At 46.0% G+C, this 57,671-nt stretch carries 58 protein-coding genes (2 of these 58 running past the window's edge); 43 read left to right on the forward strand and 15 right to left on the reverse strand.

What is annotated here, in order from left to right:
• Together ACJJIC_RS10705 and ACJJIC_RS10710 are read left to right on the forward strand one after the other, a co-directional pair.
• A protein-coding gene (locus ACJJIC_RS10705; protein WP_445356879.1) for a DEAD/DEAH box helicase crosses the window boundary here: on the forward strand, positions 1 to 1,111 show its 3' portion. 1,589 nt of this gene lie to the left of the window's left edge; the window shows 1,111 of its 2,700 coding nt (coding positions 1,590-2,700); the start codon falls outside the window, past its left edge; it ends in the stop codon at positions 1,109 to 1,111.
• Positions 1,112 to 1,216: 105 nt separating this feature from the next.
• Positions 1,217 to 1,519, forward strand: a complete 303-nt coding sequence (locus ACJJIC_RS10710) for a hypothetical protein (RefSeq protein ID WP_252085404.1) — start codon at positions 1,217 to 1,219, stop codon at positions 1,517 to 1,519.
• Between the two features lie 101 nt (positions 1,520 to 1,620).
• Here ACJJIC_RS10710 and ACJJIC_RS10715 read toward each other — a convergent pair whose 3' ends face one another.
• The gene (locus ACJJIC_RS10715) at positions 1,621 to 1,926 is read right to left on the reverse strand and encodes a DUF6471 domain-containing protein (protein WP_252085405.1); all 306 of its coding nucleotides are present in this window, start codon (positions 1,924 to 1,926) and stop codon (positions 1,621 to 1,623) included.
• 148 nt (positions 1,927 to 2,074) lie between these two features.
• Here ACJJIC_RS10715 and ACJJIC_RS10720 point away from each other — a divergent pair, with 148 nt between their 5' ends.
• The 7 genes from ACJJIC_RS10720 to ACJJIC_RS10750 are packed head-to-tail and all read left to right on the forward strand — an operon-like array spanning position 2,075 to position 7,125.
• A complete protein-coding gene (locus ACJJIC_RS10720; RefSeq protein ID WP_444885397.1) occupies positions 2,075 to 2,479 on the forward strand; it encodes a DUF2170 family protein in 405 nt (134 codons plus the stop codon).
• Positions 2,476 to 3,171: a PspA/IM30 family protein gene (locus ACJJIC_RS10725; protein WP_252085407.1), complete on the forward strand. Its 696-nt coding sequence runs from the start codon at positions 2,476 to 2,478 to the stop codon at positions 3,169 to 3,171. Before ACJJIC_RS10720 ends, ACJJIC_RS10725 begins: the two co-directional genes overlap by 4 nt.
• Positions 3,172 to 3,175: 4 nt before the next feature.
• A complete protein-coding gene (locus ACJJIC_RS10730) occupies positions 3,176 to 4,249 on the forward strand; it encodes a potassium channel family protein (protein ID WP_252085408.1) in 1,074 nt (357 codons plus the stop codon).
• Positions 4,234 to 4,887, forward strand: coding sequence for a YjfK family protein (locus tag ACJJIC_RS10735; protein WP_252085409.1), 654 nt, complete (start codon positions 4,234 to 4,236; stop codon positions 4,885 to 4,887). Before ACJJIC_RS10730 ends, ACJJIC_RS10735 begins: the two co-directional genes overlap by 16 nt.
• 15 nt (positions 4,888 to 4,902) lie before the next feature.
• The gene (locus ACJJIC_RS10740) at positions 4,903 to 5,319 is read left to right on the forward strand and encodes a DUF350 domain-containing protein (RefSeq protein WP_444898551.1); all 417 of its coding nucleotides are present in this window, start codon (positions 4,903 to 4,905) and stop codon (positions 5,317 to 5,319) included.
• A gap of 12 nt (positions 5,320 to 5,331) precedes the next feature.
• Positions 5,332 to 5,955, forward strand: a complete 624-nt coding sequence (locus ACJJIC_RS10745; RefSeq protein WP_252085411.1) for a DUF1190 domain-containing protein — start codon at positions 5,332 to 5,334, stop codon at positions 5,953 to 5,955.
• Between the two features lie 3 nt (positions 5,956 to 5,958).
• On the forward strand, positions 5,959 to 7,125 hold the full coding sequence (locus tag ACJJIC_RS10750; protein WP_445356880.1) for a glutathionylspermidine synthase family protein: 1,167 nt from the start codon (positions 5,959 to 5,961) through the stop codon (positions 7,123 to 7,125).
• A gap of 101 nt (positions 7,126 to 7,226) precedes the next feature.
• Here the strand turns inward: ACJJIC_RS10750 and ACJJIC_RS10755 are convergent, their stop codons facing one another.
• A complete protein-coding gene (locus ACJJIC_RS10755) occupies positions 7,227 to 8,861 on the reverse strand; it encodes a two-component system sensor histidine kinase NtrB (RefSeq protein ID WP_444909992.1) in 1,635 nt (544 codons plus the stop codon).
• Positions 8,862 to 9,179: 318 nt separating this feature from the next.
• Here ACJJIC_RS10755 and ACJJIC_RS10760 point away from each other — a divergent pair, with 318 nt between their 5' ends.
• From ACJJIC_RS10760 to ACJJIC_RS10770, 3 genes are all read left to right on the forward strand, one after another.
• Positions 9,180 to 10,592, forward strand: a complete 1,413-nt coding sequence (locus tag ACJJIC_RS10760; RefSeq protein ID WP_444885393.1) for an amidohydrolase — start codon at positions 9,180 to 9,182, stop codon at positions 10,590 to 10,592.
• Entirely contained in the window at positions 10,589 to 11,890 is a 1,302-nt protein-coding gene (locus tag ACJJIC_RS10765; protein ID WP_445356881.1) for an amidohydrolase family protein, read from the forward strand. The genes ACJJIC_RS10760 and ACJJIC_RS10765 overlap by 4 nt, the downstream gene beginning before the upstream one ends.
• A gap of 167 nt (positions 11,891 to 12,057) precedes the next feature.
• A complete protein-coding gene (locus ACJJIC_RS10770; protein ID WP_444909990.1) occupies positions 12,058 to 12,453 on the forward strand; it encodes an MAPEG family protein in 396 nt (131 codons plus the stop codon).
• 170 nt (positions 12,454 to 12,623) lie between these two features.
• On the opposite strand, the gene ACJJIC_RS10775 is transcribed toward ACJJIC_RS10770, so the two are convergent.
• From ACJJIC_RS10775 to ACJJIC_RS10785, 3 genes are all read right to left on the reverse strand, one after another.
• On the reverse strand, positions 12,624 to 12,920 hold the full coding sequence (locus ACJJIC_RS10775) for a YebG family protein (RefSeq protein WP_252085417.1): 297 nt from the start codon (positions 12,918 to 12,920) through the stop codon (positions 12,624 to 12,626).
• Positions 12,921 to 13,263: 343 nt separating this feature from the next.
• On the reverse strand, positions 13,264 to 13,881 hold the full coding sequence (locus ACJJIC_RS10780; RefSeq protein ID WP_444898548.1) for a LysE family translocator: 618 nt from the start codon (positions 13,879 to 13,881) through the stop codon (positions 13,264 to 13,266).
• On the reverse strand, positions 13,881 to 14,486 hold the full coding sequence (locus tag ACJJIC_RS10785) for a DUF924 family protein (RefSeq protein ID WP_444898547.1): 606 nt from the start codon (positions 14,484 to 14,486) through the stop codon (positions 13,881 to 13,883). The genes ACJJIC_RS10780 and ACJJIC_RS10785 overlap by 1 nt, the downstream gene beginning before the upstream one ends.
• Before the next feature lie 177 nt (positions 14,487 to 14,663).
• Between ACJJIC_RS10785 and ACJJIC_RS10790 the strand changes: the two genes are divergently transcribed.
• The 4 genes from ACJJIC_RS10790 (at position 14,664) to ACJJIC_RS10805 (ending at position 16,749) form a co-directional block, all read left to right on the forward strand.
• Positions 14,664 to 14,951, forward strand: coding sequence for a hypothetical protein (locus tag ACJJIC_RS10790; protein ID WP_444898546.1), 288 nt, complete (start codon positions 14,664 to 14,666; stop codon positions 14,949 to 14,951).
• Positions 14,952 to 15,016: 65 nt separating this feature from the next.
• Entirely contained in the window at positions 15,017 to 15,817 is an 801-nt protein-coding gene (locus ACJJIC_RS10795; RefSeq protein WP_445356882.1) for a DUF6249 domain-containing protein, read from the forward strand.
• Positions 15,818 to 15,827: 10 nt separating this feature from the next.
• Positions 15,828 to 16,382, forward strand: coding sequence for a sigma-70 family RNA polymerase sigma factor (locus ACJJIC_RS10800; RefSeq protein ID WP_252085422.1), 555 nt, complete (start codon positions 15,828 to 15,830; stop codon positions 16,380 to 16,382).
• Positions 16,375 to 16,749 carry a hypothetical protein gene (locus ACJJIC_RS10805; RefSeq protein WP_252085423.1) on the forward strand — a complete coding sequence of 125 codons (375 nt, stop codon included), beginning with the start codon at positions 16,375 to 16,377 and terminating at the stop codon, positions 16,747 to 16,749. Before ACJJIC_RS10800 ends, ACJJIC_RS10805 begins: the two co-directional genes overlap by 8 nt.
• Before the next feature lie 903 nt (positions 16,750 to 17,652).
• Here ACJJIC_RS10805 and ACJJIC_RS10810 read toward each other — a convergent pair.
• The 6 genes from ACJJIC_RS10810 to ACJJIC_RS10835 form a co-directional block, all read right to left on the reverse strand.
• Positions 17,653 to 18,804, reverse strand: a complete 1,152-nt coding sequence (locus ACJJIC_RS10810; RefSeq protein ID WP_445356883.1) for a serine hydrolase domain-containing protein — start codon at positions 18,802 to 18,804, stop codon at positions 17,653 to 17,655.
• Positions 18,805 to 19,332: 528 nt separating this feature from the next.
• Entirely contained in the window at positions 19,333 to 20,358 is a 1,026-nt protein-coding gene (locus ACJJIC_RS10815; protein WP_444909987.1) for a hypothetical protein, read from the reverse strand.
• Positions 20,355 to 21,056, reverse strand: coding sequence for an OmpA/MotB family protein (locus ACJJIC_RS10820; RefSeq protein WP_445356884.1), 702 nt, complete (start codon positions 21,054 to 21,056; stop codon positions 20,355 to 20,357). Before ACJJIC_RS10820 ends, ACJJIC_RS10815 begins: the two co-directional genes overlap by 4 nt.
• Positions 21,049 to 22,359: a MotA/TolQ/ExbB proton channel family protein gene (locus ACJJIC_RS10825; protein WP_445356885.1), complete on the reverse strand. Its 1,311-nt coding sequence runs from the start codon at positions 22,357 to 22,359 to the stop codon at positions 21,049 to 21,051. The genes ACJJIC_RS10820 and ACJJIC_RS10825 overlap by 8 nt, the downstream gene beginning before the upstream one ends.
• Positions 22,359 to 23,591 (reverse strand): class I SAM-dependent methyltransferase, encoded by a 1,233-nt coding sequence (locus tag ACJJIC_RS10830; protein WP_444924713.1) that lies wholly within the window; start codon positions 23,589 to 23,591, stop codon positions 22,359 to 22,361. The genes ACJJIC_RS10825 and ACJJIC_RS10830 overlap by 1 nt, the downstream gene beginning before the upstream one ends.
• 71 nt (positions 23,592 to 23,662) lie before the next feature.
• The gene (locus ACJJIC_RS10835) at positions 23,663 to 24,277 is read right to left on the reverse strand and encodes a bactofilin family protein (RefSeq protein ID WP_444885381.1); all 615 of its coding nucleotides are present in this window, start codon (positions 24,275 to 24,277) and stop codon (positions 23,663 to 23,665) included.
• A 1,107-nt stretch (positions 24,278 to 25,384) separates the two neighbouring features.
• Here ACJJIC_RS10835 and ACJJIC_RS10840 point away from each other — a divergent pair.
• From ACJJIC_RS10840 to ACJJIC_RS10865, 6 genes are all read left to right on the forward strand, one after another.
• Positions 25,385 to 25,996, forward strand: coding sequence for a phytanoyl-CoA dioxygenase family protein (locus tag ACJJIC_RS10840; RefSeq protein ID WP_445356886.1), 612 nt, complete (start codon positions 25,385 to 25,387; stop codon positions 25,994 to 25,996).
• 436 nt (positions 25,997 to 26,432) lie between these two features.
• Positions 26,433 to 27,437, forward strand: a complete 1,005-nt coding sequence (locus tag ACJJIC_RS10845) for a hypothetical protein (protein ID WP_445356887.1) — start codon at positions 26,433 to 26,435, stop codon at positions 27,435 to 27,437.
• Between the two features lie 1,282 nt (positions 27,438 to 28,719).
• Positions 28,720 to 30,528 (forward strand): VCBS domain-containing protein, encoded by a 1,809-nt coding sequence (locus tag ACJJIC_RS10850; protein ID WP_445356888.1) that lies wholly within the window; start codon positions 28,720 to 28,722, stop codon positions 30,526 to 30,528.
• A gap of 268 nt (positions 30,529 to 30,796) precedes the next feature.
• Entirely contained in the window at positions 30,797 to 31,384 is a 588-nt protein-coding gene (locus ACJJIC_RS10855) for a type 1 glutamine amidotransferase family protein (RefSeq protein ID WP_445356889.1), read from the forward strand.
• 68 nt (positions 31,385 to 31,452) lie between these two features.
• Complete coding sequence (locus ACJJIC_RS10860) at positions 31,453 to 31,767, forward strand: type 1 glutamine amidotransferase family protein (RefSeq protein WP_445356890.1); 315 nt, start codon at positions 31,453 to 31,455, stop codon at positions 31,765 to 31,767.
• A gap of 1,059 nt (positions 31,768 to 32,826) precedes the next feature.
• The gene (locus ACJJIC_RS10865; protein ID WP_445356891.1) at positions 32,827 to 36,324 is read left to right on the forward strand and encodes a fascin domain-containing protein; all 3,498 of its coding nucleotides are present in this window, start codon (positions 32,827 to 32,829) and stop codon (positions 36,322 to 36,324) included.
• A gap of 518 nt (positions 36,325 to 36,842) precedes the next feature.
• On the opposite strand, the gene ACJJIC_RS10870 is transcribed toward ACJJIC_RS10865, so the two are convergent.
• The 4 genes from ACJJIC_RS10870 to ACJJIC_RS10885 all read right to left on the reverse strand — a co-directional run bounded on the left by ACJJIC_RS10870 (position 36,843) and on the right by ACJJIC_RS10885 (position 40,970).
• Positions 36,843 to 38,318, reverse strand: a complete 1,476-nt coding sequence (locus ACJJIC_RS10870; protein ID WP_445356892.1) for a ricin-type beta-trefoil lectin domain protein — start codon at positions 38,316 to 38,318, stop codon at positions 36,843 to 36,845.
• A 338-nt stretch (positions 38,319 to 38,656) separates the two neighbouring features.
• On the reverse strand, positions 38,657 to 38,941 hold the full coding sequence (locus ACJJIC_RS10875) for a 2TM domain-containing protein (protein ID WP_252085435.1): 285 nt from the start codon (positions 38,939 to 38,941) through the stop codon (positions 38,657 to 38,659).
• A 190-nt stretch (positions 38,942 to 39,131) separates the two neighbouring features.
• The gene (gene maiA / locus ACJJIC_RS10880; protein WP_445356893.1) at positions 39,132 to 39,761 is read right to left on the reverse strand and encodes a maleylacetoacetate isomerase; all 630 of its coding nucleotides are present in this window, start codon (positions 39,759 to 39,761) and stop codon (positions 39,132 to 39,134) included.
• 75 nt (positions 39,762 to 39,836) lie between these two features.
• A complete protein-coding gene (locus ACJJIC_RS10885; protein ID WP_445356894.1) occupies positions 39,837 to 40,970 on the reverse strand; it encodes a homogentisate 1,2-dioxygenase in 1,134 nt (377 codons plus the stop codon).
• A 266-nt stretch (positions 40,971 to 41,236) separates the two neighbouring features.
• On the opposite strand from ACJJIC_RS10885, the gene ACJJIC_RS10890 reads away from it, so the two are divergent.
• The 21 genes from ACJJIC_RS10890 to ACJJIC_RS10990 form a co-directional block, all read left to right on the forward strand.
• The gene (locus ACJJIC_RS10890; protein WP_252085438.1) at positions 41,237 to 41,737 is read left to right on the forward strand and encodes a MarR family winged helix-turn-helix transcriptional regulator; all 501 of its coding nucleotides are present in this window, start codon (positions 41,237 to 41,239) and stop codon (positions 41,735 to 41,737) included.
• Between the two features lie 25 nt (positions 41,738 to 41,762).
• Positions 41,763 to 42,953, forward strand: a complete 1,191-nt coding sequence (locus ACJJIC_RS10895; protein ID WP_445356895.1) for an amino acid aminotransferase — start codon at positions 41,763 to 41,765, stop codon at positions 42,951 to 42,953.
• 92 nt (positions 42,954 to 43,045) lie between these two features.
• A complete protein-coding gene (locus tag ACJJIC_RS10900) occupies positions 43,046 to 44,413 on the forward strand; it encodes a class II 3-deoxy-7-phosphoheptulonate synthase (RefSeq protein ID WP_445356896.1) in 1,368 nt (455 codons plus the stop codon).
• A gap of 1,168 nt (positions 44,414 to 45,581) precedes the next feature.
• On the forward strand, positions 45,582 to 46,112 hold the full coding sequence (locus tag ACJJIC_RS10905; protein WP_444884613.1) for a hypothetical protein: 531 nt from the start codon (positions 45,582 to 45,584) through the stop codon (positions 46,110 to 46,112).
• An 86-nt stretch (positions 46,113 to 46,198) separates the two neighbouring features.
• Positions 46,199 to 46,702, forward strand: coding sequence for a hypothetical protein (locus ACJJIC_RS10910; protein ID WP_444884614.1), 504 nt, complete (start codon positions 46,199 to 46,201; stop codon positions 46,700 to 46,702).
• Between the two features lie 149 nt (positions 46,703 to 46,851).
• On the forward strand, positions 46,852 to 47,241 hold the full coding sequence (locus tag ACJJIC_RS10915) for a hypothetical protein (protein WP_444909963.1): 390 nt from the start codon (positions 46,852 to 46,854) through the stop codon (positions 47,239 to 47,241).
• Positions 47,242 to 47,336: 95 nt separating this feature from the next.
• Entirely contained in the window at positions 47,337 to 47,612 is a 276-nt protein-coding gene (locus ACJJIC_RS10920; protein WP_445356897.1) for a hypothetical protein, read from the forward strand.
• 162 nt (positions 47,613 to 47,774) lie between these two features.
• Positions 47,775 to 48,161: a hypothetical protein gene (locus ACJJIC_RS10925; RefSeq protein ID WP_445356898.1), complete on the forward strand. Its 387-nt coding sequence runs from the start codon at positions 47,775 to 47,777 to the stop codon at positions 48,159 to 48,161.
• Positions 48,162 to 48,257: 96 nt separating this feature from the next.
• Entirely contained in the window at positions 48,258 to 48,614 is a 357-nt protein-coding gene (locus ACJJIC_RS10930; protein WP_444909961.1) for a hypothetical protein, read from the forward strand.
• Between the two features lie 689 nt (positions 48,615 to 49,303).
• A complete protein-coding gene (locus ACJJIC_RS10935) occupies positions 49,304 to 49,624 on the forward strand; it encodes a hypothetical protein (protein WP_444909960.1) in 321 nt (106 codons plus the stop codon).
• A 126-nt stretch (positions 49,625 to 49,750) separates the two neighbouring features.
• Positions 49,751 to 50,167: a hypothetical protein gene (locus ACJJIC_RS10940; RefSeq protein ID WP_445356899.1), complete on the forward strand. Its 417-nt coding sequence runs from the start codon at positions 49,751 to 49,753 to the stop codon at positions 50,165 to 50,167.
• 95 nt (positions 50,168 to 50,262) lie between these two features.
• Positions 50,263 to 50,568 (forward strand): hypothetical protein, encoded by a 306-nt coding sequence (locus ACJJIC_RS10945; protein WP_445356900.1) that lies wholly within the window; start codon positions 50,263 to 50,265, stop codon positions 50,566 to 50,568.
• An 88-nt stretch (positions 50,569 to 50,656) separates the two neighbouring features.
• Entirely contained in the window at positions 50,657 to 51,001 is a 345-nt protein-coding gene (locus ACJJIC_RS10950; RefSeq protein ID WP_444909959.1) for a DUF6966 domain-containing protein, read from the forward strand.
• Between the two features lie 7 nt (positions 51,002 to 51,008).
• Positions 51,009 to 51,464 carry a hypothetical protein gene (locus ACJJIC_RS10955; RefSeq protein WP_444909958.1) on the forward strand — a complete coding sequence of 152 codons (456 nt, stop codon included), beginning with the start codon at positions 51,009 to 51,011 and terminating at the stop codon, positions 51,462 to 51,464.
• 21 nt (positions 51,465 to 51,485) lie between these two features.
• Complete coding sequence (locus ACJJIC_RS10960; protein WP_445356901.1) at positions 51,486 to 52,061, forward strand: hypothetical protein; 576 nt, start codon at positions 51,486 to 51,488, stop codon at positions 52,059 to 52,061.
• A 144-nt stretch (positions 52,062 to 52,205) separates the two neighbouring features.
• The gene (locus tag ACJJIC_RS10965) at positions 52,206 to 53,570 is read left to right on the forward strand and encodes an IS4 family transposase (RefSeq protein ID WP_445356902.1); all 1,365 of its coding nucleotides are present in this window, start codon (positions 52,206 to 52,208) and stop codon (positions 53,568 to 53,570) included.
• Positions 53,571 to 55,011: 1,441 nt separating this feature from the next.
• Positions 55,012 to 56,016, forward strand: coding sequence for a hypothetical protein (locus ACJJIC_RS10970; RefSeq protein WP_445356903.1), 1,005 nt, complete (start codon positions 55,012 to 55,014; stop codon positions 56,014 to 56,016).
• A 567-nt stretch (positions 56,017 to 56,583) separates the two neighbouring features.
• Positions 56,584 to 56,733, forward strand: coding sequence for a transposase (locus tag ACJJIC_RS10975; RefSeq protein WP_445357884.1), 150 nt, complete (start codon positions 56,584 to 56,586; stop codon positions 56,731 to 56,733).
• A gap of 24 nt (positions 56,734 to 56,757) precedes the next feature.
• Positions 56,758 to 56,949 (forward strand): hypothetical protein, encoded by a 192-nt coding sequence (locus ACJJIC_RS10980; RefSeq protein WP_444909955.1) that lies wholly within the window; start codon positions 56,758 to 56,760, stop codon positions 56,947 to 56,949.
• A 119-nt stretch (positions 56,950 to 57,068) separates the two neighbouring features.
• Positions 57,069 to 57,239, forward strand: a complete 171-nt coding sequence (locus tag ACJJIC_RS10985) for a helix-turn-helix domain-containing protein (RefSeq protein ID WP_445357885.1) — start codon at positions 57,069 to 57,071, stop codon at positions 57,237 to 57,239.
• 110 nt (positions 57,240 to 57,349) lie between these two features.
• Positions 57,350 to 57,671 carry the 5' portion of a DDE-type integrase/transposase/recombinase gene (locus ACJJIC_RS10990; RefSeq protein WP_445357886.1) on the forward strand. Its footprint extends 47 nt past the window's final position, so the window shows 322 of its 369 coding nt (coding positions 1-322); the start codon lies at positions 57,350 to 57,352; its stop codon lies off the right edge, out of view.

The following is a 57,671-nucleotide window of genomic DNA, read 5'->3' on the forward strand; positions in this document are numbered from 1 at the left end:
CAGCGCCCTACCAGCATTACACCGAGCAAAACGTGCGGTTGTCGTCGGAGATGGCAAGCAGCTGCGTCACGTATCCTTTTTATCTGTGGCGCAACAACAACAGTTGTGGGAAGACCTAGGCAGCCCTGAAGAATTACCTATGAAGTTGAGTTACCGGGACCAGTCCTTGTTGGATATTGTCTCTGACTCCCTGGGTAGTCAGCAGGCCGTTACCTTACTGGATGAACACTATCGTAGTCAGCCGGAGTTAATAGCTTTTAGCAATAACGCTTTTTATACAGATCGACTCAAGGTGATGCAGGCTAGACCGGTAGCCTCCAGTGAGAGGACTTTAACTCTGCATTACTTGGAGGGAAAGCGAGCAAAAAATGGCAGAAATCGGCTGGAAAAGGATTGGATACTTGAGCAGCTGCGTGAACATATTCATCGCTATGCCGACTCACCACTCAAGCCAACGGTTGGAATTCTTTCTCCTTTCAGGGAGCAGGCGGATTATCTGGCATCCGAAGTGGATAAGGCCTTCCCGGCAGATGTGCTGCGCAGTTTCTCCGTCTTGGTTGCAACCCCTTACGGATTTCAGGGAGAGGAGCGGGACCTGATGCTCCTGTCTTTTTCTGTAGACAATCAGTCCCTGCGTGCAGCGACTTATCTTAATCGTGCCGACATGTTTAATGTTGCTGTGACCCGGGCTAAAGAGAGGCAGTTGGTGGCTTATTCCATCAGCCCGGAATCCCTGTCACCTGAGCACTTGCTGCGCCGCTATGTTGATTTTGATCATGAGGCGGGCCTAAGTGCTCCACAAAAAGTTTTTCCCTGTGAGTTTGCCGAAGAGGTGAGCGCGAGCCTGCGGATGGCGGAGGTCAGACATTGGGTAGCATTCCCTATCGCCGGCCAGCGTGTTGATGTGGTCTGTGAATACCACGGTCGGGTCCTGGGGGTGGATTTGATCGGTTTTCCTGGGGAGTATCGGTATCACTTTACTACTCAGACTTATAAAGTGTTGCACAGGGCGGGGGTTACTGTTTTGCCATTACCCTATGCCAGCTGGAAGCGTGACCCAGAGAACTGCCTTAGGCGTATTCTTGCGGTTTTGAAGAGGGATCACCTTTAGGGTAGTGGGGGGGCTCACTCTTAGAAGTGGATACACAAAATGAAAGTTGCGCCGGGGCTGCTAGGCTTTATAGGAGTTCAGCTTGCAGTTTAGCCGAGTACGCCTATGAAATTGTGGTTATTAATACCCTGCTTTTGGGTGACTGCCGTAGCAGCTGTGGATGTGATATTTGTGGATGCCCAGCAGCAACAGGGGGTGCGAAGCCCGACCTTAAGCTTTTGTCAGGCGCGATTCTATGAGGAGGATGACGGCCGCCTTTACTGTAACTGGGCAGTCAATTTTCGCTATGCCTGTTTTGTATGGTGGCCAACCAATAAAATAATACCGGCAGGAGCCAAACTCTCTGAACCAGAGGTTGTCGGTAAGTGTGGTAACGGTGAGCCGGTTTATAAGCTCCATCACTACTAGCTATTCAGCGGGCCTGGTTGCTAGATTTTATAGCATGCTCTGTCTTCGAGTTTAGCGATTTACTTCCTATTGGTACTGCGTGATAGAGCATGTTAGCTTCTCTATTGTTCGGTATTGAGTCCTTGATCTTGCAGTTCTCGCGCTTGCTTAAGGATTTCAGGCATGGCGCTGTCTTCCACCGATAAGGCATCAATGATGGCTGCCAGTAGATCTGCAGAAAACATGCATTTGCTCACCTTGCTGCGCAGGTTTTCCGTGGTCATTGAAATCCCTCTTTCGGCCAGGGCCTGGGCGAGATCCCCGTAACGCATACCCCGCAAAGCCATAGATGCGCGCACATAGCGGGCGATAGCCTGTTTGTACGGAGCCAGTGCTTGCTGGTTACTGAGGCTTTGCTTGTGGTCCATGGGCTCGACTCCGTTACAGTTGATGTCACTTATGTGGTAAATATTATCTTTGTGTGTATTATTTGCAACATAAGTTTGAAATAAGTTATTGACCGCCTTTTTTTTGATGCTATATTTGTGACTAATATTCCACAGCGAGGGAGTCGAGATGACCTGGAACCATGAGAATCTACGCCATTTGGCGGAAAGCCACACCGGATGGGTGGTGGAATCTGAGGGAGAGTGCCTCAGTATTTCCAATGACGAAGGAGTCGATGCATTCGTTTATGTCGGTGAGAAGCAGATCGTTGTCGAGAGCATCTTGTTCCCGGTCAGCCAGGTAGCCGACGTGGTCGCCCTTAATGAGTTGATTCTCCAGACTCATCAACTGGTTCCCCTGACGTCGATCGCCATCACCATGATTGGCGGTGAGCGTTACTATGTCGCTTTTGGCGCTTTGTCTGTGTCCAGTAAGGACGAAGTGGTAATTGAAGAAGTTGAAACCCTGTTCTCCAATGTGGGTGACTTCCTGGATTTATATGCTGATCATTTTGAAATGGAGGGTGTAGCATGAGCCTGAGAAAAATTTGGACTGCCTTGAAAGGCGCGGTCAATGAAGGAACTGAAGCCGTTGCGGACAGCCAGTCTATTCGTATCCTCGATCAAGAACTGCGGGAGGCAAAGGCCGAATTGAAAGCTTGTGATGAGAACCTGACTAAAATCATGGCCAAGCGCAAGCTGGCAGAAAGTAAGGTAGAGTCTCTAAAAGCCGATATTGAGACTTACAGCAACCACGCAATCAGTGCCAGCGAGAAAGGTGATGATAGCCTGGCTTTGGAGTGTGCCGAGCGTGTTACTGAGCTGGAAGCTCAACTCGAAACGGAACAGAGCCTCTTGGATGGCTTCATCAACTCTGAGCGTACCCTGAAAGGGAATATCTCCAAGGCGAAAATTAATGTCCGCCGTATGGAGCAGCAGATTGACCAGATCAAGGCCACCGAATCTGTACAAAAGGCCCAAGTAGCCGTTTCCTCCCGCCATATGGGGGCTAACAGCAAAATCAAAACGGCCCTGGACAGCCTTGATCGTATCAAGACCAAGCAACAGGAGCGTGCTGCGGAGCTGGAAGCTGCTGAAGAGCTGGCAACAGAGGAAAGTGGCTCTGGTCTGGACGCCAAGCTGAAGGCGGCGGGCATTAAGCCCGGTGGCCAGGTCAGCGGCAGCGACAAGCTGGCCCAGCTACTGGCGAGCCGCCAAAAGGCCTGATCCAGTGCTACTTTATCGAGTGCGGCGCCTTCTGGCGTCGCTTTTTGTTAAGGCCAATATACTAACCATTCTTGTCGGCGTGCTGGGTTATGTAATGGGGAGTTACCTATTACTCAGTGCTGCAGGGGAGCATGAGATTGTTGACCCCGCCAACTTTATATATTGGCTGATAGTGACTGCTTCCACAGTAGGCTATGGCGATTTCTCGCCGGTAACGCCCGCAGGTAAAGTGGTTGTGGCAACCTGGGTGATCCCCTTTGGATTGAGTCTATTCGCTTTGGTGCTTACCAAGGTGGGCTTTGTAATTTCAGAGTTTGTGCATAGAGGAAAGAGAGGGTTGCGCATGACAAACCATGTAAATCATACGGTTATAATTGGCTGGAATGGAACGCGAACCCTTCGTTTGATAGAGCTGCTGTTATCGAAAACCAATGGTACAGCAACAGATATCGTGCTTTGTGTCGAGGCCGACATCGAGAATCCCATGCCGGGTAAAATTGATTTTGTCCGGGTTGAATCCTTTTCCCATATTGAGAGCATGCAGCGCGCCGCACTTGTCGATGCCGCGCGAATCATTATCGATAATCCCCTGGATGATGTCACGCTCACCACAGCTTTGTTCTGTGACAAACTCAGTCCCAATAGCCATAAAACAGCCTATTTCCAGGATGAAAATGTCGGTGAGCTATTGCGCTCACACTGCCCGAATATTGAATGCATCCCCTCAGTAGCGGTGGAATTACTGGCTAAATCCTCCCTGGACCCCGGTTCTGCCAGATTACACCGGCAGCTTCTGGATAGCACTTATGGAATGACTCAGTACAGTATTGAGTATCAGGGTGAACGGCCATTGTTATTTTCTGCTCTGTTTGATCATTTTAAAAAGAATTTGTCCGCAACCTTGATTGCGGTACGTCGTCAGGGAATAGTTAAAATTGATGTAAACCCCGCGTTGACCGATGAGGTGAACAGGGGGGATATGCTCTATTACATTTCTGCTAAGCGGCTTACAGAAAAGCGCTGCTTCGATATAAAAATGAATGAAGGAGAGGGGACAGGTACGTGTTTACCAAGCTGATTGACAAACTCAAAGGTAAAGATATTCCAAAGGTGAAAACCCCGGAAATTATGGGATTGCGACTCGGCGCAAGTTTTGAACTGGACCCATTGGCTATTCGCCTGATACTGGATGAACTCACGATTGAATCCTGTTCTCCAACGCAGATTATCAAAGCCGCCGGAATTGTAGAGCTCGATGGAGCCTGGGTTTATCGGTTTTATACTGATGACGATGCCTGGCTACAGGTTGTGGCAGAAGGCGGTCAAAGTGATGAGCATGTAGTAGACGTAAAGCTGTTTCACTTTTACGATACCCTCGATGTCGCCAATCAGCAGGTTTGGGACAGGCTTCTAAAGCAGGAAATCGGTGCAGCTAATTACCAATTGCAGGACCGTAACTATCAGAGAGTCTGGACTGCTACAGGTGATTATCACAACCCGGTGCATATGGCCGAGAAGACCTATGACGCCGATGGGGACTATTCCCTCACCGACCAATTCACCATGCTTTTTGAACGCGATTTGTCCGATCAGCGTACCGAATCCCTGTTCCTTTCAGCGGAAGAGAAAGAGGAGGACGCTGGTTACCTGAGTCGCAGCCTGGTGATTAGTACCGGTATAACTTTGACACCATCACAGCTGACTATTCACGGATAATAAGGAGATGTATTAATGGACCAGCCCTACGATTTGATGACTGGTATCCTCCATTTTGCGGCCTATTTTGGTCTGTCACTGGTATTTTTAATCGCGTTTAAATTTCTTTATGCACTAGTGACACCCCATGACGAATGGAAGTTGATCCGTGAAGACAAAAACGCAGCCGCTGCCATTGGATTTGGTGGTGCGGTGATGGGTTTTGCCATTGCTGTTGGCGGCGCTGCCAGTAACTCTGTTTCCATTATTGACTTTGCCACTTGGGCAGTGGTTGCTCTAATCGCTCAGCTTATTGCCTTTGCGATTATTCGTTTTGGCTTTATGCCACGTATTGTTGAGCGTATTGAAGACGGTGAAGTTAGCGCGGGTATTATGCTGGCAGCTACCACTATTTCTGTTGGTGTCCTCAACGCGGCTTGCATGAGCTATTAAGCGGAGGTGAGGATGAAGCGTAGTAAAAATATTAATCTTGCGCGGATGCGCAAGGGCAGGGGGGCAAGTTTTGTTTTACGCCCCCTGGCTATGGGTATCACCGTGGCTCTTGTGGGCTGCTCCTCCGATGAAGAGGTTAAGGTGGTGTCCTCTGTCGAGGACTGTGTGAATAATACACAGCTCGATGAAGCCCAATGTGAGGCGGCCTACCAGAAGGCCCTCGCGGAAGCTGAGCGGACTGGGCCCAAATATGCCAATTTGTCCCAGTGCGAGACGGAATTCGGTAGTTGTCGCGAGAGTAGCAGCGGTTTTTGGATGCCACTGATGACCGGTTTTATGGTCGCCTCCATATTGAATGATAATGACCGGCGCTATCACTCCTACGGTCATTACAACCCGGTATACCGTTATTCTGCCTCCGGCTCCCGCTATTATGATCGCCTGATGACCGCTGATGGTCAGGTTATCGGTCGCTACGGTAAAAACTCCTATACCGTAGATAAGACTGCGATGGATCCCAAGCCCAAAGTTACCAAGACGGTTTCACGCGGGGGCTTTGGTGCAGTCGCTTCAGCCAAATCTAACTGGGGTGGCGGACGCTCTAGTAGCAGTCGCTCCCGAAGCTGGGGGGGCTGATTGGTGCTGAGGTTGCCGATCGGTGAGCGCCCGCGCTGGAAAGAGCGGGCGCAAGAGTTTGGTTTTCATTTTCACACCATGTATGGGGAGCCATACTGGGATGAAACTGCTTACTATCAGTTCACTTTGGAACAGATAGAGCAGGATATTGAGGATCCCACCGAAGAAATCCATGCAATGTGCCTGGATGTTGTCGCTAAGGTGCTTGAGGATGAGGCGTTGTTAAGGCGCTTCCGCATACCGGAGCAGCACTGGGATTTTGTCCGCGATTCCTGGAAAAATGGTGACCCCAGCCTTTATTCTCGCTTGGATTTTGCCTATTCGGGGCAGGGTCCGGCCAAACTTTATGAGAATAACGCCGACACGCCTACCAGCCTATATGAAACGGGATTTTGGCAGTGGCTTTGGTTGCAGGATAATGTAGATAGGAGGGCACTTCCCCTACAGTCTGATCAATTTAACAGCCTGCAGGAAAAGCTGGTTAATCGCTTTCGCGATGTACAGTTCCTGACCCCTGGTCGAGAACTACATTTTGCCTGTTGCAAAGATACGGTAGAAGACCGAGGTACGGTTCAATATTTGCAAGATTGTGCCAGTGAAGCCGGCATCACCAATCATTTTGTATTTATCGAAGATATTGGTTGTGATGCGCAGGGAGATTTTACCGATTTAGACGATCAGGTAATTACCTGGATGTTCAAGCTGTATCCTTGGGAGTTTATGTTCCGCGAGGAATTTGGCTCTCTGTTGGGGGGCGATAACGTACGTTGGTTGGAACCACCCTGGAAGGCGATATTATCCAATAAAGCACTCCTGCCCATGTTGTGGAAGTTGTTTCCCGGGCACCCCAACTTACTACCTTCATTTTTCGAAGATGAGCTGGATAAAGCTGAGGGCTATTCGGAGCTGGTTAAGAAGCCCATTTTCTCCCGTGAGGGAGCCAATATTTCAGTAGTACGCGGAGAAAATGTGCAATCGCTTTCGGATGGGCCCTATGGAGAAGAGGGCTTTATCTATCAGGCTATGCATCCACTGCCGAAGTTTGGTCAGAGTTTTACCCTGGTGGGTAGCTGGCTAGTGGATGATATGGCTGCGGGTATTTCAATTCGCGAGGATAGTAATCTTATAACTCAGGATATGAGTCGCTACCTTCCGCATATTATCCTTTAAAATACTTGCCAGAGTAATTTCTCTGGCAAGTATTCGTGTAAGTGTGCCACTTTCTTAAAGTAAGTGGCTTTTTGCTTTAAGACACAAGTCATTTTAGATATTCAAAACGCTGTTGTTATCAGTTGCCCGCTTAAAATCAATTCCTCAATTTTGTTGCTGAGCCTATCGTAAGTAAAAGGTTTTTGGATACAGTCGAGAACCCCATCTTTGATAACTTCCTGGACTTTGCTATCGACACTAAACCCGGTTGAAAGCAATGCTTTCACCTCCGGGTTGATGCGCTGCAGAAAGGCGAATAGTTCCTGGCCATCCATTCCGGGCATAATCATATCGAGAATCACCAGGTCTACCTGATCGTAATGCTGTCGGTAATAGGTGATCGCCTGTTCCGCCGAAGCGAAAGTGGTTACGCTGTGACCATTCATTTCAAAGAGTGTTTTCGAATAGCTGCGGACAATGGCTTCATCGTCCACCACCATAATACGAAGTTGGCGTTTGGCAGATTGCGGTACAGTTTGTTTTTGCTGTCTACTTACTTTTGCTTCGGCAATCGGCAGGTACAAATTAAAGGTGCTGCCCTCTCCCTCAATGCTATGGCATTGTATGGCCCCCTTATGCAAATGGATGGTGCCATGCACTGCGGCGAGACCCAGTCCGGCACCCCGGCCGCATTCCTTAGTGGTGAAGAAAGGCTCAAAAATTCTGCGGCGCACTTCAGGGGGCATACCTGTACCATTATCGCGAATGGTGATTAACAGGTAATGACCAGGTTGCACTTCAAAATCTGCGATAGTAGTAATTTTTTCAAAGGTAATATTGCTACTACTAAAACGCAGAGTGCCTCCACTCGGCATGGCATCCTTGGCGTTGATGCCGATATTTAATAATGCACTTTTCAACTGGGCGGGATCGCCGACTACATGAGGCCGGCCAGCTTCTAGTTGCTGTTCAACGCGAATACGCCGATCAATGGTGCGCTCAAGCATGGCACAGACATCGCGGGTGATTTCATGGGTATTGCAATCTTTCAGTTGATAGTTACCTTTGCGAGCAAAGGTAAGCAGCTGCTTAGTCAGCTCAGCGGCATGGCGGGCAGTAGTGAGTATATGATTAGTGTATTCGCTGATACGGGGATCTTCCGCTATCTGCTGGATAACCTCGGCATAACCACTGATTCCATGAATCATATTGTTGAAGTCATGTGCGATGCCGCCGGCTAGCTCGCCAATAGCCTGCATTTTTTGCGCTTGACGCAACTCCTCCTCCAGCAGGCGCTGTTTGGTGATATCGGTTCCAATACTGAGTATGCCTGTTGGGCAGCCACTTTCATCTGAAAGGATTTTATTAGTCCAGGCAATCCAAACCCTCTTGCCAGACTTGGTGATATTCTCGTTAATGTTGTAGCGATGTTCTTGTGGATTATCGCAAACATGTTGAATGAGTTGACGTAGATCCCGGCCGCTGGACTCGCAGGCGGGCACTATGGTGCCGATCAGATGCCGCCCAATAATTTCGGCTTCAGAGTAGCCAAAAAGTTGTTGAGCATACTCATTAAAAGAGGTGATTCGCCCGTGCCTGTCGCAGCGCATAATGATCGAATTCGCATGCTCAACCAGTTCGCGATAGCGCTCTTCACTTTTACGTAAAGCCTCATAGACTTGCTGGGAATCCCGGCTTTGGCTACTGGTGACATAAGTGGATGTGGGGAATACCGGCAGGCTGTTTTCCTTGATCACCTATTCTCCTCCGGAATAATTATTGAGTATTTTTTCACCAGAAACTGCATCATGTGGAAACAAAAAAGTATATAGGGAACCCGGGGCCTTTTAAGAGCTGGTTTGCAGTCTTTGCTGACATGCCGACATTTATAAACCCTTTTGTAATTGTGTGTTTATTCAAATGTGATGGGTATCCACTTGCAGAGCAGACGAGTTTCTCGGTAATTCTTTGGGGCTTTTCTTCTCAGAAGCGAACTTTTCTTCTCTAAGTAGTGGCTAAGGTCAGACAAACTGATAGCATTCACCGCCATCTTCAAAACCATTGGATGAATAACTATGCAGCTGCATTCTCGAGTTTTCGGGCGCGGCATCGCGGCTTTGCTTTGTGCCTCGCTGTTGGTGTCTGCCTGCGGAGAGAAGAAAGCCGGGAGTGAGCAGAGATCTCTGGATTTTGCTCGCCTGGATGCTTTCCCTTCAACTTATTCTGTTACTCAGTCCCGACCAGTGCTGATTCAGGATGCCACTTTGCTTACTGGGACTGGGGAGCAATTAGAGAACACAGACCTTTTATTGAAAGGCGGAAAGATTGCAAAGATCGGTCAAGATCTTGAGGCTCCCAAGGACGCCCTGGTGGTCGATGGCAAAGGTAAGTGGGTGACCCCCGGAATTATCGATGTACACTCTCACCTGGGAGATTATCCTGCCCCCTCTATTGAGTCCTCTCAGGATGGCAATGAGATGACATCCCCCAACACCGCGCAGGTATGGGCGGAACACTCTGTATGGACACAGGATCCCCAGTTCCCCTTAGCCCTGGCTGGCGGTGTGACCACATTGCAGATCCTACCGGGCTCTGCCAACTTGTTCGGTGGCCGCAGTGTAACCCTCAAAAATGTACCGGGTCGCAGCGTACAGGACATGAAATTTCCCGGTGCGCCCTACGGTTTGAAGATGGCCTGTGGCGAGAATCCGAAGCGTGTTTATGGTGGTAAAGGTACTTCCCCCTCAACCCGTATGGGTAATGTAGCTGGCTACCGCAACGCCTGGATTGAGGCCAGCAATTATAAGAAGAAGTGGGAGGAATATGTAGAGAAGGGTGGAGATGAACCAGAGCGAGACCTGGGCCTAGAGACCCTGGCGGGCGTTCTGAACGGCGATATCCTGGTACACAATCACTGCTATCGCGGAGAGGAAATGGCGGTGATGATGGATGTCGCCAAGGAGTTCGATTTCCAGATCTCTACGTTCCACCACGCAGTAGAAGCATACAAAGTCGCCGACCTGCTGGCGGAGAACAATGTATGTGCTGCGATGTGGGCTGACTGGTGGGGCTTTAAGCACGAAGCCTTCGATATGACAGAGGCAAATATTGCTATCGTCGATCAGGCCAAGGCCTGTGCAATGATTCACTCGGATTCCGGTGTGGGCGTTCAGCACCTGAATGAAGAAGTTGCTAAAGCGATGACTGCAGGTCAGCGCGCTGGTTTCGATATTCAGCCAAAGGATGCTGTGACCTGGATGACCATGAACCCCGCTAAGGCACTGGGTATCGATAAGCAAACCGGCAGCCTTGAGAAGGGTAAGATGGCCGATGTTGTTATTTGGTCTGGCAACCCGTTCAGTGTTTATACTCATGTTGATCAGGTCTTTATCGATGGGGAGTTGATGTACGATCGCTCCGATAAAAAGCGCCAACCGCGCAGTGATTTTGAGCTTGGTATTCTCAATGCAGAGGGAGAGCGACTGTGAAAAAAATAGCTGTATTCTATGCGCTGGCCCTGGGGGTTTTGACAGCAGGGGCTCAGGCGCAAAGTATCCTGATTAAGGGCGGTAAGGTACACACCCTGGCTGATATGGGTACACTGGAATCTGCCGATGTGCTGGTAGTGGACGGTAAAGTGGAGCAGGTGGCTCCCTCGCTGAATATACCTGCCGATCGGGTAATTGATGCGAAAGGCAAGGTGGTGACTCCTGGAGTTATTGCACCCATTTCTGAATTGGGGCTGGTGGAGATCAGCGCAGCCAGTGGCACCAACGACCATGCGGTAACTGGTGAGAGTATCGGCAGCGCCTTCAATCCTGTACCCGCATACAACCCCAAATCTACATTGATCCCTTTTAACCGGGCTGGTGGTGTTACCAGCGCCGTGGTGTTTCCAGCTATCAGTACTTGGGATAGCGCTGCGGTAGAGGCCCAGAGAGTGTTTGCCGGACGCGGCTTTGCCATCAAACTCAGTGGTGAGTTCGATAGTGTCGAGGCGGAAGATGTTGCCCAGAAGGCTTATTTGGGTGAGGCCGGTGCTCAACTGGCCGGTGGTAGCCGTGCAAACGCCTATGCGAAAATTGAGAATGCCTTGAATGAGGCTAAGGAGTACCGGGACAATCGTGCAGCGATTCGTCTGGGAGAGTGGCGAGAGCTGAATTATAGTCTTGCGGATCTCGAGGCCTTACAGCCGGTGATTAATGGAACGGAACCGCTATTAATTACAGCTAATCGTGCCAGCGATATCCTTGCGGCTATTGAGTTGGCTAAGGCTTACAATGTAAAGCTGGTGCTGCTTGGGGCGGCTGAAGGTTGGACGGTGGCGGAGCAGCTGGCCCAAGCTCAGGTGCCTGTCGTGATTGATGCGATTAACAACCTGCCCATTTCTTTCTCCAGCCTTGGCGCTCGCCTGGATAATGCTGCTTTGTTAACCAAAGCTGGTGTGAAAGTTGCCATTAGTGGTCCCGACTACGCTTCTACCCACAATGTATACCTCTCACGTCAGTCTGCTGGTAATGCTGTTGCCCACGGGTTGTCCTACGAGGAGGCTCTGAAGTCTATCAGTACAAATGTGGCAGATATCTTTAGCCTTAGTGGCGGTACCCTGGAGAAAGGGGCCGATGCTGATATTGTAGTTTGGAGCGGTGATCCACTGGAAGTAACCAGCTACCCTGAACAGGTACTGATTGAGGGAGAGCCCCAATCTTTGGTTACTCGTTCAACCCGCCTGCGCGATCGTCATCTTAAGCCGAGCAAGGGGCACGACTTTGGCTATCGCAATTAACTAGTGCTTAGTTTGTGAGCAGATGAAGAGCGGGCAAAGCCCGCTCTTTTTTTGTGTGACGAAAAATGAACAAAAAGGTCCAGCCACTTGTTTAGCATTGGTGTGGTGGGCTGTGTGGTGATAGGGATATATTTACATCTCGTATTAATAAGAAAAAGGAAAATGCCATGGTAAATATTACAGCGCTGTATGCCAGCCTCTGTGCAATCCTCATTATCTACTTGGCAGGCCGGGTCGTTCAATTTCGTCGCACTAAGCGAGTAGGTATTGGCACTGGCGAGGATCGTCATAATGAGATTCGTGTGCGCGTGCACGCGAATGCGGTTGAATATACCCCCATCGCATTACTGCTCTTGTTGCTTGCGGAGCTAGGGGGCTTATCTGCACTGTGGTTGCATGTCTTTGGAATCGCTTTTTTTCTATCCCGCATTTTCCACGCTTATGGCCTGACAGCGGGTAAGGGAGGTACCCATGCCGGACGCTTTTGGGGCACATTAATCAGTTGGCTGGTGATACTAATACTCGCAGTGATCAATATTGTGCTATCGATAAGATCTCTGTAAAAGCGCTTGTAGCAGTAAAGAATTTTTTAGGCGATCTGGAACGATTAACGATCTTTATGCGGTGGGAGGCTTCAGCTAAATACTGAAGCCCAGCAAAAAAGCCCGGTTGAACCGGGCAGAGTACAGGGATGAAACTTTAAACTACTACCAGAAACTTTCTTCAGGTAGTTTTACTGGTTTGCAGCAAAGGGAGTAACGGTCTCGTCGGAGGACTCTTCACCGCTCTCATCTTCCTCCAGCAGAACTTCTGGTTTGCCTTTGCAGGCTTTGGCCAGGGCATCGCGACGCTTGGCCAGCAACAGGCCGATCTCTTCGCTCACCTGCTCATCAATACCTTCAATACTGCGCTCAATGAGCGTGGTAATGTTGGCTGCAAGCTCCAGCATCTTATCGTGTTCTTCAGCATCTTTTTTGTTGTCGAACATTGCTCCGTCTCGATCGCATTTCCAAACAGCTACTACGGCCATGATATGCCTCCCAATTGCCTTTAAGACATTCCAGTTTGCTTGTATGGCTATACGGTAACTGTATAAATATTCAGTGTCAATGGTGGTTGGAACTGAAGTGGCGGCTGTTTCGTTGCGCTCAAGAGAGTGGCTATTGCGATAATTCGTCTTTAGGAAGCTGTCGTAACTGTCATAATGCGCCACTGCAGCCGGATGTACTCCCCCCAGGCATCCAGGCTGCAACCTCCGCACTGAGCAGGCCCGTTTGCGGGCCTGTTTTTTTGGAGTGCCTAATCATCATTCTTACGGGGGAAAGTTTCGATTTTGGCACGCCTCTACGGAGGTGGTGCTTAGGTCCTACCCACTAAATAGTGAATACCAAACGTGCGGCCAAGCCAATCAGGAGCAGACCAAACAGCTGCTGGATGCGGTGGCCGAGGTGCTTGCTAACCAGTTGACGTTTGCGGCTGGCATGAACTGCCAGGGCAACGATGCAATACCAGAGTGTATCGACTCCTGAAACCATGGCAGCCATTCCGAGCTTGGTGGTGAGAGCCTGCTGCTCAGATACGAACTGGCTAAATAGGGCAGTAAAGAATACCGCGATCTTGGGATTAAAGAAGGCCACCCCGAAACCTTGTACGATCGAGCGGCGAACACTCATGTGGGGGGCTTCCAACTGGGTTGTTCCCGAGCCGGGAGCCGGGGCTCGGAAGGCCTTCCAGCCCAGGTATACCAACATGGCTGCACCGGCCCATTGCAGAATACTGAATAGTAGTGGAGAGCTGGTAATCAGTACTGCGAGGCCAAAGGCTGTCAGCGCAGCGTAAACGGCAACGCCGGCGCCGTGCGCAATGGCGCTGGCGAGGCCTTGCTGAAGACCTGAGGCGGAACAGCGCATTACGATAAGCAGGCTAGGGCCTGGTGACATTGCGCCTAGGGCACAGATACCTGCAAGTGATAACCATCCGAGTAAATCCATTATTTAAAGCCGCCCCCTTGTGCCAGCCAGTGCTTTTCTTCTTCAGTGGAATTGCGGCCTAAGGCCGCATTGCGATGCGGATAGCGGCCAAACTGCTCGATAATCGCCTGGTGGGCCAGGGCGTATCGATAGTGGGTGGCGAGATAAGGGGCGATGGACTCATCATCCCCGTACTGCTTCTGCAACTGGGCGAAGTATGCCACGGAGCGCTGTTGGATAGCGGAGTTTTCACTGTGCTCAAGAGGCATGCCGACAAAAATCTGCTGAAACAGCCCAAGTTTTTGCTCATCTGCCCTCTGTAGAATCGACTCGGTGATATCGAGAGCCAGTGGGTCCCCCTTAAAGGCCAGAGAGTTACCGCGGTGGATATTGCGGGCGAATTGATCGCATAACAGTAACAGGGCCAGCTCGCCCTCCAGACTTTGACGCCAGTGATCCAGCTTTCCCTCAAGGGCCATATTGGTGATCTCGGTAAAGTCTTCAGCCATTTGCTTGTCCAGCTTTGGGTCTGCCGAAAACCACCGCTTCTGCCGTTCAGGTGTAGGGCGGTAATTTAAAGCGGGATCACCAAACCAAAAGATCAGTATTTCCTTAATACCGGTCATCTACGAGTTCCCCAATGGTTACAGGCCGATTATTGCGACTTTTGTACTTATTGGTCCAGTAGCTATAGGAAGAAGTCCTCTCACAAAATGTTTAAAAAAATATTTTTGCGCCTGCATCCAAAATCAATTCTGGCTCCGTCATAGAGGTGTACAAGGAAAAGCGATCTGGAGGTCACAATGTTTACTGCGGGATCATTTAAGAAGGTACAATTTTGCGCCGTACTGATTTTGGCGCTTGGCGGCATGCAGGCCGGAGCGGCGGAGCTGGGATTCTCGGTGGATGATATTCATCGTCAGCTCACTGAGAAAACAGACCAGCACTTTATGCAAAAGCTCAATGAATGTAAGTCAGGCAGTGAGGTTGAAGGCAGCGGGCTTCCCTACCCGGTGCGGATTGCGGAGGAGAGGGCTCCCCAAGGCGCCACCCCCGGACCTTACAGCCGAGGCCGCATAACAGTGATGTAGCGTGCAGGGCTTCCCCGGGCCGACGGTTAAACAGTACAAGAAAGACAACGATTAGAGAGTAACTAATGAGAGCGAGAAATTCACAATCCCTGCGGGTAGCTACCTACTGGTTGGCGGCGCTGGCAGCTACTTTTGCCGCGATGGGCAGCTGGGCACAGGATGACAGCAGCACAATACCCAACCCGCCAAAGCCGCCGGCAATGGAAAGTGAGGCATCTAAGCCAGATACGCGTGTACGCATCATGCGTGATGAGGAGGGTGTGCTCACCATTAAAACCCAGGGAGAGGACGGCGAGCGCAGTGAGGTCCAGGTGGACTTGGGAGCTGAGTTCGGAGGCCCTCTGAGCCAGCGCATTATCGAGAAACTGGAGCGCAAGGGGATTCTCGATGAGCGGGGACAGGTGGCTGAAGAGGCGCTAGATAGTGTGCCAGACAATGTGCAGATTGGCCTGTCAAAAAAATATGGCTCTTCACATGAGGGTTGGGAAGAGTCTCAATCAGATTCTGGTTTCCACCAAGTGGTGACTTTACCAATTCTGGCCTTACTTTGTGTGTTCGGTATGCCGGTGTTGATCGTGTGGCTGGTAACTCGCAATAGCTACAGGAAGAAACAGCTGGTGATGGAAAATATCAATAACATGGTGGCCGATGGTCGGGATGTGCCGCCTGAGATGTTGGATATGCTGGAAGATAGCAGCCCTAAGAATACTGGGGACAGAGGGATTACTCTAATCGCAGTGGGTGCTGCAGTGTTTATCTGGCTCACTTCCCTTGCAGGATTTGGGGTAGGTAGTCTGGGCTTGATCCCACTGTTTATCGGCCTGGCCCGCTTTATCAACTGGAAGCTCGATACTAAGCAGGCGTAGGGACCGAAATATGGACCTCAATGATGAGGATTTGATCAGGCGCACCGTCAAAGACGGGGACCAGCGGGCATATGCCCAGCTGGTGCGTCGCTATCAATCCCAGCTGCGATTCTCGCTCCGCAAGCTGTGTGATGGCGATCAGGGCCTGGCCGATGATATGGCGCAAGAGGCCTTTATTAAGGCCTATAAGGCGTTGCCGGCATTTCGGGGAGATGCCCGCTTTAGCACCTGGTTGTACCGGATCGCCTACAATCTCGTCATGAGCCACAAACGCAAGAACGCCCCAGAAGTGGATCAGGAGGCGGTCGATCGGGCCCAGGCGGAAGAGTCGGTTGAAGAGTCTCAGCGCCTGGGGATGGCTCGGGACCTGAACTCCGCAATGGACTCTTTAAGCGATGCCCAACGCCAGGCGATACACTTGTGCATGCAGCGGGGCTTCTCCCATGAGGAAGCGGCAAGTATTATGAAGTTGCCGCTAGGTACGGTAAAATCCCATGTCAACCGCGCGCGAGCAAAGCTACAGAGCTTGTTGCAGCCGTGGCGCGAGGAGGTGGTCAATGGTTAACTTTGAACAGCGCAACACAAAGGGTGGCGCCTTGGGCGATTTAACTATAGAGGGCAAAGACCCACAATTTGATGCTTGGCTGGCAGAGCAGCTGCAGTTCGATGAGCCCTACCTGGACGATGACGGTTTCTGCGAGAGCGTCATGGCAAAATTGCCAATGCCCTCCAAGAAGAACGAACGTCGCGCCAGTCGTGTTCAATACATCGCTGTGCTGGCGGCTTCGGGTATTGTTGCCTGGCAATTTCCTTTTGGCGAAGTGCTTAACGAAGCCGCTCGCCAGTCTATCAGTCTTTATAGTTTGGTTGGTGTGGGAATGCTTTCCTCGCTGGTAGTGATGGCCGGCGGTATCTTTGCCGCTCGTCGCTGATCATCTTGTAGCGGGGAAGCACACTACACAAAATCTGTGCCGCCTCTAATGATGCATTAGAGGCGGACTATTATATCTTATACCCCCGGGCTGCTATGGGCTTGGAGAATCATCTCTTCAAAAGCCCGATGTCTTTTATAACTTAATGCCCCGATTTACTGAGCAGCGCTAATGCATTCAGCATTGAGTTGACTTGAACGCTATATTTTCTAAGCACCTTGATTGGCTGGTGTGGAGATATGGCGGTGCACCACATGTCACGATTTTTCCAATTTGATAAAGCAGAAAGTCTCTCGAACAGTATCACGAACTTCCTTGCCATCGAGAAGAGTGCCACCACACTTAATATGGCAGTGGGCAAAGCCTGTTTAACGCCCTGCGGTAATATTTAATTCTTCTAATTCAAACAGTGATGGAGCCTTAAAGGGTGGCTGCCATTCATCAAAGCTCTCCATAGGCTTTACTGGCCATTTTTTCTTAAATTTTATGTTGGCTGGCATGGATGAATTAGGTTGGAACTTGTGGCTCTTTAAAGGCGGCAAGCGAAAGCTATGATTTTTCTCTGAATGGAAATTCTAGATTACATCTTTAAGAATTCTCTCTATTGAAAGCTATAGCTTCATCAAGTTGCAGTGTATTTCTGAGTCTTTATATTTAAATAAATTGCTCAGTACTATGTATGATAAATAGGATTCTTGTGGCGGGTGACGGTATGCGTTTTCCGTGAGATTATTCTGTCAGGAATATAATTGACTCGCTTTATTCGCAGAGCCATGGGCTTGGATCTTGGAGGCTGGCTCTGATAACTATCCGATTCGCGCTGCTGACTTTAATTAATTATCAAGTATATATTCCAGTAGCCGCTGGATTGCGGACTTGTCAAGACAAGTCCGCTTTTTAGGTTCACTCAAATGGTTTTAGGCGCTCCATAAGAAGCTTGCGGATATCTTTCATTGATTTTTCTGCAGTATCACCAGCAGAGTTCATCGCGATTAGAAAAATTATGTTGTGCTTTGGCATGATAAGTGCATCGGTGAGCCAATAGCCGTTACTACCCGTGTGTGTAAGCAGCAATAACTCTGGATCGACCAATGCCCCCCAGCCCAGTGCGTAATGACCATTTACGGGTGAGTGTAGTTTGCGATAAGTTTCGGACTTCAATAATTTACCGCGGCCATGTACGCCATTGAGTTGGTCCTCTGCGAAGAGAATCCAATCTTTAAGAGAAATATTGACTGTGCCAGCGGGGCCGAGCGCTTGAGGGTTATCACTTTGTATGTCAGCGGGATCGAGTGGTACGAGCTTGCCCCACCAGTTTTTTTTATGACCACGCGGTTGGTCCAACTTGCCGGAGGATCCGGGCGCTGCAAATCCTGCATTTTTTATGCCGAGCGGAGTAAAGATCTGTTCCTTGATGAGATCCTCCCAAGTCTTGCCTGTTCGTGCCTCGGCGATAGCACCCGCGATAATGTAACCGAGATTGGAGTATTTAAATGAACCAGTTGCGGATGTAGGTGGCATTGCAAGGTAACTGCGTGCAACCGCAATACGTTGCGCCCGAATACTGGGTACTGACTCGATTAAGTCTTCAAATTGAGGAAGTTCATTATCGTCGGTCAGAGGTGGTAAGCCTGCGGTATGACTGAGCAATTGCGTGATCGTAATATTGCGGTAAGCGGGGTCCATATTTTTTGCGAAAGCGGGAAAAGAATCAGCGAGTGTATCCTCAAATCGCATGACACCTTGCTCAACTAAGCGTGCGATCATTGTTGCAGTTAGCGCCTTGGTATTCGATCCAATATGCCAACGATCGTCGATAGTGGCTGGTTCCATATGACCATGCGCACGAAAACCGTCTGCAGCTATAGCAGCGGTCTTGCCATCGATTTGAATCAGCGCGGCGACGGCTGGAAGATCGTTTTTGTCACGTGCTGTGGTAAGTGTCTGTTCGAGAAATGTCTGCAACGCTTCGTCCGCACGTACAGCAACGGTTACTGCTAAGAGTGCAATTGTAAGAAAAATCTTTGACAGAATTTTTGTGTGCCGACTATGCATCATGATAAGCCTGTATTAAAAGTAACATGAAAACTGAGTCAGATCTTAGTTACCGCTAAAAGTGGTACGAAATTTCGAGGTTATTGGCGTACTACTTCGATTTCCGACTGGATCGTTTTGTTTAAGTTCCTAAAAAGCATGTAATTGTGAGGGGGAAATCCTATGCAGAAAATTATTGGCGGTAATTTAAACCGTAATCATGATATTTATAACCTTCCAATACCAAGAAGCTGCTTGTGCAAAGCTTGTAAAAGAGGTTGAGAGTATAAATAGGATAAAAAGAATTTGATAGAGTGTCTTTTAAAAAGAATATCAAATAATTTATTTAAGTCATGCGTTTATAAAATTATTGGAAATAGTAAGTTGTTGATGGTCTGCTATATCTAAATCAGATAAGCCGCAGTAGGAAATACCTGCGTACAACTTTAAGAATCTTCTAGAATTTTTCTTATTGATAGATTTTGAGAGTGAGAAAGCCGGATGTTTGTAAAAGCCAGCTGCCCGAAGGCAGCACAATGAAGTAATTGCTCAGCCTAAGCCCAGTTCTTGCTCAATTTGGGCTTTGCGCCAAACGGAATAGTGAGTAGGCAGTTTTGCTTCTTTGGTGTTATCAGCAATGATGGCACGTTTCATACTGGGCCAGGATAAGACGGCTAAAATTTTCGGAGCGATCACCTGAAAGACCTTGGGCGGCCCCATCAGAGTTTTCAGTTTCTGGATCAGCGGAAGCCAAGAGGCGGGAACTACTTGCTCGGCGATTGCCCAGGATGCTTGGGGTTCACTACCCAACTGTTTGGTAAGGGATTCGTAGCGCAGGGTTGCTGCACGCAGCGCTGCTTGAGGGGGTGCCACTAATACAGTGCGAGCTCTCCGCTCGGCGCAAAGAAGGCAAATTTCTCTGGGGAGACTGCTGAGTTCAGCCAGCTTAGGGTTAATCGCCCAGCCGTTGGCATTAATATGGCACTGACAAATTGAGCAGGAATACCTCGGGGGTTCAGTGGTGAATAGTGCAGTCACTTTTTGTGGGCGTTCACCGTTGCGCCAGAAGAGTGGGTATTTTTCAAAAATTGTACCGGCAAAGTATCGTGCGTAAATTAACCAATCGATAGCGGTAACATTACCAAAGCGGTCTTTGTGCAGTAAATCTGGAATATCCAAACTATAAAGGTGGCGCAAGCAGTGCGGACAGGGCTTTAGGTTGTCTCGCGGAAAGGATTTATGTACGGCTGAGAAGTCGCTGCTCGCCCAGAGGGGCCCTTGGTAATTACTTACCGAAGGGCATTTGGGAGAAATATGGACCTGCCCAAAGGAATCTTCCTGTGTTGAGGGTGAATACTCAAGACCAAATACAAATACTGGGATGCCCCGGTAGCGCCATCCGCAGGAAAGTATATCGAGGTCTGAATAGTCCAGCTGAATACCTAAACGAATGGCGCTTGCCAAGCTATTTCGACTCGGCTTGCAAATAGTTAAAGGCTTCTGTTCGGGATTGAGAAGATTTTGAGAGCTTTGCCTTTGACGCTTATGAATAGGCCGCAAGTCGGTTAGTTTCACAGGGCCTCCTCAAGAATCTGCAAAATGTGGCTTTCAGAGTCTCGCACTACTCGGAATGCAACGCGACGAGAGCGATTTGGATCCTCAATACCATTGTTATTAAGGACCGGGCGGGCGGATGAATAACCTACGGCTGCAACTTTTGCACGTACTAAAACGGCTTGATTTGGGGGTAGTAGCGAGTGGGCATATTGCATTACCGCCCGTGACCGCTGCTGAGAAAGACGTAAGTTATGAAAATACCCATCCTCTGGCGCCGACTGCTCACCCCACTCAGAACTTGTGTGACCTTCAATTTGTATTGCAGCAATGGAATCCATATAGGGGGTCAGTGCAGCAATATAGCGGGGCACAAATGAGGACATAATTTCACGCGCATTGTCACTCAAAGTAAAATCCCCAGTCTTGAACAGCGCATCGCTATTGTTAAAAGAGATAGCTAGGGTCTGTTTATCCAGAGAGGCTCCCCAGCGAGTAAGGTCGCGGGAGAATTCCTGTTGCAAAGTTTGATAAATCGCCAGCTGTGTATCGCGATAGGACTCGGCAAGTTCTCGAATTTTGGCTCGTTCATCTATTAGGGAACGCATCACGAAGACGGCAATACAGAGAAAGACCATCATTAGGCCGGCCATCATGTCAGATAGGCTGATCCATTGGCTTTCACTGGATTCACTGTTGGAGTGAGCGTTCTCAAACATGCTCCTCTCCGGCGGCCTGCTTCACTTGATTGTCAATTCTTTTCATTTGCTGGATTAACTGGCGAAAATCCCGTGAAAACTCACCGCTCAAGGTACCTAGGGCATCACCCATCGCAGCCATTACACTCTCAACTTCGCTATGTAAGCGTTGATCCAGTAACTCATACTGGCGCTTGATGCTTACGTCTGCATTGGTCAAATCACGAGTGATCACTTGGGATAATTCAGTAATCATCTGTTGATGGGTCTTGGCAATAAGCTGCGCAAGCTCAACCATTGATTCACGATGGCTGTTTGCAGTCTCTTGTATAATGTTGGAAAAGTGGTTGGGGTCGATATTATTCAGGACATCGGCAAGAGCAACGACCTTATTCGTCCTCTGTTCAAAGACTTTCGCCTGGGTTTCACTCAGGGAGATTAGATGTTGAACTTGAGTGCCTAACTGCTGATTCGCTTTTTCGATTCCCTGGGTAATCGACTCAAACTTGGGCGCGATATCCGGAATAGATTTTTGTAGTATTTCAATGGATGCCTGCTGTTCATTAAGCATGACAGAGATTTGTTCGGAGTGAGTGCGCTGCTGTTCAACCAGCGAAGGAATAACGTTAAAGATTTTCGGTAATTCAGTAATACGTTGATGTAACTGCAGAAGATTCTCCTGCGCACCGTTAATTTCAATCAGTAGAGATGTAGTTTGCTCACGGTAGATTGCAGCAAGCTCGGCGTGTTGCTCATGCTGATCGATTAATGCTTGCAAGGCAGGGGATACGGCCTCCAGCTGCTGAATAAACTGCTGTAAGTTATCACCCATTTGTGCGTTCAGCCCCTGATTAAACTTCTCCACAACTGAAGTTAGTGACTGCAGAACCTCTTCACTAATACTGTGTTGAAACTTTGCCAAATCCTGGCGCTGGTGATTGATCGCTTGCAAAATATCATCTGCAGTGGCTTTGGCTGGCTGATCCTTGGTGAATATTTGGAAGATAGTGCGCAAGACCAATGAGAGGAAAAGGCCCAAGATGCTAGTCATAAAGGCGGTTTCCAGACCTTGCATAAGTTCTGAAATTGAGGTGTCGATATCAGCAAGGTCAAAACCATAGATACCAAGAATAATACCGATAAAGGTACCCAGAATACCAAGAGCGGTCAGTAGAGAAGGCGTTTCTTTTACGAAGCGTGGAAACTTGCCAAATGGGTAAAGGGTCAAGGCTATAGTGCCAAGGGCAAGCATAACTATAAGAAAGGTGTCTGTTACCTGCTCAGGAGATAACTTAGTCAACCAGTGGTAGAAAAACTGGGTCATTATTGATCCTTTACAACTTTCTGCATTGTTATTTCATGATAAAAGGGCCCGTTGGGTATTCTTCCAGTGCCCTGACTTAGAACTTTCATTTGTGGTAGTGCTTTCACTACATCGGTAATAGTGCGGAACTTTGCCTGCTTATTTCCAGCTGCTTGGATATAGGTTCCAACAAGGCCTGATGGCTGAATCTCGAAAACACCACAATTAACCGGAAGTCGCTCTTGCTTGAACAACAGAAAATGCATCACAGCGCCATTGCTGAGATACTGATATAGCGCATGCGTGATTAACTGAATTTGTTCAGTGGAAAAGAAATTCAGAAGATCCCAGAGTAAAATACAATCCAGGTTTTCAGGCAGGGTGGCCTGTCGTAATGCTGCCTGTACCGCGCTATCAAAGGGTACCTTGCGGCTACATTGCCAGAGAATTGCAGAATAGAGATCGGAAATAAATAGTTCGCCCACTTCTCGCTGGAGGTGCTGCATATTCCTTCCAGCTTTTTTCCCTACATCCAGAGCTTTACTGACGGGAGAGCGCTTGGCGTGCATTAATGCTTTATCAAGTGCTGTCAAAGGGATTTCGGTAAGGCTTGTTTGTCTAAAAGCGGAAATTGCAGCTGAGGTTCCCCCCGCACGTATAGCGTTTTGTGACTTTACATTACCGTATTCAAACATCAGCTCAATAAGGTCTTTACGCATGCCTTTTCTATGCAGGAGAGAGGAGCGCAGAGAAAAGTTACCCATGGTTTTCATCAGATTGAGCGAAGAGTATCGGTATGTAGGTAATGGCTCCGGCAGTGCTAGGGGGGCTGAGTTAAAAGTGAAGCCGGACAAACGCTTGAAGTCAGCGGGGGCTTTAGGCATTGTGCCGGTGTACAGCATTGTGTGGAAGACAGTGCCAGCTTTTAAGTGAGGTCGGATTTCCTCAATTAATTGGGCAATAAGCTCGGGTTCCATAAAGTTGAACAGGTCCCAGCAGAGCACGACATCAAGTTTTACCCGTTGCGGCTTTCTGGTCAGGTGTTCAGTTAACTTTATAGTTCGTGTCTGCAGGTCAAATGAGTGGATTTCAAGTAGCAGGCTACGTAAATCCTCAATAAATGTCTGGCAGGACAGTTCCAAAAAGGTTTGTGTAGTGCCAAATGAGAGGCACCCCAAATCCAATACTTTACCACCTGGTTGAACCACCTCGTCCACCAAGGCGGCAATACCAAACGAATGATGCTGCAACATACTTTCACACCAAAAGCTAGAGCCCCGGCAATAGCCGGGGCTCGTATGGAGGATTAACTGAGGAAGTTAACTCAGCTCTCCACTGTTTCCTCTTCAGTCTCCTTGGTACCGAACAGATAGTCGCTGGTATCGGATAGACGGGATGAATCACTCGCAGTTGAGCTGCTAGAAGTGTAGGAGGCGTTGTTCTGGGAGCGGTTTGCTGGCTTGTCTTCCGTTGCCGGCAGATCTGGGTGCACCAATCGGTCTGAGAATTCCTTGTGGCGTTCTTTCATTTCGGAGTCGGTATCTACCATATCCATAGAGCCACGGAACTTACCACCGTCGTCGAGTTTGATTCGAGGGGCAATCAGGTTGCCGTTTACCTGGGCAGTATTTCTGATCTCAATTAACTCATCGGCAAGTGCGTCGCCGTCCAATGTGCCTTCAACAACAATATTTTTTGCATGGATGTTTGCAGTTACTGCGCCGCCGGTACCAACAGAAAGGTTGTGACCAACCATAATTACTGTACCGTCTACGGTGCCTTCTACATGAAGATCTTCGGTGCCAATCAACTCACCGCGAAAATTGATACCCTCACCAAGCACTGATTTGGCGCCTGAATTCGAGAGAGATGATTGCTGTTCACCAGCGCTCATGCCTGCTAGAAAAGGTGTGGAGTCATTACTTTTGTCAGTGCTCATCTAAATAAATCTCTTCGTTATGGAAAAAGTCAGCGTTAAAACTCTTGTAGCCAGGCCCTCGGCTGAGGTCTTATCCGTAAGCCAGGTAATACATTGAGTCGAAAAATTACGAAAGCTCAATGCGGGAACCGTAATCTCTCGATGGCAAAAGATATATGTTCATTTTTTCACAGAAACATGGATATCATTACGCAAATATTTTCTACTATTAAACCATCTTTATCTATTATCCATGCTCTTGGCATTGGAGAATTTGGCTGAATAAAAATTCATTCAGCAAGAAAATTTACGTACTTATGGTTTCACCTGTACATAAATCTCTGGTAGATTTTTCATACCGTCTCTTAGTAGCTTCAACTTTTTCACAGGCGGTTTGTGCCAGGCTAGAAAATTAATTTAGTCCAGTATGGGAGCATGACAACAGTGAGCACACCAAGCAATTTACAAAACTGAACCCGCAACCTTTAACTGTACAAAAATAGTCCTACTACCTAATTCTAGTGACGATGAATTGCTGGGATTGCTCGACATAACGTCACATTCTTACTTTTACATTAAGGTGTAATTTGTAAGTAAATATTTACTTTTTGTTGTGGAGGGCATACTGCTTATTATCTGCTGATGGGTATTGAGTTCTACTGGGCATACATCAATATAGATTGAGTTGTTACTACCTTACAGCGCGAAAGCCACCGTAAAACGGCTCGGCAATCAATCAAGCTGACCTCGACTTGAATGGGCTGAATTTAGCACGGATTCCACGTTAAAAGTGTGACATAGAGCACTTTTCCCCAGCCCTGACCTGGCTTGCAGTTGCTTTGGTGTTCTAGGTGCAGCAGTGTCCGTGCCATATGCTATTAAGGAGTGTGTTACTGGGTAGGTAATATGAAGCGTGGAACAATTCCTCATGTATTATGAGCTGACAAAGATGATCTTAAGAATCTAAACCACAAAATACGGATAGTGTCTATACGTAAATGGGGAAAGCCTAAACGAAAGTTTCCGGAAATAAAAATTCCAGCTAGAAAACACTTTCTGGTCGGTAATATTTCGCTCGTTGGGTGCGCTGTACACAAAATCCGGACTCTTTTTTGTGGTTATTAAATAATGATCGATTTGGAAAAAGGTTACTCCTTAATTAATGATATCTTTCCGGAAGGCCTGCTTGAGGTTCTTAAAAATGAGTTTGCAGATTTAAAGCTCGCTAGAGGGACGGGAGGCATACGCAATTTAGAGAAAAAGTATAGCTCTATAGCGGCCTTGGCTACATCGGACCTGATTGTAAATTTAGCGCAGAAGTACTTAATTCAGCGCCCTCGATTGGTAAGGAGTATCCTATTTGATAAAAACAAAGAATGTAACTGGCTTGTTACTTGGCATCAGGATAAGACTGTAGCGGTCTCTTCAAAATTTACTAAGTCTGGATGGGGCCCCTGGAGTGTTAAGGATGGCGTTCACCATGTGCAGCCTCCACTACATGTTCTTAAGCAAATGATTACGATCCGTATTCATCTGGATGATACTGACGCTAATAACGGCTGCTTAAAGCTTATTCCTGGCAGCCATCAACATGGAATTTTAAAGAAAGATGAAATATATCAATATGTTAAAGAGCATAATCCAGTTGCCTGTGAGGCAAAATCCGGTTCTGCACTAATTATGTATCCTCATATTCTTCATGCTTCAGATAGAGCTTTATTCCTAGGCGTCGCAGAGTGATACACTTGGAATATAGTTGCTATGAGTTGCCAGCTGGGGTTACTTGGGCATAGTGCAACTAGATTCAGTTTTCAGTAATGATGTACGAGTTAACGCCCATTACACTACCTTGCTATCAATTAAGATGTTCAGGTGTTCTGAAGGGTTGGTCGGCGATCATGTTTTCTTAAATAAGTCGATGATTTTTTAGTTGTCTTGGCTGATTTAAGGGCGCTTTAAGTGTTGGAAGTTACTGTTGACTGCTTATCAATTTTTTGTTTAGGTCTTTCCTGTTGTTGTATTTTTTGTCTTGGATTTGTTTTTTTATTGGTTTCTCTATTTGGTGGCATTTCGTCTGTTAAAATCATCTGCGGTCAGATAAGGGGTTGGTTTATTTGATTGGATGGAGGGTTTTACCTTCTAAATATAAGAATGATCATATTGAAAATGGTGAAAAATGAATAATCAAATAATAAGGCTTTTAGCTTGCTGGGTGTTCCTTTGGGGCTCTATTCAGGCTAAGGCATTTGAGCCTAAATCAGATTTATCGGTGAGCTTGGAGCGTGTCCGCTACTGTCAAAACTTTTGGTGTACCCAGCAAGCTACTCAATCTGAGTATCTAGCTTGGGAGCAAGAAGGTGTCAGTAATGCATATCAATTATACACTCAGATTGCAAGAGTACGGCAGCCAGAAAGAGAAGATGTGCGAAATTTGGTATTTATTGCAGCTGGACAACAGCCTCCGGGATACGGTTCTGAAAGTGCGGTAACAGGCCAAGAGGATAACTTTAAAAGAAACTGTGGTATCTCAGAAAAATCCTGTTCCAGAAGCATAGATGGCCGCTCTCTTGCCCGGCAGGTTTTGGATTCAGAGTATTTTCCAGCAGATGACACCTTCTTTGCCGTAGCTTTTGATGCACAATTTAACTATATGGTGAATAGTGTTGAGAAATCTCGTATAGAAAGTGCCTACCTTAATTGGTTAAAGTCAAAAGCTTATGTGTCAAATCTAGAAACCATCTACTTGGCGGGATCATCCAGAGGTGGTTGTTTAGCAATGCGCTTGGCAAAGGCTCTGCGTAATGATCCGGACTTTCGTAGCATTCGAACTATTGTTCATAGTTTTGATGGAGTCTGTAAATGGGATCAGAATGAAATGGGAGTAACTTCTTCTTTTTTCCGTAACCCCGAAAACTCAACTTATTTGAGCTACTATACTGATCTCAATGCTCAGTTCCCATATAAAGACAATTTATACATCCGTCAACTGGCAGGCGGTGACGAAGTTATCGAATTTACAGGGGTGCACTCTTTTGTCTATGCAGCAGAAGATATCAATCTAGGTTGGTATGCTCAAAGTTGGGTCAATTTGGATCATATTACTATTGATCGAGATATGTACCCAGCTGTGAGAGATCAAACCGTGGTACCCTTTTTAAGGCATTTGGAAGAAGTTTTTTAATTCGTTACCTTGATTTTAATTAATCTAAAATTCAATATTTGCATGTCTAATTGATTGAGTGTGAGGGCTGCTGTTAAGCAGCCCTCATTAACTAGTTAAGCTTTTATTCTGTGGAGTTCCAATAAGTAAGTGATTAACTGTACTAACGCCGGGTAGTTGGTCAGTTGCTGAGCCAATAAATGATAGTTTAATATAGCCAGCCTGTTCTGAAGGAAATTCCTACGTATACGAATAGAACGGAGAGAAGTGTTACTGGAATTATATGATAAGCGAGAGCTTTTAGGTTTCTGGTTGAAAGATGCGGAATAATCCTGAGTCTTGCGTCAATAGCAAGAAGGAATGTACAGCCCAATATGATTAGCTTATATGAAATAAGTCTCGAAACCGGACTCGAGAAGTTAAACCACTGGGATATATCGGGCAAGAGATTGAAAGCTAGATAGATGCCAGAAATAATCTGTACAAGAAGGGCAGGGATGCCAATTTTTTCATAGCTGCTTTCGAACCTTGAGATAAATTCAATATCCTGACTTCTTAGGGCGGAAGGGAGGATTGTACATGCCAGCACCAGATGCCCCCCAGTCCAAATAGTTGCACCTAGCAAATGCAAAAAAAGTACTACCTCGTACATCTTTATCCCTTTTTTGGTCCTTTTAAGCACTATATCTATTAATGCAATTAGTGCCCACTAATTTCTTTGGTTGGTAAGCTGAATATTGTTGACGTGTCACTTGTGAGATTTTTTCAATTAATATGAGATGGTGATTGATATAAATCAAGAGGATACACTGGATCAGATGGTATTAGTTTACTGCCTCCTAATTAAACAGTGCCGAGATCCTATGTATTTTGTGTATTAGTACTTGAAAAATTCTCATCCCCACTTTACTCGATAATTACCTTAACCTGGCTCGGGTCCTTATCTATTGCTAGAGGCTCTTAATTCAATGCTAATAGATTTTTAATGTTAAAAATGAAGCCGGTTTAAGCTCGATAAATTACTTAAGTTTTTTAGTGAGTCTGATCGGCCCGCAAAGATATGTGTTGCGAGGACTACTTACTGTAGGGCTACTTGTAATGAGTCAAAACTAAGAAATCCTTACTTGGCTCCCAATAGTTGATAAATGATGCCTAAAAAAGGAAAAAGTCAATTGTTCGCAATTTGGAAACTCCAGGTAATCAATATAGAAACAATAATGTTTAACCTAGTTCACAAAATAGAAAAAGAATGTTCTTATAATTTTGTTCCAAAATAAGTGTGATTGAATCTGTAGAGAACAATATGAACAAGCTCTCTAAGCTTCTTATGGTTACTGTTTTGTCCGTTTTCATAGTTGCCTGTAGCGGTGGTGGTTCTAGTGACAGCCAAAACAATAATCCAGAGGTAATTAACAATGGTGGTAATGCTGGGCCCAACCCAGGTCCAGGCTCAGATCCAGACCCAAATCATGGGGTCATTAGTGGTGGGGAAGGTTACGTTAGTGAAGATAATGTAAAGTCTGCTACTGGCATACTGATTGATAGTACAAACCCAAATAGAATTTTTGAGGAAGTTAATGAGTGGGGGAAATACGGTCGCCTGCAAGTTCTCTCAGATGGCACCTGGACATATACTTTGGATAGTAATCTTTCCGATCCACTAGGTGCTAATGAGCTTGCTACAGATGAGTTTTCAATTGCTGTGGGAGCTGGAGATAACTTTACAGTGATTGTTATCGAAGTAACAGGTGCTGATGATGCCTATACTTTCGAACCAGACTCGCCCCTGGCGACATTAATTGTAGGGAGCAGGGAAAGTGCTAATGGCATTTTGTCGCTGCATGATGTGGATGGTAATACGCCGAGCTTTTCAGAGAAAAATATAGAAAGCACTTATGGTAATTTTAACATTGCCAGTAGTGGTGATTGGGAATATATCCTTAATGATAAGGCGGATAGTATAAAAAGTGGTGACTCAGTAAAAGATACTATTAATTTCCAGTTAACAGATGGTGCTCAACAATCTGTTACATTTTCTATAGTAACTAAAGATCCCAATGGGTCTGGCTCTTTTGAGCTTTCACTGGATCAAAAACGGGCAATGCTCGATAGGCATAATCATTTTCGTCAGCGGTGTGCCAGTGGTCAATCTGGAGAAGGAGAAGGGCCTAAAACTGCCGGAAATATGCAAACTCTTTTTTGGGATGATGCCTTGGCTAAGATGGCGAAGGAGCGGGCATCGGCCTGCTTCTATGGACATCTAGGCGACTCTGCAGGTATTAGAGATTCTTTTGATAAAGTAAAAAGTGAAGTATCTTTTGTGTTGCCCGAGGGTTACGTTGAAATTGGTGAAAATGTAGCTATTCATTTTACCAATCCTCCAGCATCTCAATATGGTGCCGAGCAATGGGCTGGTGCGGTTCAGGCTTGGTATGATGAAAGTTACGCATATAATTGGGAGGATGGACAATGTCACGATGACACCTGTGGGCACTGGGCTCAAGTCTGCTATGGGGAAACTCGTTATGTTGGATGTGCGGTTGCTGAGTGTGACAGTATCAATGGTGTTGATGATCCTGCATATAACGATGGCGCGCATGTCACAGTCTGTAATTATTTCCCCGCAGTCGATAAGTCTGTGTTGCCTTTTGTAGATAATTTTGGGTATGAAAACTGCAGAACTTGCCTCAATTATGATATGCCCTTTTGTGCCGACAATATGTGCACTGGCGGAATAGCAAAAAATTGGAATGCATCAGGTAAAACCGACAAAAATATTGATCAGTGTACTGATGGCTTAGGCAGAGATATTGTACCTTGCAAGTATGGGGATCATCCTCCACCCGCTAAGGTTAGTGGCTTTAAATATAGGATAGATGGAATGCAAGTGTTTCTCTCCTGGAATCACACTATTGAAAATGGTGGTGTGCTCCATTACGAGTTATCACGTGATGACGACTTGCTTTTAAAAACACGAGAACCTTCATACAAAGATTCAGATTCAGATTTAGAGTTGGGGAAAAACTACCGCTATAAAGTCATTGCGGTGGATCATTCTGGTAGAAAAAGCCAAGAACCCGCCTTCCTTGATGTTACGATAAGTAATAATTAGGTGCTTTATAAGCAGATTTTAAATACGAGTAATGAGTTAATGGAAGGGAAATACGGATATGTCCATCGAAAAAGCCATTATCGACACTGCTGCTAATAAAGCATAATCAAACAGGCTGCCCCTAGTAAATTTGCACGCTAATATAGTACCTGGTATGGATTTCCTAACTGCCAATAGCCTATTCTAGATAGGTGCAATGCGCTTTTGTGGGGCGCAACCTAAAATAAATAGGTTTTCTAACCTCAATAATAAATAGTTGGATTTTATTTTGAAAAAAATATTATATATCTTCGTGGCTGTTCTTTTAAGTTCAAATGCCTATGCTAGCAATGGAAAAGTGCTTGTTGTCGTTTCAGCAGCTGACCATTTGACCCTAAGAAATGGTGGTGTAGTCGAATCTGGGTATTTTGTGAGTGAGCTATCAGAAACCTTGAGGCAGCTGGAAGCCAATGGATATGAATTTGATATTGCCACACCAAAAGGGAAAACTCCTGTAATTGATGGTTTTGGCTTGCAAATGTATTTTTATAAAGCATCAGTGGTATCAAATTGGCCTCAGTATGCTTTAAACCCTAAGATAAAAGCCGAGGAGGAGCGCTTAAAAGATATCGCTACAGCAATGAAATATTTCGGTAGGCTCAAGTTTGCTAATCGTTACGCAAATGACGAAGTATCTGCTTTTCTAGATGATGTTGAATACATAATGGAGCAGCAGCAACTTACTGAAAAACCTTTGCTCTCGCTGGAGTCATTGACACAATCAAAATCTTTAGAAAAATATGATGGAATCTATATCCCGGGAGGTCATGCGCCAAAACAGATCTTCTGTTTAGTGAGGAGCTGGGTAGTATCTTAACATATTTCCATGAAACCCAAAAGCCGACTGCTATAATTTGCCATGCTCCGATAGTGTTGTTGACAGCAATGGAAGGTATCTATGATCCATTTATCCCCTTAAGTGAAGAACAAAAAAATAACTTCATTTACAAAGGATACAACATTACACTGGGTAACAAGTCTGAAGAGTTAATTCTTGAGAACTTTCTTTATTTAAAAGGCAGTCGCCTAGAGTATTACGTTGCAGAAAAAGTAAGAGAGGCTGGCCTTAAAGTAAGTAATTTTCGTGTACCCTCAATGTCACAAGTAATCGAAGACAGAGAGCTGGTCACTGGAGCGAATCCGTCCTCGGTTTATTCTCTAGCGGATAAATTTATTTATAAGTTGCAAAAAAGGCAGTAGCTTAGCCAGTAAGCGCAGTTCATTAGCATAGGAGGAATCACGATGTACCTAAAGTGGAGTGATCTCCTTTAAAACGTTTCTGAGTAATTTCTTAACTTGAAGGTTACAGATGTTAAGCGCAACTCTTGTGAGTGGACATTGCTTAGCAAGACCTAATAACTGTAGCCTTCAAGACCTGTCCTCTGGGATAAGTCTGTCACATACAAGCCTGCCTGATTTCAAGGAAAAATTATTTCTTTAGAGAGAGTTCATCCCGGCCGGAATTTCCTGAAATTAATTTACGGCAGCTTGGTATTTTCTTTCTGTTCGGAAGTAGATAATTTTTCGTATCATTATCATCCATTTAAGTATTATAAAAAGCTACAAAGCCTCAAAGTTGCCGGGTTACTAAGAAGTGATTTCTTTCGGTTATTTTATTGAAGCTTAAATTTTAAACCTAGTAAGTGAGTCACTTTGTTATCCCTGCAGTTCGAATTATAAAGTCCACAGCTATTGTTTTGCAGATCTTGTAAAGGGCTGTGACCATTCCTGTAACTTTCATTTGCAGCCTTTACGACTCGTAAAGATATTGCGGAATTATGTGCGGGCCTTCTTTGCCTACAATACTTCTAATGCCGATTTAAATAAGCGCCATTCTATTTAATGGCCCAAGTCTGTAGATGAATTACTGATAGGTTGATATATTGTTCATTAATTAGAAACACGTTGTTGTGAAATTGGAAACAATAATCTATTACCAGTTTCTCACTTTAAAAGATTAAATCCGTTATATTTTTATGTATGTTGTTGCTTTTGTACCAATATTATTTTTAGCGGTAGGATGAAATTATTTATTCTCTGTTTTGTTTGTGAGGTTTGAGCTGATCGTATTAAATTAATATCATTTTTGCGCCATTTAGGGTCTCTTTAGTTTTTATATCCTTTGCATCTGAGTTTAGAGTTTATTTGTTGGGGAATGTATTGCTTTATTGATAATTTACATTGCCATTGATTATTTTAATTTTGTGTTAAGGGTGGGAGATCTTGCTCGGCATATCCTTTTATCAAAAAAATTAAATTTTGGATTTAGTTATGAATTTTAAGAGAGCCGGCCTGTATATCATGCTCCTATTTAGCTTAATCATGCCTACATACGCTCATGCAGGCATATGGGATAATTTCACAAGCTGGATTGCTGAAACCTGGGATAAAGTTGAAGAGAGTGCTGAAGAAACTATCGAAGATGTAGTCACTACAGTAGAAGATGCCGCAACTGCCTCTGTAGGATTCTTAGTAGACACTGGTGAATGGCTATATGATGGCCTGACAAATTCAGTTGAGGGGTCACTTGATTTTTTCTTTGGGGTAGCTGATAACTCAGTTACCGCACTAAACTATTTTGGTCTTGATGTCGATATATCTGATTGGTTTAGCACGGGGCCCCGAAACTCTGAAGATGACGCACAGCCGTGGACTTTAGCAGACTACGATACTGGATCATACCCAGCCTATCTAGCAGCCTTCCGTGAGAGCCAGGCGGCCTATATAGAGCGAGTTTTCGATTCAGCGAGAGAGGAGCCAAATAATGACCACATGGTTCTCAGGGCTTATCTCGGTTTGCCCTTGGATAGGGCAGCATTGGCTCAGCGATTAACAGAACTTTTCACTCCGGGTAAGCATGCTTATAAAAATCCAGACATGCAGTTGATTCTATATATTCGTGTGTTGGCGGAGAGTGATGAGTACGATGACTTGATTCTAAATGAAATTAATAAGCTCCCTTATTGGCAGGACGAAGACACCGAGCGAGTACGTGTGTATACCTCTGAAAATCATGTGCTTATGTGGCTTTCCACTAGCTGGTTGTTATGGGAAATGGAGGGATGGAATATTGGGGGCGGGCCACAGAAAATCAAAGAGCGCCTTATACGTTATTTAGAAGTTAAAAAACGTTATGGTGTTTATGAGTCTACTTCAAATACCTATAGTGGATTTTCGATATCCGCGCTATTAAATCTTTACGACTATGCCAAGGATCAGGAGATTAAGGAGCTAGCCGGGGAGGTCGCATTAATATTTCTCAATGATATAGCTATGGTGACAAATAATCTTGGCGCTGCAACGGCGACAGATTCAAGGAGCTATGCGGGAAGTTATGAAGGAGTAAACACTATGAAAAATAGCTTCTCAGAGTATATGGCTATAGTCACCGGCATAGGTCCACAGGCATTTACCGCTGGTAACCATATAGATATATTTGCCATGACTAGCCTTGATGCTAGCAGTGTTGCTTATAATCGTCTGGAAAAACTAAATGGCGAGGTCAATATCAGCTATTACTCAGGCCACCCCATCACTGAGGTGGATTCGGTATGGGCAGGTCTAGATTTGCAAGATAAGATTATTTTTTCCCAATCTGCTGGTGCCTATGCTCATCCTGAACTGGCTGATGAAATGTTGGAATACTACCTGACGCCTGTTGCCGGATTAAATTTCTTCTTTGAAGATATTATCGTGGAATCTAATCTAGCAGACGATTTGGTTGATATGTCTGGAGTCCTGCTTACGGAGACTAGTGCGCCTTTTACTACCAGTTCTGTAATTTCAGAAAAAATCTTGGATCTCTATCGCCATGGTGTAGTGCAGTTGAGCTCTTACCAAGATTACCATGCGGGCAATGCCGGTTGGCAACAACAGCCTTGGGTTGCCACAACCGGCACGCTTCAGGTTACCACGCGTTCAGGAGCGGGAAATGGTGGTTGGAAAGCTGGTGGCCAGAATATGATGAATACGAACTTGCCCTATATTAAGCAAAACAAGAATGTGGCTCTGGTATTGTACAAGCCGGCTATGGAGTTGCGCTTTATGGAGGGCGTAGGTAACGCCACGGATTTTCTACCGATTGATGACTTTGTTACGGAATCAGTTAATTTAACTTGGCCAGCTGATAAGTTTGATGAAACATCCAGCTTCAATAACTGGTTATTTGCAAGAGAAGGGGAAGGTTACGTAGCTGTCTATCGTCATTGCCAGGATACAAAAACCTTTATAGATCACGGAAAAACTATACAGATTTACAGCTGCAATGACGATGAGCAGGTTTGGGCAACAGTTGTTGGTAATACTCAGACTCATGGAGATTTTAGTAATTTTATATTCACAGTTTCACAAGCCAAGATCCAGAGCAAGTGGCGTTGGAGTTGGGCAGAAAAGCGACATGTATGGGAAACTACTCTTGAGGTAGACGGAAAAACACTGGGTTACAGCTGGGAAGCCAATGTCGATGATTTAACCGATCAGGAAATGTGGAATCTGGCGGGTGCCAATAGCTCATCTACCATAGAAACGGCATCTGTGCGCGGTTACCAGGTAAATGATGTAACTAGTAATTTGACTCCTACAGGCCAAGGTAACTGTGAAAGCTCCAATGATATTCTTCTACATCAAAATGTGAGCTACCATGGTTCTGATCCAATTATTTCACGAATATCGGAAGACGCTAACGGCGAGTGCTTTCTGCTGAATGTGGAGGAGCAATCTTTGGATACTGAAACTGACCACGGCGGTGAGCAAATCGATGTGGTGCATTTTCAGAATCGACGTTTTGTTGGAGGGGAAGCGGATAAAGTCTATGCCGTAGACCACGAGTGGACCACAGTTCAGCTGGATTTTAGCTATACCAACCCTGTGGTATTCACTTCTGTCATTGGTATCGCCGGTCCCGACCCTATTACGACTGAAATTCGCAATATAACCTCCAATAGTTTTGAGGTTCGGGTAGCAGAATTTTCATGGAATGATGGTGTTCACTTGCCTGAAACTCTGCATTATGTGGTGATGGAAGCGGGCACTTATACAACAGCTAATGGCGCTGAAATTCATGTGAATGCTGTATTGCTGGAAGATAATCTAACTGGTACCCCTGAGTTTCAAACCGTAGGTATTGATTTACAGGATTACCTCCTAGTGAGCCAAGTGCAAGGCAAGAATATGAATGAAACAATTGGTACTCGTATCAAGGATAAACAAACAGGTTCTTTTGACATTAGTTTAATGGTGCAAGAGGCCCACAAAGAAAAAGGAGAAAATCTGAAAGCCGTAGTGGGTTATATAGCTATTGGTAAACCCGCGGTTAAATCAATGAAAATTGCTTTAAGGGGCCACCATGGTAAATATTTGACCGCAACTAATAATGGTGGTAGTGGGCAAACAGTCAATGCCAATGCTTCAACAATCGGAAGCCATGAGACTATTATTCTCAGCGGTAATAGCAACCAGCAGGGCTGCTTTATCGACGGTGACGATGTGTGGCTGCAAACCACCGATGGTTATTATTATGGTGCCCAAGAATGGGGAGCACTTGATGTAGCCGTTTCTGCCAGATATAGCTGGGAAACATTTAAATTAATTAATCATACGGACAGAACAGGCTGTTTGGAGGATGGTGATCGGATCTCCTTGTTCAATGTCCGACATGGTAACTATATTGTTGCTGAAGAAAACGGTGGTGCAAATGCAAATCGCAAGAATCTTGACATATGGGAGATGTTTACTGTACATAACTTGATCATTCATTAAGCAATACGAAATGGGCACCTCAACTTGATGTGGTGGGGTGCCTTAATTGATTATGAAGAATCTCTCTCTGGGTTGGATTTTTGCACTCAAACTAAACGAGCCCTTCATATAGGAGGGCTTACTTGAGTAAGAATTCCTATACGAGGACAGCTAGTCTGAACTTATGAATTTCTTAATTTCCAAACTTGAATGCCGACTACATCTTGTATTGGTATGGAAGGTAAGGCTTCCACTTCTCTATTTTCATAAAGGGTATTTCGGAGCTTATCTTTACCGAAGAAAGCTGGATAGCTGCAGGTGATGGCACCTTCGGTGACTGGAGGTAGTGTGAAGCTGGCGAACTGAACTAACTACTGATTTAATTCGGTATGTTAAGAGATTTCTGCATACCCGGGTTAACAGACATTTATACGGTAAGGCTGTCGATCTTTGATCAATCTTAAGACCGACGCCTTTACTAATTGCAACAATACTCTTCTTTATACTTGACTCCTGAGAGCCCGAATAAAAAGTAATATTTAAAAGCTTGTTTGTTTCCATTCATTCACAGCATTCAGGGAAAATTTCTGACCAGAGTCACTACTGTTGCACCTATAAATTTGAAGTTGTTCTCCATTGTCGGCACTTACCCCTGGTGTATCAATACAGTATTGCCAATCTTTGTCGCGATTTTGAATAATACCGCTTTCCTGTACCTGCCATTTTTCTGAATTGCCACCATCGCAATCCCACAGGTGCATTTTATCACCATTGTCTGCAGAGCCTGAGTTGTAGTCGACACAGTATTTATTGTTGCCTTTCGGTCTTAACTGTCCCTCTGCGGAGTAGACAAACTGCTGTTCGTTGCTCGAGTTGCAGTTGGCCAAAGTCAGGTTGGAGCCATTGCCATAGCCTTGAGAAACATTCATACAGAGATTTGGGTTTTGAATGGACTGGATACGAAAATAACCAGGTAGGCTTTTTCGCACACCGACAAAGGGAATAGCTTGGCCGGTATAGCTGGGCGTGTCATTGACGGTATTTGGGTCCATGCCAATAGCGCTAGCGCCGTGTGCAACAGCGATATAGGAATAGCCAAAATCTGTATTGCTGAAGTCGCCAGAGCTGCTCCATAAATGCATCAATTGTTTACTGTTGGCCGCTTCATTGGCTGTTATTTGGTAGTGATCACCGGCTTTTACATTACCGCAAAATATCTTCTGGGAGCTGCTGGAATCCATGGAGTCGACATTGCCAGAAAACTCTTCAGGATCGGCAGTATCTACATCAGGGCAGAGGAAGGCATGTAATGGGTAGTTATCCAGTGCCGATTCCATACGATTATTGACGTTGCCACTCTGGCCACCGGTAAACATGACCAGGACTTTCTTATTCTGCGATTGCAGCTCGCCCAAAGTAGGCCAACCTATATTCTTTAGGGTGTTTCGATAGTCGGAGGAGGGGGAGCTTGCCTGTAGATGTGCTAGTAAGTCCTGGTAGCTGAATTGCAAATCGCCTAAGTGTTGCTTGATATATTGATCCAACACATATATCTCATCGGCATACCAGGCAGCGAACCAATTACTGTCTGGCTTCATATCAATATAAAGCATTAGCGGTGCATTGAGTTCGTTGTTGTCAAGCCATGCCTTGATGTCGTCAAGGCAATGAACCAGTCGATCATTGTCACCATTACTACGACACATATGATTGCCGATATCACTCTGGCCGTGGGCTACATAGGGCCCATGATTACTACCCTGCCAGGGACCATGGTCAACAACATCCAGTTCCAACGAGCGGAAGCCCTTATCCAGCCAATCCGTGAGAGATTCTTCAGTTGCAAGGCGTTCATAACTGTTGTGAGGCTGGAGGTAGTAGAGTTGGTCGATACGGTGATCATCTTGAGGGGGCTCCGCTATTAATTTTGGTGTAGAAGCGATGCTTGCTTGTGGGTTTGCACAAAAAAAGAGGAGTAGGGAAAATAAAAATGAAAAACTGACTTTATTTGGCATAAGGATATCCATTTCGACTGTTATTATAAGGCTGCCCCAATTGATAGGGCGGCAATATTAGTATGGGTATGTGAAAATGATATGACATCTAATAAGTTGTTATATTTTCACGGCATTGACCATGCTTTTCGATTTTTATTTAAAAACATTATTCTAGAGCACAGACTGTGCGTTTGGATTTTTCAGCGACTAGTGGGTTAAATTTAGCAAGCCTGCTCTCTCGAGGCGTTAATAAATAAAGAACGCCTGCACTGATTAAAATGGTTTGTAGATCTTTTATAAAGGTGTACACGGAGGAGAGCGTAACCAGGCTTGAAGCGGTAAGGCTGTGTCTTGACTTAAGGCTTCTTTTTTAATCTTTTCTCTACCTGCTTTTTCTCCCACTCAGGCCCAAACAATGTAAAAGGTTTAAAAGTTCGCACAGCGTGGGAGGCGATTCCGATGCCCCAACCAAGGGCTGCCCAGAGAGACCAAAGGTACTCTGGGGTGAGGATTAAATTAGCTATTAAAAGTCCAGCAATCACTATCAAATAAGTAATTAGGTGTTGGTAAAAGCCTTTGAGCTTTCTTACATGCTCGATGGCTTCCTTCTCTCTTGCAGAAGTTGCTTGCTCAGGCTGCATTTTTTGATCTCAGTGATAGATACTGCGGTGGTTATATTTTATTGCCTATGTGCAGAATCTTAACCACTGCACGCTATGGTGGGCAAGTGTAAAAGCTGGGATAACAGTTGAGTTTTGTTAAGAGTTTTATGACTGGATATTCATGTAAGCCAGAGCCCGGATAAGCCGGGATCTGGCTTACTTAAATAGACTATACAGTGCTATCGGGCTGTTTTTCGGGGTGAGCATCAATAAAGGCCGCTAATTCGTTACAGGCCTGGGTGATCTTTTGTATTTTGGGGTACTGATTCATATCCATACCAAAACGTTCGGCGTTATACACCTGCGGCAGTAAGCAGCACTCAAAAAGCCCAGGGGTGTCACCAGCGGCAAAAGGCGAGGGTTCTAGCTGCTTCTCCAGGGCGGCAAATCCCAAGTGAATCCAGTGCTGAATCCACTGAATTTTCTGCTCTTCAGTCACTTTGAATTCAGAAACCAGATATTTGAGCACGCGGAGGTTTTGCAGGGGTTGGATATCGCTGGCAATGCTTTGTGCCAGGGCTCGAATATGGGCGCGAGCCTCGGCATCTCTGGGCAAGAGCGCTGGCTCTGGGTGAGTTTCTTCCAACCACTCCAAAATAGCCATAGATTGAGTGAGGCTGATGTCCCCGTCATTGAGCGTTGGCAGAAGCCCCTGGGGGTTTAACTGGCGATACTGCTCGCTGTGTTGATCTCCTTTCACTAGATTGACTGGGAGATAGTTATAGCTCAGGCCTTTTAAATTAAGCCCAATACGCACTCGGTAGCTTGCGGAGGAGCGGAAGTATCCGTAAAGGTCCATTCTCTTTCCTTTATTGTCAGTCATTATGGTGGCGGCTGGGAAAGCTGCCGATTAATTTATTAATTCTTTCCCCTGTTATTGTGGCGTTTTCCAGGAGTTCACGTAATCTTCAAACTCTATCGCCTCTGCATCCGGCAGTATATCCCATGGGGTGCGGCTATCGATCATTACCGCCACTTCATCGGTTGCCTTGCGAGCATGTTTTACGCCGGTGGTAAATGCCTTTGGGTGGGGCCCGTGGGTGAATCCCATGGGGTGCAATGTGAGCATGCCGGGGTGAATATTATCCCGGCTGAAAAAATTGCCGCGGTGGTAAAAGATAAGCTCATCGTAATCGTCATTACTGTGAAAAAACGGCACTTTTAGAGCGCCGGGATCACTCTCAATGGGGCGCGGCACAAAAGTGGCTACGACAAAGCCCGGGCCCACAAAGGTGGTGTGCGCAGAGGGGGGTAGATGGTAGCGATGACTCATTACTGGGCGAATATCTCTCCAGTTGATTCTTACTGCGAGGTTGTCACCGGTCCAACCAGTGGCATCTAGAGGGTTAAATGGGTAAGTGATCTTGGAGAGTTGTTGGCGTGCCTTCACCACTACCTGCCACTGGGTGTCTCCCTGTTGGGCGAGAAAGGCTTCGTCGATGCTCGGCACATCCAGGATTGCCTCGTCAAAGATAGCATTGGGGCCGAGAATCCCCTTCTCTGGGAGCTGGAAATGCCCACCGCTTGCCTCGATCAGCAGTAATTCCAGGGGCTCGTTTTCGGTGGGGGAGAGTCTCCACATGGTCCCGCGCGGTAGGAGTATATAGTCACCATCGCGGATACTCAGCCGGCCAAAATCACAGAACAGCTTTCCACTGCCGTTATGGACGAAGAGAAGTTGGTCGCCATCGGCATTGCGTATTAAATGGTCCATGGGTTCCCGGCAAATCCACAGGCCCACCAGGCTATTTTCATTGCGCAGAAGGGGTTTCTGGTCCCAGGGGCTATCGCCTGAATGTTGTAGTTTGGTGCTGTCGAAGGCGTGTGGTCGCAGTGGGCCTGTGAATTGGCTCCAGCCTGTGGGGGGGTGGCTATGGTAGAAATGCGTACAGGGGCCAAAAAAGCCCTCCTTGCCCATTTCCCTCTCAAAGGTATTGGCCGGGAAATCTGCATGGGCCTGTCGGCTGGTCTTCCCTTCAACGCGGGGAAAGCGAATCCACTTGTTCATGGGCGGCCTCGCATCTTGCTCGCAGGGCGGCTGGCGGAACATTGATCAACTCGATGGACTGCCACGCATGTTTTTTGCGTTTAACGGGCAGACTGGTAACAAAAATGGCGCTGAAAACCCTATACTGTGCGACCAATTTTGTCCGGTGCTCCAGGATGTTGCTGCGCAACATTCGTGCGCGCAGTGGTTACAATTGAAACCAATGTTAGTTAAATTGGACATCTGGTACAACCGGGGTTCGAAGATAGGCAGGTGTGAGAGCAGCCATGACCAATGACCACAATTCGCCGGATGCGGCGGTAAAGCAGGATGAGTTGCGCCTGGAGAAGTTCTTGCCATATCGCCTTTCGGTGCTCTCGAACCGCGTGAGTAACGCCATCTCTCAAGCGTATGGTGCGCGCTTCCATCTCACCATTCCCGCCTGGCGGGTGATGGCCATTCTCGGGCGCTTTCCCGATCTTTCCGCCGCTGAGCTGGTGGAGCAGACAGCCATGGATAAAGTGGCCATTAGCCGCGCTGTTTCCTCTCTACTGAAGAACGATTACATCACTCGCAGTGAAGACCCTGCGGATCGCCGTCGTCAGGTGTTGAACCTGTCTGAGCTGGGGAGTGAGGTGTATGCGCGCATAGTGCCGCTCGCGCAGCAGTATGAAAATGATTTGATCGCCTCGCTCTCCTCTGAGGAGCGGGAGCAACTGGATGGCATTATCGAAAAACTGATGGTTCGCGCTAAGGAGTGGTCCGAGCGCGGCTTGATAGACCAATAAATAGGATAAATAAAGGAGTTTTCAAATGTTTGAGCATTTAAGCAGCCTACCGCCAGACCCAATTCTCGGCCTGCTGGCCAGCTACCGTGCGGATGAAAACCCCAGCAAAATTGACCTTGGGGTAGGGGTCTACAAGGATGAGGCCGGCCACACTGCCGTTTTACAGGCGGTAAAAGAGGCAGAGACTCGCTTACTGCAAAGCGAGGAAACCAAAGCCTATATTGGCCCTGCGGGAACCCCAGGGTTCAATTCGGTGATGCAGGAGCTGATCCTGGGCGCTGGCCATCCGGCCATGATTGGAGGCCGAGTGCGCTCAGCGCAAACCCCCGGTGGATGTGGAGCCCTGCGCGCTCTGGCAGAGCTGATCAATCGCGCCAAGGCTGGGGCCACGGTTTGGGTGAGCGATCCTACCTGGGCGAACCATGTTCCGCTTCTTGGTAACGCTGGCCTCAACATCAAGAGTTACCCTTATTACGACCGCGCTACCAGCAGCTTGCAGTTCGACAAAATGGTGGAGGCCCTAAAGAACGTGGGTGAGGGTGATGTGGTTCTGTTCCACGCCTGCTGCCACAACCCCTGTGGTGCGGATCTTTCTCGCGAGCAGTGGAAAGTACTGGCAGAAATGGCGCAAAAACAGGGCTTCACCCCGTTTATTGATATGGCCTACCAGGGCTTTGGCGAAAGCTTGGAAGACGATGCCTATGGTCTACGCCTGATGGCTGAATCTGTGCCCGAGATGTTAGTGGCAGCCTCCTGTTCTAAAAACTTCGGCCTCTACCGTGAGCGTGTAGGCCTGGCGATGGTGATCTATGCCAACGGTGAGAGCGCCGATAAAGGCCATAGCCAGATGCTGAGTGCCATTCGTGGGAACTATTCCATGCCACCTTCCCACGGTGCAGCGATTGTGGAATCTATCCTTACAGATGCAGGCCTTAAAGCGAACTGGGAAGCGGAATTGACCGAGATGCGTGAACGTATCAACGGGCTACGCGCCGGTTTGGTAGAAGGCCTGGCCGCTGCCGAAGCTGCTGGTGATTTCGGCTTTATCCGTCAGCAGAAAGGCATGTTCTCCTTCCTGGGCATTAGTCCAGAGCAGGTGCAGCAGCTGCAGAAGGACTATTCCATCTATATGGTGGACTCCAGCCGCATCAGTATTGCCGGTTTGAGCTCCAACAATATGGAATACTTCTGCAAGGCAGTTGCCAGCGTGCTGTAAATTCGGCACATTTGGGGGTGAGCGTATTGCTCACCCTTAAGTTTTACCTAAAGATGTAAGAGTGAAAGATGGAAGTTGAGCTAGGAGTCCCAGTGTCTGAATCCCCCCCCCAAATCTGGACCCCGCAGAGCTGGCGAAACTTCACCGCACACCAACAGCCTAAATACACCTCCACCGATGATGTTGCCCAGGTTGCCAAACAGTTAGCTGGCCACCCACCTTTGGTATTTGCTGCCGAAGCGCGTGAGCTGCGCCGTCAATTGGCCCAGGTAGCGGAGGGTAAGGCGTTTTTGTTACAGGGCGGCGACTGTGCCGAATCTTTTGCCGATTTCAACGCAAACCGCATTCGCGATACATTTAAAGTGCTGCTGCAAATGGCTGTAGTACTGACATTTGCAGGTAATTTACCCGTAGTAAAAGTGGCACGGATGGCCGGCCAGTATGCTAAGCCCCGATCTGCCGATACTGAAACGATTAATGGTGTTGAGCTGCCAAGTTACCGTGGAGATATTATCAACGGTATCGACTTTACTGCGGAAGCTCGCCAGCCAGATCCTCAGCGTATGGTTACCGCTTATAACCAGTCGGCGGCGACTCTCAACCTGCTGCGCGCTTTCGCCCAGGGCGGCCTGGCTGATTTACACCAGGTGCATGGTTGGAACCTGAGCTTTCTTAAGAACAATCCGCAGCGTGAAAAATACGCACTCTTAGCCGAGCGCCTGCAAGAAGCGCTGGAATTTATGGCGGTGTGCGGCGTTACCTCAGAAAATACTCCCGCAATTCGAGAGACGGTGCTTTACACCTCGCACGAAGCACTATTACTGGAATACGAGCAGGCGCTCACTCGCACCGATAGCCTCACCGGTAAATGGTATGACTGTTCTGCGCATATGCTCTGGATTGGTGAGCGAACTCGCCAGCTGGATGGTGCCCATGTGGAATTCCTCTCCGGGGTTTGCAATCCTATCGGCGTAAAAGTCGGCCCCAATATGCAGCCTGATGAGCTGCTGCGCTTGATCGATAAGCTCAATCCTGAGAACGAAGCTGGCCGCCTTACCTTAATTACCCGTATGGGAGCCGATATCCTCGCCGATAAGCTGCCCTCACTGGTACGTGCAGTGCAGGCAGAGGGGCGCTCTGTGGTCTGGAGTACCGACCCCATGCATGGCAATACGGTAAAAGCTGGCAATGGCTACAAAACCCGCGATTTTGATAAAGTTTTACGAGAGATCCGCGACTTCTTCTCGGTACACTGGTCCGAAGGCAGTCACCCCGGAGGTATCCACCTGGAAATGACCGGTGAACATGTTACAGAGTGCACTGGTGGCGCCTGGAAAATTTCCGAAGCGGATCTTGCCAGCTGCTATCGCACCCAATGCGACCCAAGACTGAATGCCGACCAAGTGCTGGAGCTGGCTTTCTGCGTATCTGAATGGCTGCGTGCTGGGCGAATTGCCTAACGGCTTAATTTAAATACTAATACATTAAAACCCCTTGCTCTGAGATCGTTAATTGGGCAAGGGGTTTTTCTTTACTGGAAATAAAGCTGAGGGTTAAGTGCGAGCTGATAGTTCCAGCGCTCAATCATTTCAAATGTGAAACCTACCTCCAATTCATGACCAAAACAGAACAGAGATTTCGATCGTCGTGACCGTTATTTTTGAGAAGTTGTGGGTTGGTGATGAAAGTCTAATGAAATCAACGGGTTGGATGCGGAAAGAAATCTATGATAGTGGTCATGATGACCATTTTTCCATTTGTGAAGATAGTGCCAATTAATTGTATCTAGTTGATTTTTGAGGGGAAGTCAGAGCCATGGCGGGAATTTGCATCTGAAATAGTAATCAAGATAATAGTGGTCGTGATGATCACTATATAAATGTTATTGTGGCGGTCAATTTTTAGATAGTTTGTAGTTGCTGCAAGTAACAATCTCTACCTGAACACACTTCAGCAGAGAGTTCTCCTGCAAACTGGTACCGCAGTTTCGTTCAAGTGCCTTCGTTTTAAGCCAACAAGTTCTGCAAGTTAGCTGCCGCATCGTGGAGTGCCAGTCAGTTAGTTAACCGTTGGGGAAAGTATGGTATTTTCCCCTGTAAATTTATCGGGCAGTGGCTAGCCAAAGTTGGCTGGCAGAGAGCAAGTAGGTCGTTCAGTGCGCGCCAGCTATAACCAGGCCAGGCAAGATCGCCCAGCCGGAGGCTGGGCTGGACAGCCTACGCTTCGCTTCGGCTGCCCTTGCTGGCAACGTTATTGTGGCGGTCAATTTTTAGATAGTTTGTAGTTGCTGCAAGTAACAATCTCTACCTGAACACACTTCAGCAGAGAGTTCTCCTGCAAACTGGTACCGCAGTTTCGTTCAAGTGCCTTCGTTTTAAGCCAACAAGTTCTGCAAGTTAGCTGCCGCATCGTGGAGTGCCAGTCAGTTAGTTAACCGTTGGGGAAAGTATGGTATTTTCCCCTGTAAATTTATCGGGCAGTGGCTAGCCAAAGTTGGCTGGCAGAGAGCAAGTAGGTCGTTCAGTGCGCGCCAGCTATAACCAGGCCAGGCAAGATCGCCCAGCCGGAGGCTGGGCTGGACAGCCTACGCTTCGCTTCGGCTGCCCTTGCTGGCAACGTTAACCATCTATGAGAACACCAGTATCCATCGCAGGAATCGGAGTAGTAATTGGCGTGACGATCCAAATGGGATTCCTGCTCAATTCAGAAGTGCTTTATGGTAGCTACTTAACTGCTTTAGGGATTTTATTGGGCCTTGTAGTCGGTGTGGCTATCTATTTATACAAAAAGCATAGAAATGCCCAGTCAATGTACGTCATGCTGGACTACAGCGGTAAGCTACCCTGGTATAAGGGTGTATTTCACACAGAGCTAATCTTATCGCTTTGTATCGTGTTTACGATGGTTGCCGTATCGCTTTTAAACAACGTACCTAATGTCTTTGCCACTTATGAACAAGGCTTCGTTGTTTCGAAAAAAGGCGAGCGTCGCATTCGTTACGACCAGTTTCAATATATAGAGCTTACTGATAATGATGTTGTCGTAAAGCACTTAACTGAAAACAAAAATTTCACAATAGGTCAGCAGGTCACGGTAAAAATGCGCAAGGGGCTTTTAGGTTTTCCCCTAGTAGTGGAGGTACTGCCAAGCAATGGTTAACAAGGCAAGGCACAATCGCCAGTAAAGCTGGCTGGACCTACGCACTTTGTGCTCCGGCCTGTGCTTGCGACGTTAAAGGTACGTCAATGATTAGAGCAGTTCTCGTAATAGTCTCCCTAAGCATAATGTCGGGTTGTGTTGGTTTTGCTGTTGGAACTTACGGGAAAAAAGAATGGGCTAGAACAGAATTCAGTCTAGGGAATGAGAGAAATAAATTCTCATTCGAAAAGAGAGATTCGCCTTACTCAGAACTTGAAATTATCGAACGTTGGGGAAAACCTGATTCTGTAGATCAATTTGAGTATTGCAAAGTACTTATATATAAAGACGGAACGTCGTGGGCTGGTGCTGGAGCATTTGTTGGCGTAGTACCAGTTCCGCTCGCAGTACCAACTGGAACGTATAAGAATCGCTTCTATCTTCGTAACAATGCAGCTGTTGGCTTAATTCAAGAGTACGGAGAAGTAGATCGTGCTGTTGGATATACGTGTGGTAGTAACGAGTGCGCGGCTAGCTCTGGTGAAAAGGTTAATGAGCCTGAGGTTGATCCTAAAGTGGCAGTAACACAGTGGTGTGGCAAGTCCCTTTAACAAACGCAGGCAGTATAGCTCCGGCCCTTCGGGCCTGCGCGGGACGCCCAACGCTGTGCACCTATTGTGCTTGTCGCTGCGCTCCTTTTTAGCACAATAGGTGCACAACATTGGTCGCCCCTGCTGCGGTCGTTATGCATAAAGGCCGAATGAATATCATCTACTCAAAATTGATAGAACTGATTGGCTTAAATGAAGGAATTGTGTGGGGCGAAAGCTCGTGCCACGATTCTTACTTCCGTTTACAATTTTACATTCATGATTCTAAAACCAGATTGTTAGCTCATTATGTGGCAGAAGCTTCAAATACGCTATTAAATGTTTATGCTAAAAAGCCACCAGGAGAGCTTGATCACGAGAATAACTTTGATAGTGAGCTTGTCCATGAGTACAGGTCTGATTCGGATGATGATGCTCTGGATAAAGCATGTTGGCTAGGTGCGCATTTTACCTGGGCTATGTATAAAGCTGGCATAATCAGCCCCAAAATGGAGCAAGAATTTTGTGGTGTGTTTGGCGCGGCAAGTAGAAATGCATAACAAGCGCATGTTGTTCGCCGCTATCGCGGCCGGACGGCTTACGCTATGCTCCAGCCGCCGCAAATGCGAACGTTATGAGTAATGGGTAGTACGGAGTGGAAGAACCAAAAACAATGAAAATATTGCAGTTAATTACTGCAATATTACTAATGTTGATAGTTTTAGTGCTGGGCGCAGTGATGCTCGCAAATGGGTACTTTTCTGGCGAGATGGGCAGTATAGGAAGGGGGGGTAGAGAGCAATATACATTAGCAGACGATCCTGGTGGATATTGGATGAACATGCTTGTGGGTATAGGGTTATGGTTGTTCATAGCTGGTGGGTTAATACATCATATAGTTAAAACAATACGCGGTATTAAAAACTCATAACAAAGCCAAGCATCTGACGGCTTTTCCGTTGCTTGGCTTATGCGCTTTCCGCTACGCTAGCGCAATACCAATCAACTACAAAGCCGCAGCTGTTGGCGGCGTTAAGTACACAAGAGTATGGCGTTCATAAAATTTAAAAAGGTTTGGGAAGATGATGATTCTATGTTGCAACTAGAATTAGCAGCCTCTAATGATCTCCTAGCTACAACACAAGATTTTTATATCTATCCAGATGACTTTTCTGCCTTCGCAAAGCAGCTTGAAAATTTCTTTCCGAAGCTTGGCAAAGGTGAGGTTGTACTGGAGTACGGTTCAGAGGTATCAAATTACTACGCTTATGTTTTGTGCAAAGTAACTTACAAAAAACTCGGAGAACTAAATATAGAAATTCGTACCAATAACAACTCCGAAAATAAAGACGAATCTACGGCGATTGCACATTTCTTTTCCAGTATATCTAACCAAGAACTAAACAACCTTGGTAAAAAGCTGGTAACTTGGACACAAAACATGGAGCAGCCTTTTTCTTATGAATGGCAAAGTACTTAACAAGCAGCAGCACGATCGCCCGCAAAAAGCGCGGGCTGAACGGCCTACGCTACGCTTCGGCCGCCCGTGTGCTGAGCGTTAAGCATCAAGACACATATGCCTAAAAGAAATAAGCCCTTTTTTATCGTTTTGGCCATTGTCAGCGGCGGCTATGCAGCGACATCTGCTGTCTTGGGTGAAGTGATTGCATATCAGAGAGCTGGACTATCCGAGACTATTAATGCTTCAGATAATCCGGAAAAATTCTGGGGTGTAGTACTAATGTATACGGCCATAGCCTTTGTCTCTGCCATCCTTGGGGTGAAATCCTATTTCCATCCTAGAATACAGGCGTTTCTCAACTTTGGAATGGAGACGAAGCTTTCTCGAGTGCAAGTCATATTCATCTTATCCTTTGCGTTCGCTGTGTTTATGAGTATTACTTGGATGTCCGGTGTCCTAGCAAATGCTTAACAAACGCAAGCAGGATACTCCGGCCCTTCGGGCCTCCGCGGGACCCCCAAATCTGTGCACCTTTTGCGCGGTCGCTTCGCTCCCATTATTGCGCAAAAGGCGCACAACATTGGTCGCCCCTGTTGCGGGCGTTAAGTTTGCTGAGCATGGACGAATATTCGAGCACACGAGCTTTAAATAAAACCATCCGAAAGATGGAGAACCGCTTCGCTATCAATTTAGCCAAATCTAAATGGCAACGAAGACAGATTGAGAACAATCTCGAGTGGTTTGTAACCTGGAAAATTAAGCAGGTTACCAAGCCTGATACCTTCTGGTGTGACGGGGTCAGGGATTTACATTTGGAACGTCTATCTAATCGCTCGCTACTCATAAAGGCTATAGTTCGGATTGGTCCAGAGAGTGACGTAAATTGTATCAATGAAGCAACGTTGCATGGCACACTTGTGTTGAGCTCGCACGGTAAAAGACTTAAGAGCTATAAAATAGTCATTGAGGCAAGTGATTCTACATATGTGCTTTCGAAAAAAACTTAACAAGGCCGGGCAATTTGCTCCGGGCCTTCGGCCCTCCGCGGGACGGCTTACCTTGTGCACATTTTGCGCAGCTCGCTACGCTCCTATTTTTGCGCAAAATGCGCACAAGGTAAGCCGCCCCTGCCGGCGTCGTTAAGCCCTCAGAGAAAAAGTATGGATGCCAAAGAGTTTGTAAAACGCTGGAAGATCGAGAAAGAAGATCTCCTGAAACTTTATACCTCCGGCAGTGAAGAAACTGAGGTGGCTTCCATAATTAAGAATATGGAGCTAAACCCAAACCAGCAGAAGTTGATGGTATCAGTCCTAGATGGTGTTCTTACTGATACCTTCTATTCCTTGCTATTGGGGCTTGATGGCTCTGGAAGCATAGGCGGCACTCAACATAGATTTAAGGTATATGACGAGTCTGGAAATTTAGTATCAGATTGTGGTGATCTTGAATCTGAAGCGTGGGAACAGTTTCATGGTGAATAGCGAGCTTCGTGCCAGGCTTAACAAGGCGCTCAACTACACTCCGGCCGCAAGCGGCCGGAGTCGGACAGCCAAAAGCGTGCTTCGCACTGGCTGCCGGTTAGCTTAGCGTTATGAGCAAAACGAGCTATGTTTAAGCACATTTTAAAATCTTCGTTTTTAGTGTTTTGTGGTGGATCTATGGCCGGTGGTCTACCTGAAAATACTGAAGTAACACGGGAAAACGCTGAGTCACTATCTGTCAAGTTGGCAAAAATAGATTCTGGAAGCACTGATACTTCTCTATATCAGCTTGAGTTTGCTAACAAGCTCGGAAATTGCTTAGCGGGTCGAGTTCAAACCTATCTATTACTCGGTAAAAACGAAATTTCAGGCTCTTCTATGGATTATAAAGTTGGTAGTGAGCAACCCAGCGTTTTGCTTCATATGCCAGCATCGGGTTATGACATGGCGGTAACTGTTCAGTACTGCTGTTCAGAGGGTATGTCCCCTGGCTGTAAGCAATCAATCTCAATCAGTTCGGTCAATGGAATTGCGTCGCAGTGAGAGGTGCTCATAACAATGCCAGGCAGTATGCTACGGGCCTTCGGCCCTCTGCGGGACAGCTTACCCTGCTTACCTTGCTGACGGCGTTATGCATTATGAATAAGAGAGCTTTTGGTGTTAGTGAAGTTGTTGTTTTGATAGCGGTCCTTGGCATGCTCGCATTAATAACAATAAGGTTTTTTAGTCCGGATATTCTTGATTTTTCATTTTTGAAGTCTAGGGTGGGAGCTTTTTTATCTGGGTGTATATTTTTCTTTTTATCTTTCAGAGAGTTTGTAATTGCAAGATCTAAAAATGAGTGGGTTCCAAATAGAATTGCGGGGGTAATTCGGGTGCCTCTATATTTGGCGGCTACTATATTTTTTTTGTACCTTATAGTGACAGGGGTGGCAAATGCATAACCAGGCCAGGCAAGATCGCCCAGCCGGAGGCTGGGCTGGACAGCCTACGCTCTGCTTCGGCTGCCCTTGCTGGCAACGTTAAGTGCCTATGAGCGATAAGTACAGTGCATATAAGATAATTCTTGAAGAGTTAGTATTGGTTCTCGGAGAATATAATGAAGAGAATTGGTTCGCCTATTTCTCTAAATCCTTGGAGCTACTAGAAAACAATAAGCCACAAGCAAGTATTTCTCACTCATTGCGTGCATATGGAGGAATGTGTAGCTTCAGTGATGAATTGTATTTTACTGGCGCTCCTCCAGTTGAGGCGCAAAGAGGGTATGAGCTTCGTGAATTACTATGGCAGCAATGCAAGGACAGCGAAAATGTTCTCAAGCGTATTTTTGAGCTACGAGCACTTAACAAATTTAGGCAAGCGACGCGCGCCTGCTAAAAGCGTTATGCGTAAAAAGAACTACAAAGACATGAATGGAAAACCAGAGTTAATTGCGATAGATCATGATAACTATCATGCTCGGCATATCGGAACTACCAAAGAAGGGCTGCAATTCTTCCTAACAACTCCTTTTGAGCCGGGTATCGCTGAATATATCGCGTTATTCAAATTTGACGGGTTGGGTAATTTAGTAGATTCAGATATTGAGGCTTTAGGTCGTAGAGGTTCTTTCTCAGAAGATGAAGCAAAAGCGAAGTATTCATCGAAATTAGAAGGCCTCGGAAATGTAAGTTTAGGAAGAATTGAAGTTAAGCCTTTTTCTGTAAGGATCAATGAAACAGAATTCGGGCTAGTTGTCAGTGAGCCTGAAGATGAGGATGATATTTGGGCTGTAGAATTACTACCCGGTAACTACATGGCATTTTTTGAGCCATGGGATAGCGGCGAGTACGATACGTAGAGCGCATAACAAGGCCAGGCAATGAAGCTTCGGGCCTTTGGCCCTCCGCGGGACATCTCACCTTGTGCACCTTGTGCACCTTTTGCGCAGGTCGCTGTGCTCCCATTTTTGCGCAAAATGTGCACAAGTAAGCTGCCCCTGCTGGCGGCGTTATGCGTAAGTAAAACTATGAGTCATCCAAGAGAGCTTTTAGATATAATCGAAGAATCGTATGATCTTAATTCATTCGAAGATGAAATATTTACGTTTATGATTCGTTGTTTAAATAGGTTTAAAAACAAACTGCCTAACTCAATAAAGCAGGAGCTAGAAATCGCTAACGAGTTTCGTTTAGGCAATGTTAGTGAAACAGAGCTTGAGCTATCTAAACAACGTGTTTGGACATTTATTGCCAAAAACAAAGAACAAATTGGTAAGCAAAAAGAAAGCTTGCTTCGCGCTCTGATTTTTACTTTGTACCCAAAAATAGAATCAGATAGCGACGCATTTGAGTGGGTTGATTGGTTCATTGAGTTTTCCAACGCTTCTACACCGATGGAAAAATTTCAATGTCAGTTAATCGAAGAGATTTTCTCGGAGCAACTAAAATCCGCATAACCAGGCGCTCAGGCAAGGACGCGCATTAATGCGCGCCGCTTAGCTTGGCGCTAAGTTTATACACAAGTTTTTTTCAGTTTTATTATAAAAATCAATGAGTTACAGTTTGTACGGTATAGGAGCTACAGATTTGGCTGGATAATAATGCAGGACTGGGTCAGGGACGAAGTGAAAAATCAGGTTATGGGTGATGCACGATTGAATAAGCGGTTGTCCAATATTCTCAGTAATTTAAGTTCCGACCCAAAGAGCAGTATTCCCTGTGCAAACAAGTCTTGGGCAGAAACCTTTGCAGCCTATCGATTTATCGAAAATGATAAAGTCAACTTTGACTCCATTATGAGTGGCCATAAATCAGCCACTCTTGAAAGAATCAAGGTTCAACCAGTTGTTCTTATCCCTCAGGATACCACTTTCCTAAATTTTGCTACCGATTTAGAAAGCAAAGAAATGGGAACACTCCGACGCAAAGAGACTAATCAGCAGCTCCTACATACGTCTATCGCTATAACACCATCCAGAGATAATCTGGGTATTATTGAGGGTAGCATGTGGCAGCGAGATAAAGAATCTAGTGCTAATTCTCGCTATACCAAGTCGATACAAGATAAAGAGAGTCGACGTTGGCTAGACCATTATGAATCAGCTTGTGAGATACAAGAGCACTGTCCTGAAACCACGATTGTGAGCATTGCGGATAGAGAGGGGGATATTCATGAGTGGTTTCAATTAGCTGAAGATCAAAATGAACATCGGCGTGCAAGCTATATTGTTCGAGCCAAGGCTAATCGTAGTTTAGAGATCGAAGGAGAAGATACGACTTTACTTTGGGACTATTTGACCAAACAGAAGTCCATCGGAAAATACACAGTAGGTATCCCCAAAAGAAATGGAGAGCCAGAAAGGGAAGCTAAGGTCAGTGTATCCATTGCAGAAGTAAGATTGCAGGGAAAAGGAAAATCAAAACGACCTCTTTCTATCTACGCAGTTTTTGCTAAGGAATTAGGCCCACCAGAAGGCAAGAAAGGTATTGAATGGATGCTGCTGACCGATCTTGCAGTTGAGGACTTTAAGCAAGCAAGGATTATCATTGAGTGGTATCGAAGTCGATGGGAAATTGAAACCTATTTTAGAGTGGTGAAAGGCGGATGCCAGATAGAAAGTAATCGCTTTAGAACCGAGCAGCGAATGCTGAACTGTATTGCAATCTATATGATTATTGGGTGGCGTCTACACTCCATGACAACACGAGCACGAACGCTTCCTAATACATCGTGTACGAAAGTCTACTCTGAAAAAGAGTGGCGTATGATATGGATAATGCAGGCTAAAATCTCCCCACCAAGTGAAGCTCCAAGTATGAGAGATATAACTCGTATGCTGGCAGGACTTGGAGGCTTTCTGGGGCGGAGCGGCGATGGTGAGCCTGGAGTTAAAACCGTTTGGCAGGGGTACACTAAAATTCTCCATTATATGGAGGCAGCGGAGGCTTTAAATGGACTTAAATGATGTGTATAAAACACAGACTGGGCGTTATGTGTGAGTAAAATTTTGAGTTATCAATGAAATTATTTTATGAGATATGCTTCTTCGGCTTTTGCATAAGTTTGTTTCTTATTGGGGTTATGATATTGGCAACAGGAGATCTTCCTCAAGGTAAATCCGCTGAATTCTTTGTGAAGTGAGAGGGTAATAGAAGATATTTTGTTGGTGGCTTCCTAATATTTGCATCATCGTTACTTGCAGGATTAAGAATTAAGGATATAGCTAAGGATGGCTAGTTACATAACAAATTACAGGAAAGGCTCTCTCTAATTGCTTGGAATACGTTGGCCTAAATTTCAGGCATAGGAAGGTTTTAACGTGTCTTTCGAAACAAACGTAGCCAATAGAAATATAAATCTAAAACATAGGATGTAGATTTTGGGAGAATTACTGTTTGCACATAACAAGTTGATGCTGTTTGTTCCGGCCCTTCTGACCTCCACCGGACAGCCCGCACTTCGTGCGGCCTGCCTCAGCTCAAGACGTTTAGTTGCTAATACATGAATGAGCCTACGAGTGCACCATACATAGCACCCCTCACTGCAGGAGTTGTTGGCGGGCTGTATCTTGCACTGAATGAACTAATATTCTTCAGGGATGGGTTTTCCTTTTTGTTTGCGGGACTGTTGGGTATTTTTCTGTATGGCTATTGGGTCTGCTATTCGCTAGTATCCTTCTGTTTCCACTTAAGCTAATTTTCAAAAAATATACGCTATATATTTCCTGCGCCGCTTTTCTAGTCGCAGGTATAGTTGTTCCACTGGTGTCGCAGCATGGCCTAAATCAAATCCATGCTCATGGCATCGCCCCATACTCACCCGAAGAGAAATGGAGTACGATAAGCCGCATGGTCATAATATGCTCTATTGGGGCTGCTAGCTCTTTTAGCGCTTAGTTCACACTAAAAAGAAAGCTGCAAGTAAGTGACAACTAACAGGGCAAGACTAGGGACAAATTACCTGCGCTTCGCTCCAGCAATTTTCCTCAGCTCGCGACGTTAAATGCCAAATGGAGAAGCCATATCAACACTACTGAAAAAACTATTATCGTGTTGTCATTGTTAATGTGCATACCAACTTGGTTTTCATGTGATGGGCCGAGGATATATGTATTGCAAATAAGCCTTACCTGGAAGGAGGGAATGCATATCATTACGTATATGGCAGTATTCTCAGTACTAATTTGGATGCCCTTTTTGGGGTTTTTAGTTTTCAAATGGTCACATATACGAAATATTATAAAGGCTATAACCTTGTTACCCTTTATGAAGATTCCAAGGGTATTCCATGGTAAGAGCATTTAATAAATACATCAAAAACCGCTCCACTACGTTGGGCTCGACGTTGCTGACGCTCAGCCTTTTATGTTGGCAAGACCAAAACACTCGATCAGGAAAGGAGAAATAATGAAATATATAGTATTATCTTTTATAGTTTTATGGAGTAACTGTTCTTATTCTGCGGATTCATTCAAGATTTATATTTCCCCATTGGGGAGTGACTTTAACGAAGGCCTCACAAATTCTTACCCTATAAAAACCCTCTCGCGAGCTCAAGATGTTCTTGAACTATACAAACCCAACCAGCCAGTAGAGATTCATATAAATCAAGGAACTTACTTTAGTCAATCAGTTGTCTGGACCTATACTAATGGCCACTCAATTACATTTACACCTATCAATTTCACAAAGGACAGGCCTGTTTTTGATGGAGGTGGTAATGTGGATACCTGGTTTACATTGAGAAAGTCAAATAGTTCAGCAAGTAATCTGAAATTTAGATATATTAAAGTTCAAAATTATCACACAGCCATGTCATTTGAAGGCAATAGAAGCCACGTTAGCAATTGGAATTCTGAAAATGAATTGTATGGAATGTATTTTTATAGGATAGGAGGAAAGTATACTGGTTTTGGTAACTCTACAGCCGCTGTTCGCTTTGTGAATTCTCGCAATAATTCAATTGCTAATACACACTTCGTAGATATATTGAACAACCCGGCAGGGGCATCAGCAATTCATGCAATATACTTCGCTCATTACTCGTCGAATAATGAAGTATTAAGTAATCGTTTTCTGCGTATAAATGGAGACCCAATAAAGGTGAGAGATGAATCAAACTATAATTACATAGCTGATAATCGCTTTTACTCTTCTGGGCGAGTGGCTTTTTATCAAGGGTGGTACTGTAATGCGGATGTTAGAGGATGGAATCTAGATGACAGCAACTCTGATGGCTGTACTAAACCATCTGGGGAATGCCCCTCTATTGGTAACGAATTCCGTAATAATGATCTATATGGAGGCTATGATGGAGCCATCAAGGTTTTTGATGTGCGAGAAGTCGATAATTATTGTGGAACAATAAGCAGTCCAAGATTGAGAACATCGGGCAACGTTAAATACTATTAAACCACTGCTAATAAAGCGCTGCCACGGAAAATTTACCTACTAAATTTTCTAAATTTCCGTGGAGCGCGGTATTAGGTGCTCTACTCATGATATTTTTATCTGTAATTGGAGTTGTACGAAGGTCTTTATCTGTAATAGCAGAAATACCCGAATAGTATAAGCATGATGCTATCAAAAAACATCGATGGAGCAGAAGGTGTCATTATCTATAAAGTAAAAAGTTTGAATCTACATTCGGTAAATGGGCAACACTATTCTTACAAATTAGATACTGAAATGATTGAAGAACTAAAGTGAGTAGCCCCAAAAGGTAATTGCTATTCCATCCATACAGAGGGTGAGTGGAAATCACCGATAAAGGTAGGCAAAACTAGAATTGTAATACTGAGCAATAAATACACAGGTGAGTGTGGGGCAATCGAACCAGGTTTCTATGCGCCAGCAACTGAAGATTATGTGTCATTATTTAATTCCATCGTTTCATCCGAGACCTAACAAGTTGCTCAACTAGCGTTCTGATCTTTCCCCATTTTAACGGACACCAAAGTCAAACAGACGAGGTGTCTTATACCGAAATACAACAAACCTAGAAAGACTTGGCAGTATTCAAACGAATTCAAAGTGAAAGCGGTAATGCTTAGCTTGATAGAGGGTATTCAAGTTAAGGAAGTGGCTGAAACTCTCGATATTCACTCTTTCATGCTGTCACGATGGTGAAAAGAGTATCAGGAAGGAAAGATTGTGGCTGATAAACGAAAAAAGCTTACTGGGGTAGTCTCTAGAGCAGAAAAGGAACTTTTTAGAGTAAAGCGTTTAGTGGCGGAGAATCGTAAATTAAAGCAGGAGCTTGATTTGCTAAAAAAGTGGCAACGGTTTCTTGCGGAGGGACATCAGCAAGATCTCAATTCGTCCAGAGGTTCGGATCAGAACTAGGAATCAAAAGAACTTGTCAGTGGCTGAGTGTATCATGCAGGGGCTATTGTGATTGGCTGAATAGGACGCGATCAGAATGAAAATACCAAGATGATGGTCTCAAGATTCAGATTTAAAAGATTTCCGATGACTCTGCAGGGCGCTATGGTAGTCCAAGAATTTGGAAAGTCTTGCTGACTAAGGGCTATGAAGTTAGCCCTAAGCGCGTAGCCCGGCTGATGCAGGAATTAGGGGTCGTAGCCATAGTTACGGGAGTGACACGTAGGGCATCAGGCATAAACGTTTCCTAGCCTCCGAGGAGAATCTTAGACCGGATGGAGCTGTGCCTAAAAGCAGGAATCAAGTTTGGGATGCTGATGTGACCTACCTTAAGGCTAAGGGGGAGTGGTAGTACTTGTCAGTGGCGATGGATTTGTTCTCTCGCCGAATAATCGGTTGGAGTTTAGATACGAAGAGAACAACAGAATTAACTCGAAAAACCCTGATAAATGCTATAAGGGAAAGAGGATCACAGCCGGGATTAATATTATACACGGACAGATGTGTAGAGTACAGAGGAGCTGAGTATCAAAAAGAGCTGAGAAAATATGGTATCAAGTATAGCTTAAATAGAGCAGGTAAATGTACGGATAATGCTCATATGGAGTCGTTCTTTCACAGCTTGAATGCTGAACTGATTAGAGAAAATAGCTTTCAGGCAACAAGCTATCTGAAGTATGCTC

The sequence above is a fragment of the Microbulbifer mixtoriginis (SeqCode) genome (genome assembly GCF_052468275.1).

Excerpts from the sequence above, each read along its gene's own strand:
- ACJJIC_RS10710 (WP_252085404.1), top strand. The coding sequence starts at position 1,217 with ATGAAATTGTGGTTATTAATACCCTGCTTTTGGGTGACTGCCGTAGCA.
- ACJJIC_RS10715 (WP_252085405.1), bottom strand. The coding sequence starts at position 1,926 with ATGGACCACAAGCAAAGCCTCAGTAACCAGCAAGCACTGGCTCCGTAC.
- ACJJIC_RS10720 (WP_444885397.1), top strand. The coding sequence starts at position 2,075 with ATGACCTGGAACCATGAGAATCTACGCCATTTGGCGGAAAGCCACACC.
- ACJJIC_RS10725 (WP_252085407.1), top strand. The coding sequence starts at position 2,476 with ATGAGCCTGAGAAAAATTTGGACTGCCTTGAAAGGCGCGGTCAATGAA.
- ACJJIC_RS10740 (WP_444898551.1), top strand. The coding sequence starts at position 4,903 with ATGGACCAGCCCTACGATTTGATGACTGGTATCCTCCATTTTGCGGCC.
- ACJJIC_RS10745 (WP_252085411.1), top strand. The coding sequence starts at position 5,332 with ATGAAGCGTAGTAAAAATATTAATCTTGCGCGGATGCGCAAGGGCAGG.
- ACJJIC_RS10760 (WP_444885393.1), top strand. The coding sequence starts at position 9,180 with ATGCAGCTGCATTCTCGAGTTTTCGGGCGCGGCATCGCGGCTTTGCTT.
- ACJJIC_RS10770 (WP_444909990.1), top strand. The coding sequence starts at position 12,058 with ATGGTAAATATTACAGCGCTGTATGCCAGCCTCTGTGCAATCCTCATT.
- ACJJIC_RS10775 (WP_252085417.1), bottom strand. The coding sequence starts at position 12,920 with ATGGCCGTAGTAGCTGTTTGGAAATGCGATCGAGACGGAGCAATGTTC.
- ACJJIC_RS10780 (WP_444898548.1), bottom strand. The coding sequence starts at position 13,881 with ATGGATTTACTCGGATGGTTATCACTTGCAGGTATCTGTGCCCTAGGC.
- ACJJIC_RS10785 (WP_444898547.1), bottom strand. The coding sequence starts at position 14,486 with ATGACCGGTATTAAGGAAATACTGATCTTTTGGTTTGGTGATCCCGCT.
- ACJJIC_RS10790 (WP_444898546.1), top strand. The coding sequence starts at position 14,664 with ATGTTTACTGCGGGATCATTTAAGAAGGTACAATTTTGCGCCGTACTG.
- ACJJIC_RS10795 (WP_445356882.1), top strand. The coding sequence starts at position 15,017 with ATGAGAGCGAGAAATTCACAATCCCTGCGGGTAGCTACCTACTGGTTG.
- ACJJIC_RS10800 (WP_252085422.1), top strand. The coding sequence starts at position 15,828 with ATGGACCTCAATGATGAGGATTTGATCAGGCGCACCGTCAAAGACGGG.
- ACJJIC_RS10805 (WP_252085423.1), top strand. The coding sequence starts at position 16,375 with ATGGTTAACTTTGAACAGCGCAACACAAAGGGTGGCGCCTTGGGCGAT.
- ACJJIC_RS10810 (WP_445356883.1), bottom strand. The coding sequence starts at position 18,804 with ATGCATAGTCGGCACACAAAAATTCTGTCAAAGATTTTTCTTACAATT.
- ACJJIC_RS10820 (WP_445356884.1), bottom strand. The coding sequence starts at position 21,056 with ATGTTTGAGAACGCTCACTCCAACAGTGAATCCAGTGAAAGCCAATGG.
- ACJJIC_RS10825 (WP_445356885.1), bottom strand. The coding sequence starts at position 22,359 with ATGACCCAGTTTTTCTACCACTGGTTGACTAAGTTATCTCCTGAGCAG.
- ACJJIC_RS10830 (WP_444924713.1), bottom strand. The coding sequence starts at position 23,591 with ATGTTGCAGCATCATTCGTTTGGTATTGCCGCCTTGGTGGACGAGGTG.
- ACJJIC_RS10835 (WP_444885381.1), bottom strand. The coding sequence starts at position 24,277 with ATGAGCACTGACAAAAGTAATGACTCCACACCTTTTCTAGCAGGCATG.
- ACJJIC_RS10840 (WP_445356886.1), top strand. The coding sequence starts at position 25,385 with ATGATCGATTTGGAAAAAGGTTACTCCTTAATTAATGATATCTTTCCG.
- ACJJIC_RS10845 (WP_445356887.1), top strand. The coding sequence starts at position 26,433 with ATGAATAATCAAATAATAAGGCTTTTAGCTTGCTGGGTGTTCCTTTGG.
- ACJJIC_RS10850 (WP_445356888.1), top strand. The coding sequence starts at position 28,720 with ATGAACAAGCTCTCTAAGCTTCTTATGGTTACTGTTTTGTCCGTTTTC.
- ACJJIC_RS10860 (WP_445356890.1), top strand. The coding sequence starts at position 31,453 with ATGGAAGGTATCTATGATCCATTTATCCCCTTAAGTGAAGAACAAAAA.
- ACJJIC_RS10870 (WP_445356892.1), bottom strand. The coding sequence starts at position 38,318 with ATGCCAAATAAAGTCAGTTTTTCATTTTTATTTTCCCTACTCCTCTTT.
- ACJJIC_RS10875 (WP_252085435.1), bottom strand. The coding sequence starts at position 38,941 with ATGCAGCCTGAGCAAGCAACTTCTGCAAGAGAGAAGGAAGCCATCGAG.
- maiA (WP_445356893.1), bottom strand. The coding sequence starts at position 39,761 with ATGGACCTTTACGGATACTTCCGCTCCTCCGCAAGCTACCGAGTGCGT.
- ACJJIC_RS10885 (WP_445356894.1), bottom strand. The coding sequence starts at position 40,970 with ATGAACAAGTGGATTCGCTTTCCCCGCGTTGAAGGGAAGACCAGCCGA.
- ACJJIC_RS10890 (WP_252085438.1), top strand. The coding sequence starts at position 41,237 with ATGACCAATGACCACAATTCGCCGGATGCGGCGGTAAAGCAGGATGAG.
- ACJJIC_RS10895 (WP_445356895.1), top strand. The coding sequence starts at position 41,763 with ATGTTTGAGCATTTAAGCAGCCTACCGCCAGACCCAATTCTCGGCCTG.
- ACJJIC_RS10905 (WP_444884613.1), top strand. The coding sequence starts at position 45,582 with ATGAGAACACCAGTATCCATCGCAGGAATCGGAGTAGTAATTGGCGTG.
- ACJJIC_RS10910 (WP_444884614.1), top strand. The coding sequence starts at position 46,199 with ATGATTAGAGCAGTTCTCGTAATAGTCTCCCTAAGCATAATGTCGGGT.
- ACJJIC_RS10915 (WP_444909963.1), top strand. The coding sequence starts at position 46,852 with ATGAATATCATCTACTCAAAATTGATAGAACTGATTGGCTTAAATGAA.
- ACJJIC_RS10925 (WP_445356898.1), top strand. The coding sequence starts at position 47,775 with ATGTTGCAACTAGAATTAGCAGCCTCTAATGATCTCCTAGCTACAACA.
- ACJJIC_RS10930 (WP_444909961.1), top strand. The coding sequence starts at position 48,258 with ATGCCTAAAAGAAATAAGCCCTTTTTTATCGTTTTGGCCATTGTCAGC.
- ACJJIC_RS10935 (WP_444909960.1), top strand. The coding sequence starts at position 49,304 with ATGGATGCCAAAGAGTTTGTAAAACGCTGGAAGATCGAGAAAGAAGAT.
- ACJJIC_RS10940 (WP_445356899.1), top strand. The coding sequence starts at position 49,751 with ATGTTTAAGCACATTTTAAAATCTTCGTTTTTAGTGTTTTGTGGTGGA.
- ACJJIC_RS10945 (WP_445356900.1), top strand. The coding sequence starts at position 50,263 with ATGAATAAGAGAGCTTTTGGTGTTAGTGAAGTTGTTGTTTTGATAGCG.
- ACJJIC_RS10950 (WP_444909959.1), top strand. The coding sequence starts at position 50,657 with ATGAGCGATAAGTACAGTGCATATAAGATAATTCTTGAAGAGTTAGTA.
- ACJJIC_RS10955 (WP_444909958.1), top strand. The coding sequence starts at position 51,009 with ATGCGTAAAAAGAACTACAAAGACATGAATGGAAAACCAGAGTTAATT.
- ACJJIC_RS10960 (WP_445356901.1), top strand. The coding sequence starts at position 51,486 with ATGAAGCTTCGGGCCTTTGGCCCTCCGCGGGACATCTCACCTTGTGCA.
- ACJJIC_RS10965 (WP_445356902.1), top strand. The coding sequence starts at position 52,206 with ATGCAGGACTGGGTCAGGGACGAAGTGAAAAATCAGGTTATGGGTGAT.
- ACJJIC_RS10970 (WP_445356903.1), top strand. The coding sequence starts at position 55,012 with ATGAAATATATAGTATTATCTTTTATAGTTTTATGGAGTAACTGTTCT.